Source organism: Commensalibacter sp. B14384M2 (assembly GCF_016101865.1).
In the GTDB taxonomy this organism is placed as follows: domain Bacteria; phylum Pseudomonadota; class Alphaproteobacteria; order Acetobacterales; family Acetobacteraceae; genus Commensalibacter; species Commensalibacter melissae.
This window is the reverse complement of the sequence record NZ_JACFPS010000001.1, coordinates 230,687-288,357: the sequence shown is the minus strand read 5'-3', so window position 1 is coordinate 288,357 and position 57,671 is coordinate 230,687. Positions and strand designations below refer to the sequence as shown.

46 protein-coding genes (1 of these 46 cut by a window edge) are annotated in these 57,671 nt (G+C 39.0%); 23 read left to right on the top strand and 23 right to left on the bottom strand.

Translation table 11 applies throughout. From position 1 onward, the window contains the following. Nucleotides 1–149: 149 nt before the first annotated feature. The 3 genes from H3R33_RS01310 to H3R33_RS01300 form a co-directional block, all read right to left on the bottom strand. Nucleotides 150–1,535, bottom strand: coding sequence for a hypothetical protein (locus H3R33_RS01310; protein WP_198184576.1), 1,386 nt, complete (start codon nt 1,533–1,535; stop codon nt 150–152). Nucleotides 1,536–2,117: 582 nt separating this feature from the next. Beyond that, entirely contained in the window at nt 2,118–2,573 is a 456-nt protein-coding gene (locus tag H3R33_RS01305; protein WP_198184575.1) for a DNA polymerase III subunit chi, read from the bottom strand. Nucleotides 2,574–2,582: 9 nt separating this feature from the next. Beyond that, entirely contained in the window at nt 2,583–4,061 is a 1,479-nt protein-coding gene (locus tag H3R33_RS01300; protein WP_198184574.1) for a leucyl aminopeptidase, read from the bottom strand. Nucleotides 4,062–4,257: 196 nt separating this feature from the next. Here H3R33_RS01300 and cysQ point away from each other — a divergent pair, with 196 nt between their 5' ends. The 9 genes from cysQ to rsmA all read left to right on the top strand — a co-directional run bounded on the left by cysQ (nt 4,258) and on the right by rsmA (nt 15,114). Continuing rightward, nucleotides 4,258–5,061 carry a 3'(2'),5'-bisphosphate nucleotidase CysQ gene (gene cysQ / locus H3R33_RS01295; RefSeq protein WP_198184573.1) on the top strand — a complete coding sequence of 268 codons (804 nt, stop codon included), beginning with the start codon at nt 4,258–4,260 and terminating at the stop codon, nt 5,059–5,061. A gap of 5 nt (nt 5,062–5,066) precedes the next feature. Further along, nucleotides 5,067–6,032 (top strand): L-threonylcarbamoyladenylate synthase, encoded by a 966-nt coding sequence (locus H3R33_RS01290; RefSeq protein ID WP_198184572.1) that lies wholly within the window; start codon nt 5,067–5,069, stop codon nt 6,030–6,032. A gap of 8 nt (nt 6,033–6,040) precedes the next feature. Next, the gene (locus H3R33_RS01285; RefSeq protein ID WP_110438348.1) at nt 6,041–6,577 is read left to right on the top strand and encodes a hypothetical protein; all 537 of its coding nucleotides are present in this window, start codon (nt 6,041–6,043) and stop codon (nt 6,575–6,577) included. Between the two features lie 11 nt (nt 6,578–6,588). After that, on the top strand, nt 6,589–8,010 hold the full coding sequence (locus H3R33_RS01280) for an FAD-binding oxidoreductase (RefSeq protein ID WP_198184571.1): 1,422 nt from the start codon (nt 6,589–6,591) through the stop codon (nt 8,008–8,010). A 175-nt stretch (nt 8,011–8,185) separates the two neighbouring features. Next, the gene (gene lptF, locus H3R33_RS01275) at nt 8,186–9,346 is read left to right on the top strand and encodes an LPS export ABC transporter permease LptF (RefSeq protein ID WP_122123869.1); all 1,161 of its coding nucleotides are present in this window, start codon (nt 8,186–8,188) and stop codon (nt 9,344–9,346) included. A 3-nt stretch (nt 9,347–9,349) separates the two neighbouring features. Next, entirely contained in the window at nt 9,350–10,468 is a 1,119-nt protein-coding gene (gene lptG, locus H3R33_RS01270) for an LPS export ABC transporter permease LptG (RefSeq protein WP_155572100.1), read from the top strand. Continuing rightward, nucleotides 10,468–12,846 carry an LPS-assembly protein LptD gene (locus H3R33_RS01265; protein ID WP_232342099.1) on the top strand — a complete coding sequence of 793 codons (2,379 nt, stop codon included), beginning with the start codon at nt 10,468–10,470 and terminating at the stop codon, nt 12,844–12,846. Before lptG ends, H3R33_RS01265 begins: the two co-directional genes overlap by 1 nt. After that, nucleotides 12,843–14,324 (top strand): peptidylprolyl isomerase, encoded by a 1,482-nt coding sequence (locus tag H3R33_RS01260; RefSeq protein ID WP_232342098.1) that lies wholly within the window; start codon nt 12,843–12,845, stop codon nt 14,322–14,324. The genes H3R33_RS01265 and H3R33_RS01260 overlap by 4 nt, the downstream gene beginning before the upstream one ends. Beyond that, nucleotides 14,263–15,114 carry a 16S rRNA (adenine(1518)-N(6)/adenine(1519)-N(6))-dimethyltransferase RsmA gene (gene rsmA, locus H3R33_RS01255; protein ID WP_198184570.1) on the top strand — a complete coding sequence of 284 codons (852 nt, stop codon included), beginning with the start codon at nt 14,263–14,265 and terminating at the stop codon, nt 15,112–15,114. Before H3R33_RS01260 ends, rsmA begins: the two co-directional genes overlap by 62 nt. A gap of 16 nt (nt 15,115–15,130) precedes the next feature. Here rsmA and H3R33_RS01250 read toward each other — a convergent pair whose 3' ends face one another. From H3R33_RS01250 to H3R33_RS01220, 7 genes are all read right to left on the bottom strand, one after another. Beyond that, complete coding sequence (locus H3R33_RS01250) at nt 15,131–16,330, bottom strand: cyclopropane-fatty-acyl-phospholipid synthase family protein (RefSeq protein WP_198184569.1); 1,200 nt, start codon at nt 16,328–16,330, stop codon at nt 15,131–15,133. 174 nt (nt 16,331–16,504) lie between these two features. Next, nucleotides 16,505–17,071, bottom strand: a complete 567-nt coding sequence (gene rplI, locus H3R33_RS01245) for a 50S ribosomal protein L9 (protein ID WP_198184568.1) — start codon at nt 17,069–17,071, stop codon at nt 16,505–16,507. A gap of 14 nt (nt 17,072–17,085) precedes the next feature. Further along, nucleotides 17,086–17,361, bottom strand: coding sequence for a 30S ribosomal protein S18 (rpsR, locus tag H3R33_RS01240; RefSeq protein WP_110438356.1), 276 nt, complete (start codon nt 17,359–17,361; stop codon nt 17,086–17,088). Nucleotides 17,362–17,364: 3 nt separating this feature from the next. Continuing rightward, nucleotides 17,365–17,847 (bottom strand): 30S ribosomal protein S6, encoded by a 483-nt coding sequence (gene rpsF, locus H3R33_RS01235; RefSeq protein WP_110438357.1) that lies wholly within the window; start codon nt 17,845–17,847, stop codon nt 17,365–17,367. A 264-nt stretch (nt 17,848–18,111) separates the two neighbouring features. Then, the gene (rpoD, locus tag H3R33_RS01230; RefSeq protein ID WP_110438358.1) at nt 18,112–20,067 is read right to left on the bottom strand and encodes an RNA polymerase sigma factor RpoD; all 1,956 of its coding nucleotides are present in this window, start codon (nt 20,065–20,067) and stop codon (nt 18,112–18,114) included. A 254-nt stretch (nt 20,068–20,321) separates the two neighbouring features. Beyond that, nucleotides 20,322–22,148, bottom strand: coding sequence for a DNA primase (gene dnaG, locus H3R33_RS01225; protein WP_198184567.1), 1,827 nt, complete (start codon nt 22,146–22,148; stop codon nt 20,322–20,324). Nucleotides 22,149–22,165: 17 nt separating this feature from the next. Continuing rightward, nucleotides 22,166–22,621: a GatB/YqeY domain-containing protein gene (locus H3R33_RS01220; RefSeq protein ID WP_198184566.1), complete on the bottom strand. Its 456-nt coding sequence runs from the start codon at nt 22,619–22,621 to the stop codon at nt 22,166–22,168. A 146-nt stretch (nt 22,622–22,767) separates the two neighbouring features. On the opposite strand from H3R33_RS01220, the gene carA reads away from it, so the two are divergent. Together carA and carB are read left to right on the top strand one after the other, a co-directional pair. Next, on the top strand, nt 22,768–24,159 hold the full coding sequence (gene carA / locus H3R33_RS01215) for a glutamine-hydrolyzing carbamoyl-phosphate synthase small subunit (protein WP_122123878.1): 1,392 nt from the start codon (nt 22,768–22,770) through the stop codon (nt 24,157–24,159). 10 nt (nt 24,160–24,169) lie between these two features. Then, nucleotides 24,170–27,418: a carbamoyl-phosphate synthase large subunit gene (gene carB / locus H3R33_RS01210; RefSeq protein WP_198184565.1), complete on the top strand. Its 3,249-nt coding sequence runs from the start codon at nt 24,170–24,172 to the stop codon at nt 27,416–27,418. 22 nt (nt 27,419–27,440) lie between these two features. Here carB and H3R33_RS01205 read toward each other — a convergent pair whose 3' ends face one another. Beyond that, nucleotides 27,441–28,007 carry a chorismate lyase gene (locus tag H3R33_RS01205; RefSeq protein WP_155572110.1) on the bottom strand — a complete coding sequence of 189 codons (567 nt, stop codon included), beginning with the start codon at nt 28,005–28,007 and terminating at the stop codon, nt 27,441–27,443. Between the two features lie 144 nt (nt 28,008–28,151). Between H3R33_RS01205 and greA the strand changes: the two genes are divergently transcribed. The 3 genes from greA (at nt 28,152) to H3R33_RS01190 (ending at nt 31,381) form a co-directional block, all read left to right on the top strand. Beyond that, a complete protein-coding gene (gene greA / locus H3R33_RS01200) occupies nt 28,152–28,625 on the top strand; it encodes a transcription elongation factor GreA (RefSeq protein WP_155568355.1) in 474 nt (157 codons plus the stop codon). A 17-nt stretch (nt 28,626–28,642) separates the two neighbouring features. After that, complete coding sequence (locus H3R33_RS01195; RefSeq protein ID WP_122123881.1) at nt 28,643–29,845, top strand: threonine ammonia-lyase; 1,203 nt, start codon at nt 28,643–28,645, stop codon at nt 29,843–29,845. Nucleotides 29,846–30,205: 360 nt separating this feature from the next. Further along, nucleotides 30,206–31,381: an MFS transporter gene (locus tag H3R33_RS01190; protein ID WP_122123882.1), complete on the top strand. Its 1,176-nt coding sequence runs from the start codon at nt 30,206–30,208 to the stop codon at nt 31,379–31,381. A gap of 5 nt (nt 31,382–31,386) precedes the next feature. Here H3R33_RS01190 and msrB read toward each other — a convergent pair whose 3' ends face one another. After that, nucleotides 31,387–31,770, bottom strand: a complete 384-nt coding sequence (msrB, locus tag H3R33_RS01185) for a peptide-methionine (R)-S-oxide reductase MsrB (RefSeq protein ID WP_198184564.1) — start codon at nt 31,768–31,770, stop codon at nt 31,387–31,389. A 366-nt stretch (nt 31,771–32,136) separates the two neighbouring features. On the opposite strand from msrB, the gene gpmI reads away from it, so the two are divergent. From gpmI to H3R33_RS01165, 4 genes are all read left to right on the top strand, one after another. After that, entirely contained in the window at nt 32,137–33,663 is a 1,527-nt protein-coding gene (gene gpmI / locus H3R33_RS01180; protein ID WP_110438366.1) for a 2,3-bisphosphoglycerate-independent phosphoglycerate mutase, read from the top strand. A gap of 318 nt (nt 33,664–33,981) precedes the next feature. After that, nucleotides 33,982–35,127, top strand: coding sequence for a murein hydrolase activator EnvC (locus tag H3R33_RS01175; RefSeq protein ID WP_110438367.1), 1,146 nt, complete (start codon nt 33,982–33,984; stop codon nt 35,125–35,127). Nucleotides 35,128–35,244: 117 nt separating this feature from the next. Next, nucleotides 35,245–36,804, top strand: a complete 1,560-nt coding sequence (locus H3R33_RS01170) for a S41 family peptidase (protein WP_198184563.1) — start codon at nt 35,245–35,247, stop codon at nt 36,802–36,804. Between the two features lie 10 nt (nt 36,805–36,814). Next, entirely contained in the window at nt 36,815–37,282 is a 468-nt protein-coding gene (locus H3R33_RS01165) for an RNA pyrophosphohydrolase (protein WP_155569506.1), read from the top strand. On the opposite strand, the gene H3R33_RS01160 is transcribed toward H3R33_RS01165, so the two are convergent. The 4 genes from H3R33_RS01160 to H3R33_RS01145 all read right to left on the bottom strand — a co-directional run bounded on the left by H3R33_RS01160 (nt 37,283) and on the right by H3R33_RS01145 (nt 43,068). Then, complete coding sequence (locus tag H3R33_RS01160) at nt 37,283–38,863, bottom strand: DHA2 family efflux MFS transporter permease subunit (RefSeq protein WP_198184562.1); 1,581 nt, start codon at nt 38,861–38,863, stop codon at nt 37,283–37,285. Next, nucleotides 38,860–39,966, bottom strand: coding sequence for an HlyD family secretion protein (locus H3R33_RS01155; RefSeq protein ID WP_198184561.1), 1,107 nt, complete (start codon nt 39,964–39,966; stop codon nt 38,860–38,862). Before H3R33_RS01155 ends, H3R33_RS01160 begins: the two co-directional genes overlap by 4 nt. Before the next feature lie 27 nt (nt 39,967–39,993). Further along, nucleotides 39,994–41,751, bottom strand: a complete 1,758-nt coding sequence (locus H3R33_RS01150) for an ABC transporter ATP-binding protein (RefSeq protein WP_198184702.1) — start codon at nt 41,749–41,751, stop codon at nt 39,994–39,996. Nucleotides 41,752–41,868: 117 nt separating this feature from the next. Then, on the bottom strand, nt 41,869–43,068 hold the full coding sequence (locus H3R33_RS01145) for a CCA tRNA nucleotidyltransferase (RefSeq protein ID WP_198184560.1): 1,200 nt from the start codon (nt 43,066–43,068) through the stop codon (nt 41,869–41,871). A 396-nt stretch (nt 43,069–43,464) separates the two neighbouring features. On the opposite strand from H3R33_RS01145, the gene H3R33_RS01140 reads away from it, so the two are divergent. Continuing rightward, nucleotides 43,465–44,076 (top strand): ankyrin repeat domain-containing protein, encoded by a 612-nt coding sequence (locus tag H3R33_RS01140; RefSeq protein WP_196424959.1) that lies wholly within the window; start codon nt 43,465–43,467, stop codon nt 44,074–44,076. Nucleotides 44,077–44,091: 15 nt separating this feature from the next. Here H3R33_RS01140 and H3R33_RS01135 read toward each other — a convergent pair whose 3' ends face one another. The 4 genes from H3R33_RS01135 to H3R33_RS01120 form a co-directional block, all read right to left on the bottom strand. Further along, nucleotides 44,092–45,195 (bottom strand): site-specific DNA-methyltransferase, encoded by a 1,104-nt coding sequence (locus H3R33_RS01135; RefSeq protein ID WP_110438373.1) that lies wholly within the window; start codon nt 45,193–45,195, stop codon nt 44,092–44,094. After that, the gene (locus H3R33_RS01130) at nt 45,188–45,823 is read right to left on the bottom strand and encodes a ribonuclease HII (protein ID WP_198184559.1); all 636 of its coding nucleotides are present in this window, start codon (nt 45,821–45,823) and stop codon (nt 45,188–45,190) included. Before H3R33_RS01130 ends, H3R33_RS01135 begins: the two co-directional genes overlap by 8 nt. Nucleotides 45,824–45,973: 150 nt before the next feature. Beyond that, entirely contained in the window at nt 45,974–46,381 is a 408-nt protein-coding gene (locus H3R33_RS01125) for a hypothetical protein (RefSeq protein WP_110438375.1), read from the bottom strand. A 33-nt stretch (nt 46,382–46,414) separates the two neighbouring features. Further along, nucleotides 46,415–46,576 (bottom strand): hypothetical protein, encoded by a 162-nt coding sequence (locus H3R33_RS01120; protein ID WP_155565769.1) that lies wholly within the window; start codon nt 46,574–46,576, stop codon nt 46,415–46,417. A gap of 271 nt (nt 46,577–46,847) precedes the next feature. Between H3R33_RS01120 and H3R33_RS01115 the strand changes: the two genes are divergently transcribed. The 4 genes from H3R33_RS01115 to H3R33_RS01100 all read left to right on the top strand — a co-directional run bounded on the left by H3R33_RS01115 (nt 46,848) and on the right by H3R33_RS01100 (nt 56,047). Then, nucleotides 46,848–48,035, top strand: coding sequence for an efflux RND transporter periplasmic adaptor subunit (locus H3R33_RS01115; RefSeq protein WP_198184558.1), 1,188 nt, complete (start codon nt 46,848–46,850; stop codon nt 48,033–48,035). Nucleotides 48,036–48,100: 65 nt separating this feature from the next. Next, nucleotides 48,101–51,256, top strand: a complete 3,156-nt coding sequence (locus tag H3R33_RS01110) for an efflux RND transporter permease subunit (protein WP_198184557.1) — start codon at nt 48,101–48,103, stop codon at nt 51,254–51,256. Continuing rightward, nucleotides 51,253–54,522, top strand: a complete 3,270-nt coding sequence (locus H3R33_RS01105) for an efflux RND transporter permease subunit (protein ID WP_198184556.1) — start codon at nt 51,253–51,255, stop codon at nt 54,520–54,522. The genes H3R33_RS01110 and H3R33_RS01105 overlap by 4 nt, the downstream gene beginning before the upstream one ends. Further along, nucleotides 54,500–56,047 carry an efflux transporter outer membrane subunit gene (locus H3R33_RS01100; RefSeq protein WP_198184555.1) on the top strand — a complete coding sequence of 516 codons (1,548 nt, stop codon included), beginning with the start codon at nt 54,500–54,502 and terminating at the stop codon, nt 56,045–56,047. The genes H3R33_RS01105 and H3R33_RS01100 overlap by 23 nt, the downstream gene beginning before the upstream one ends. Nucleotides 56,048–56,393: 346 nt before the next feature. Here the strand turns inward: H3R33_RS01100 and H3R33_RS01095 are convergent, their stop codons facing one another. The 3 genes from H3R33_RS01095 to H3R33_RS01085 all read right to left on the bottom strand — a co-directional run. Further along, on the bottom strand, nt 56,394–56,573 hold the full coding sequence (locus H3R33_RS01095; RefSeq protein WP_110438380.1) for a DUF1328 domain-containing protein: 180 nt from the start codon (nt 56,571–56,573) through the stop codon (nt 56,394–56,396). A 163-nt stretch (nt 56,574–56,736) separates the two neighbouring features. Next, nucleotides 56,737–57,162 (bottom strand): 50S ribosomal protein L17, encoded by a 426-nt coding sequence (rplQ, locus tag H3R33_RS01090; RefSeq protein ID WP_155567183.1) that lies wholly within the window; start codon nt 57,160–57,162, stop codon nt 56,737–56,739. A 29-nt stretch (nt 57,163–57,191) separates the two neighbouring features. After that, nucleotides 57,192–57,671, bottom strand: the 3' portion of a protein-coding gene (locus H3R33_RS01085; RefSeq protein ID WP_198184554.1) for a DNA-directed RNA polymerase subunit alpha. It continues 540 nt past the right edge of the window; the window shows 480 of its 1,020 coding nt (coding positions 541–1,020); its start codon lies beyond the right edge, outside the window; its stop codon occupies nt 57,192–57,194.

The window sequence follows — 57,671 nt, the reverse complement described above, 5'->3', positions numbered from 1 at the left end:
TCGTAATACATATTGGAATGATTCCAAAGGTTTTCCCTGAATTTTTCCATTCAACCTTTCCATAAACACCATAATTAAAGGTGCCATACCTAAAATCAATAATACATGAAATAGGATCATTAATAGGGACATCAACCAATACAGAAATATCATCTAACAAAAAATCCTATTAATAACAAAGAGATAATAATTATAGATATAAAGACTTTCTGCTCATTTTCCCAAATCAATAAATTAAAATAATTTCTATAATTAGAAAAGCAACGATAAAATTTTACACTTTCTACATATCCTTTACGTTTTATAACCAAATATTTTTTAAAAAGTAAAATATCAGCCAATGTATAGATGAATGTTTTTTCACCAAAACCAAAACTGGTTTTATCAACATAACCCTCATAGACACCCTGTTCTGAAACAACATATTTTTTTGTTTGATTTATCAACGCTTTAAATTTAATTTTCTCTTTCACAAGATAAAATAAACCCGCCAAGATTAATAAATATATCATTGGAAAAACAGGGGCAAACGAAAATTGCAATTCATCATTTTTGAATGCAAACCAGTGTAATTTTTCCGTGTGAATTAGATTTTTTTTTATTGGATAGATTAGAAACGATATTATTCCCGGGCAAAAGGACAAAAGAAATAGACCGGATAAATAAATCCTGATCCCTTTTCCGTTTTTTTGTAAAAAATTAAATGATAATTTTGACGATAGATTAAATTGATGCCGATTTTTTTTATAAAGATTTAAAAGTAGGTTGATCCATCCCAGAACCAAAAAAAGAAAAATAACAGAATTACATCCTATAAAAAATAATGCAAATATCATATTGAATAAATAATGACTGAATATGACATTCATGCCTAGTTGCAAATTCCCCCATAACAGCGTAAATCCGGGAAATGGAGGAAAACCAGATAACAACAATGCGAGGCAAAAAAAGGTACAAATTGAAAATGCCGTATTGATTTGTCTTTTCAAAAAAGATGTTAATAGAAAAGCCAGTGCAAATCCTAAATTCTGAATTAGTAATCCAAAGAAAAGAAAATCATACGTCAAAGACAGTATGGCTAATTTTTGAAAATGAATTGAAAATAAAAGGATGCAAACAAGCTCAAGCCATAATGCATTGTTCAAAGAATATAAATATCGTAACCGATCGTATACAGTTACACTTTTTAAACTGGACCAACCCAAACGCAATGCGGATGTTAAGCCTAGAAATCCAGTAAATAAAATCAAGATAAGGGAAAATTTGCAATCATTAACACTGATGATAAATCTTAATAATGCATAAAATCCAATCAAACTTTTTAAACAAATCAAATAGAAAGAAATATCACCAATTCTATTAAGTTTCTCATCAGATTTTTCGTTATGAAAAAAATCAAATAATCCAAGCAGAAAACATATAGGCAAAAGTGATAAAAAAAACAGACAATCTATATTATTGGATTGCATAATCCTAGAAAAATCAATATCTCTTGGACTAAACTGGTTATCACTCATAACAGGTAAAAAGCTCATGACCCCCAACAAACATGCAAAAGCAATCCAATAAACCAAATTTTTCTTCTGATCTGCCTGATAAATAATCAATAAAACCAATGATAAAAGAAAAATCAGAAAAAAGAAATTTCCTGCAACAAAAAAGGATATGGCGATAATATTTAAAAAGAGGAAATAACAATTTTTAGACAACAACGGTTGATAATATAAGAATAAAAAGGCAGTCGTAAACAACAACAAAAGGAAAAAACAAGATAGCCCATCTAAATAGAAACTGATTTTATATACGTCACTTAGAATAAAAGGATAAAATGATAATGGGTCGGAATGAAATACCAGTGCAAGAAAGGCAAGAAAAGCCCCAGTGATAGATCCATAAAGAGGAAAACTAAAAAATAACTTAGGAAAGTAATATCTTTCAGATTTTATAAACCCAACGTTAACAAGATAGAGCATACTTGTTTGATAAAACAATAAAACGATTCCTAATATGATCAAACACAAAATTAATGTTAACAGAATTTTACCCCTAAAAACTCATAGTAATTTCAAATAATATGATTTTACGAATAATATTTCATAATCGCTTGATCAACTGTATTAACCTTTTTCCCACCCTTTTTCTGTTTGTTTCCAATAAGTCAAATCATGCCCAGTCTTTTTCAGTTTACGCCACCGTTCACGAGCCGCCAATACAAACTGTTCCTCTTTTCCATCAAATAAATCGAACACCCGTTCAAATTGACTGATATCATTGACTGATTGACCATGAACAACAAACAGATAGGCTGCCCGGTTTGGATTTTCCTCAAAAGTCGTCAACCAAATTGGTTGCCATTCAGGATATTCATCCCGATAGTCTTTTGCATGACAACCATGTGGTAACCAAATAGGGTCTATAATATTCCATAAAATCTCTGTCAGTTTTTTCAACTGTTCATCATCCTTGCATAGAACAATCCCTTTTTGTTTTTGTTGTCTTGTGCGTATCAGCAAAGAGGGAAGCGCCTGCTCCATACTTGTTCGGGTCAAATGATAAAAACCAACAGAGGTCATCGAATTCCCTTATTTTTCGTAATAAGTTTCAACAAAATGGTTTAACAGATTTACACCGAAAGCTGTCGCCCCTTTTGGACCGCAATAATTGGGTTTTGCCGTGTAGGCTGTTCCGGCGATATCCAAATGAGCCCATGGAGTATCATTAACGAATCGTTTTAAAAATTGTGCGGCGGTAATGGATCCTCCATCACGCCCACCAATATTTTTCATATCCGCAAGGTCAGAATTGATCGCTTTATCATAAGCATCGCCCATTGGCATACGCCATAATTTTTCTCCGGAATCATGACCGGTTGTCGACAATTTACCTGCCAGTTCATCATCATTTGAAAAAAGACCGGCATATTCATATCCAAGTGCAACAACCATGGCTCCGGTTAATGTTGCAAGATTGACCATGAAACGCGGTTTGAAACGATCCTGCGTATACCAAAGTAAATCTGCCAGTACCAATCGTCCCTCTGCATCCGTGTTCAAAACCTCGATTGTCTGTCCAGAGGCACTGCGAACTATATCTCCGGGGCGTTGTGCATGACCAGATACCATGTTTTCAACCAAACCTACAACACCAATGACATTCACCTTGGCTTTACGCTTGGCCAGAACAGACATCAATCCTGTTACAGTCGCGGCGCCAGCCATATCCATTTTCATGTCTTCCATGCCATTTGCTGGTTTTAAGGAAATACCTCCGGAATCGAAAGTGACACCTTTTCCAAGAAAAGCGAGAGGCGGATCTTTATCATCAGGATTTCCTTTCCATTGCATTATAACCGTATAAGGTTCGTTATTACTACCTTGAGCCACACCCAAAAGAGCACCAAAACCTAATTCTTGCATTTTCTCTTTATTGATTACTTCAACCGTCAAACCCAACGATTCAAGTTTTTTGATACGATTTACAAATTCGGCAGGATTTAACTGATTAGCGGGTTCATTAACAAGATCCCTGGTCAAATAGACCCCGTCAGCCACCGCAGACAAGTCAGTCCATTGTTTTTGCGCCCCTTCATAGTCAGAAGCCATAATTTTTATCGCTTTTAATTGCCTGAATTCATCTTTTTTACTTTTATCAAGGCAATATTTTGTAAATTCATAATTTTTCAAAACGGCGCCTAAAACAAGATACCCCGCATATTCCGTGAAATCCCAATCCGCCATAATATGAAAAGATTCCACTTTCCTTTGCAAGGCCTGAAGCGCAATTCCACCTGCTTCTTTGGCTTTACTGACGGAAAACTTATCCTTCATTCCCAGACCAACGACTAGGATATAATCATGATTTTCATCAGGAGAAACAAGTTTGCAAACCTGTCCAAACTTACCCGTGTAATTATCTGCCTTCATCGCCCGATCCAGGGCATTATGAATAATCTTATTAATAACCTTTACAGAATCACCACCCTCATCATTCTCAAACGAGAATAACACAATATTACCTTTTTCTGGTTTATGCAGGTTCGTAAACTGAATATCGAGTGTCACGAAATTATCTCCCCTAAAATAAAGTTACTATATTCTATTCAAATTTATCATTGATCGTAGTATTTATGACTATAAATTACGTCCATTTTTTGAAAAAAAGATACCGAAAATCAATCTGTCACTGATTTTAAAGTATTTTTCTCAGCTTTCTGCCTATCTTATCAGATCAATTGACCCTAGTGTTGGATTTTATTTAATGACCCATTTTTCTGATACAGAACTTGTATCGAGAGTTATCTCCATTGCTCAACAGGCTGCTGACGAGATCAATTCTATTCGTAAAACGAATTTTGACATAATAATCAAAGACGATTCAAGCCCTGTTACCGAGGCTGATAAAGCTTCAGAAGTAATAATTATTCAGGGGCTGAAAAAATATACTCCCTCTATTCCCGTTATTGCTGAAGAGGAAATGGCTTCAGGGATACAAATTCCGGTAAAATCCGAATTCTGGTTGGTTGATCCCCTGGATGGAACAAAAGGCTTCATTCAACATAGTGACAATTTCACGATTAATATCGGTCTGATAAGGGATCATAAACCTGTTCTTGGTGTTGTGGCCTGTCCTGCTTATCACGAATATTTTTTTGGTGTTGTGAATAAAGGGGCTTGGAAAATTGATAAAACTGGCCGAATTATACCCATTCATGTTCTTTCCCCACCCAATCAACAGTTTCGTGTTCTTTTTTCACCTCGATGCATAAAAAATCCATCTTTTGAAAAATTTTTGAAATTATTTAACACTTCATCTGTTGAACGTTTTGGTTCAACCTTAAAAATCCTGCGCATTGCAGAGGGAAAGGCAGATTTACACCCTCGTTTCAGTCCAACCATGGAATGGGACACCGCTGCACCTCAGGCAATTCTCGAGGCTGCAGGTGGAATTATTCACGATTTCAATAATCAGCCATTGCAATATGGTAAAAAAAATTGGAGAAATCACAATTTCTACTGTTCAAGCATACCGATTGATTCTTATTTAAAAAATACAGACTTTTAATTTCAATGACACTTTTACTTACCAACACGCCATTCAATATCCACAAAGCCGCCTCGATTTTACATGATGGCGGATTGGTTTCCTTTGGAACTGAAACAGTTTACGGATTGGGCGCCGATGCCACCAATAACCACGCTATCGCAAAAATTTATCAGGCAAAAGGACGTCCAAATTTTAATCCGCTTATTATCCATTTTGCACAACTTGAGCATGTTTTCCAATTTGTTGAAAAGAATGATCTGGCATATGAATTGGGTCTTAAATTTTGGCCCGGTCCATTAACTCTTATTTTAAACAAACAAAAAAACACACAAATCAGCCAAGCTGCAACAGCTCATCTGTCAACAATGGCCGTCCGTATTCCAAATTCGTTAACAGCCCGTCAGCTTATTGAATACAGTCAAAAGCCGATTGCCGCACCTTCCGCCAATGTTTCGGGCCACGTCAGTCCTACAACAGCTCAACATGTCTATCAGGAACTTAATGGAAAAATCGATGCTGTTTTTGATTCTGGTCCATGTCAAATTGGTGTCGAAAGTACAATTTTGGATGTAAGCGATGATTATCCCAAATTACTTCGACCTGGCGGAATATCTGCTGAATCTCTGAGTTCCATTTGCGGACCGCTATCTTTTAAAGATTCTGTAGAAACAAAAATCACCGCACCCGGGCAATTAAGTTCGCATTATGCACCTTCTTTAACGGTTCGTCTGAATTGCACACATGTTTTGGCAAATGAAGCATTGCTTGCCTTCGGTAAAACCACCTTACAGGCCCCTCTTTCGGTTAACCTAAGTCCGACTTCAAATCTTGAAGAAGCTGCGAGGAATTTATTTGCAAATTTGAGATTTCTTGATACAGAAGGGAAAAAACTCGGATTGCAAAAAATTGCCGTTATGCCTATTCCCGATTATGGCATCGGTCGGGCTATTTGTGATAGACTTCAACGTGCTGCCGCACCTAGACCATAGTTGGAATCATGACCGAAAACATTGATAAAAAAGAGCTGAAAATACTGGCCGATATCTTGGCTTTGGTTCTTGAAAATGAACCAGGTCAATCAGCAAATGCCCTTGAAACCCTGAAAAAAAGGGCAAAAAAGAATATGGTTACTGGTGGAGCAATAAAAAACATTTTTTATTCCATTGCAGAAAATCCACCAAAACCTGAAACAAAACCATCATCCCGCAGTCGTAAAAGCACTACTAACAATGCTGATCTTATCAAAGCACGATCACAGATTACCAGCCTTACTCAAGATATTAATCGATTGGATACTGTCATTCGCAGCTTACGGGTTCAAAACGAATCATTACGTTCCGAATTATTGTTGACGCAACAATCACGGGCAGAAATTCAATCAGTACTTTATAGTAATCAGGCCAAAGAACCCTTTAAAAAAATTCTTGGCATCATTTTTTTCATTTGTGGTTTATTAATTGGCATTGCCACTACCGCTATTTATCACTCTGTTTCTTCAACACCCCCTCCAAATAATTCAATTTATTTAAATTAATGTGAGTTTTTATGGATAATTCTGATTTTATCAATAACCTGACCTCTATTCTTGACACACAAGGAATAATTACAGATCCTAAGGAAAAAATTTCCTATGATACGGATTGGCGCGAAATTTTTCACGCTAACAGTCTTGCCGTTGTCCGTCCAAAAACAACAGAGCAGGTTGCTGAAATTGTAAAATTATGCAATGACTACCAAATTGCAATTGTACCTCAGGGCGGAAATACAAGTCTGGTGGGAGGAGCCTCCCCCACTCCAGATAAAAAGCAAATCGTGCTTAGCCTCAATCGTATGAATAAAATCAGGGATATCAATACAATTGACTACACTATGACCGTCGAAGCGGGTCTTGTTCTTGAAGAGGCGCAAAATATTGCTCTCAAATCTGATTTATATCTCCCAATCATGATATCATCACAAGGATCAGCCCAAATAGGCGGAATTATCGCCACCAATGCAGGTGGTAACAACACCTTACGTTACGGTAATACACGTGAATTCATTCTAGGATTGGAAGTTGTTACAGCAAAAGGTGAAATTTTAAATATTTTGCGGCATTTGAGAAAAGACAATACGGGTTATGATCTTAAACAATTATTTATAGGATCAGAGGGAACGCTTGGCATTATAACGGCGGCAGTTATCCAGCTGCATGCGAAACCAAAATCAACTGAAGTCGCGTTATGCGCCCTTACAGACATCCATCAAGCCTTGAAACTTTTAAGACTTTTTCACAATTATAATCCTGCTGCACTACAAGCTTTTGAATATATTTCATCAACAGGAATGCAATTAGTTCGTTCTAATATCGAGGACATCTATTTTCCCCTTGAAACAGAAACATCAACTTATATTTTGGTTGAACTGGCTCTGCCTGAAAAAGGGGATAAATTAAAAGCATTACTGGAAACCGTTCTTGAAGAGGCTTTTGAAAAGGGAATTGTATTGGATGCAGTTCTGGCCGAAAGTGAAACTCAACGGCAAAACCTATGGAAATTGAGAGAGGAACAAGCCGAATCCCAAAAAAGGGCTGGTGCAAATATCAAAAATGACGTTTCCGTTCCAATTTCAGCCATTCCTGAATTTATTGTTCGTGCCACCCAAGCTTGCCAGGAAACGTATCCAGGTATCCGCGTCGCACCATTTGGTCATTTGGGAGATGGAAATATCCATTTTAACCTTGTTCAGCCTGAACATGAAGATCCTGATGAATTTATGCAAAAAAGTCACAATTTAATGAATATTGTATCCAAAATCGTGTTTGATCTAGACGGTTCTTTTTCAGCAGAACACGGTGTGGGACAACTTAAAAATTATATGATGTCCGAATGGAAAAGCGAAACTGAACTTGATTTGATGCAAAAAATCAAAAAGGCACTTGACCCCGATAATCTTTTAAATCCTGGAAAAATATTCCCCAAATCTTAAAGATCACGAATAAAATCATCTGCAACTTATTCAGAAAAAAATAAATTAGTAATATTTTATTCTTGCAATATCTGCCTAGAATAAAATATTGCTATTATCATTCGTTATTATAATTAATTTTACTTTTGTATTTAATTAGAGAAAGCCTTTTAGGTATAAAGCAGGATATTAACTAATGCAATTTTTTACATTCTTGCGTCTACCTATGATTGACCGTTATATTTTACGGCAATTACTAATTGCCCTGATTGCCACCACGGGTGGATTGGCGGCTCTAATCTGGCTAACCCAGTCTTTACGTTTTGTCTCTTTGGTTGTTGAAAGAGGACTGTCTCTTAAAGTTTTCCTGCAATTAACCGGCTTGTTAATCCCATCTTTTGTCGCCGTTATTTTACCGATAACAACATTTGTCGTTGTCCAATTCATTTATCAGCGACTGGATGGTGATCGTGAAATCATTGTTATGCGCGCGGCTGGCATATCCTCCTTTTCCCTGGCGAGACCAGGTTTGATATGCTCCATTATTTCAATGATTTTCTGTTATTTATTAAATGTTTGGATTGTTCCAACCTCCTATCACACTTTCCGGAAATTTGAATACAAAATTCGCAATAAAATGGCGGCATTCATGCTGGAGGAAGGAGTATTCACTAACGCTTCTGATAATTTAACCGTTTATATTAAATCCAAAGACAGTAACGGAAATCTACAAGGAATACTAATTGAAGATGATCGCCAACCCAATAATAAGGCAACCATTCTGGCAGAGAGAGGAAATCTGGTCATTCTAAATGATCAACCTCAAGTTGTGTTATTTAACGGATCCAGAGAGGTCATTGATCACAAAACCGGCCGTTTGAATATTCTAAATTTCGAACGTAATACCATTGATTTGTCCTCTAATCGTAACGATGCAGCACGATCCCGTGATGCAACAGAAATGTCAATTTACGAGTTATTGCATCCCGATCCAGAAGAGGTTGCCAATAAAGATTACGGGAAACTTGCCGTAGAGGCTCACCGACGATTAACCTCACCTCTGACAATTATATCTTTTACACTCATTGCTCTTGTCAGTGTTTTAAAAGGAAGTTTTGCTCGGTTTGGCAACATTCTAAGACCTCTGGCAGCAATTTTTACGATTGTGGGTTTGCTCGCCGCCTCGCTGATTATGCAAAATTTGGCCAGTCGCAATACCAACCTGATTTTTTTAATGTGGATTATTGCCATACTTCCAGGAATAATCGCTGGTGTAACTTTATTCGGATCTGAAATGATGGCTAAATTACATCATAATGCATCATTCCATCCTTCCTCATACGGCCGAAAGTTATAGATTATGCTCACCGCTTATACAATCTCGATCTATATCGCTCGACAATTTTTTTCGGCTTCCATTTCCATGATTCTAGCCTTGACAGGATTGGTATCATTATTCGACTTTATTGACCTGTTACGTCGCATTGCCACAAGACCAGGAGTTTCAACAAGTATTGTTGCGTATATTGCCCTGGATCATATTCCCAACTTCTGCATGCAGATCCTTCCCTTTGGAATTCTTTTGGGGGGAATAATCTGTTTTTGGAAGCTTACACGATCTTCTGAACTTATTGTTACCAGAGCAGCAGGAATTTCCGTATGGCAGTTCCTAATGGCACCTACTGCCTGTGCCTTTATAATTGGATTATTTTCCACACTAATCATATCCCCCGTTTCTTCCACCCTTTACAGACAGGCAGAAATTCTGGATCAAACCTATTTAACAACCGGTGGTGGAAAACTCACGAATATGTCAGGTGGCTCTTTATGGATAAGACAATCTGATAAAGAATTAACCTCTCGAGGTGTGGCAATTTTACATGCCCAACAAGTTCATGTTATCAACCGCAATTTACATTTAAGCGATGTTAGTGTTCTAAGATTAGATGAAGCGAATCATTTACTGGATCGTATTGAATCGCCATCAGGATATTTGCAACATAATCTTTACTGGGTATTATACAATGCTTATTCTATAAAACCGAATAAGTTCCCGATTAAATTAGGAACTATTAAAATACCAACTGATTTAACTTTACATAATATCGAAGATAGTTTTTCATCTCCAGAGACCTTATCATTTTGGGCGTTACCAGGATTTATTAAATTGCTAGACAAATCAGGTTTTTCATCCATTAGCCACAGGCTCCATTTTCAAGCGCTTTTAGCCCAACCTTTACTTGCAAGTACAATGGCGTTGGTTGCGGCGGGGTTTGCCACTCGATCAACTCGACGCGGAGGTGTTGCAAGAATGATAGGCTCTGGTATTGCAGCGGGATTTGCCTTATTCACTATCTCCAAAATAGCTGAACGTTTTGGGGAATCAGGTGCCTTGCCAACTTTTATTGCGGCATGGGCTCCGACCGTAGCTGGCTTGTGTCTCGCAATATCCCTACTTATTCATCTGGAAGACGGCTAATGTCTAGATCCTTATCCTCCTTACTTGTTCAAAAAATTATGAAAGCAAGAATCCTTCAAAATCAATATTACTCTTTTCTTGCATTCAGTATTTTAAGCAGTTCTTTTATCGCTAATTTATGGATTTTTTGTTCTGTCACCAATGCCCAACAACAAATGCAAATGGCTCATAGTAATATTGGAAAAACCAATGCGGCACCTTTCAGTGGAAAAGACCCCATCACATTTCAGGCTGACAAAGTTTCCTATGATTCCAAGGCTGGTGAGGTTGTTTGGGAAGGTGACGTGCATATTTGGCAAAATGATCACACCTTGAGGGCCGATAAGGTTACTTTTAACAAAACAACAAACATCGCTACTGCATCAGGTAATGTCGCCATGGTCGAACCCGATGGTGAAATCTTGTTTACCCAGCATACGCAACTGGGAAATAACATGCAGGAGGGAATTATGGATCAGGTCTATGCCCTGCTTGCTGATGGAGGCAAACTTGCCGCCAACGGGGCACGTCGGACAGGAGGTAAAGTCCATGATTTTAGTCGATCAGTTTATACCGCCTGCCCCATTTGCGCGAAAAACCCCAAAAAATCACCTTTTTGGCAGTTTCGATCCTATCAGGCTATCCGTGATATGGAAAATCAACGCATTGATTTCTCAGATACTTTCATTGATTTCTGGGGAATTCCGGTATTTTACATGCCTTTCTTTTCAATTACGGATCCATCTGTAAAACGGCGTAGTGGTTTCCTAATTCCCAGTATCAATTGGAGCAGTAAATATATCGGGGCCTACACAACCATTCCCTATTATTGGGCTATAAATAAATGGTCTGACCTAACCTTTATTCCTCTTTTTGCGACCAAAACAGGACCACAGCTTTCCACAGTCTATCGCGCCCGTTTCAACAAGGGAATGTTAAGAGTGGAAGGTGGTATTGCCGATGATACTGTTGGTCAACATGCCTGGTACAATTCCTATGCCGACCGATCTGTAGATAAATTTAAAAAAGGTGCACAAGGCTATTTATTCCTAAAAACAGAATGGGCATTGAATGATCACTGGCGTTATGGTGGAAATATCAATGTCGCAAGTTCTGCAAATTACATGCGTGATTACCGTATTAACGGTTATGGACAAGATACTTTAGAATCTGATTTGTATCTTGAAGGGTTTGGTGAAGGATCCTATTCAAAAGTTAGCGTACAAGCCTTTCAAGGATTAAATCGCGGGGTTATAAACAATTCCGATCTTCCTTTTTCTTTACCTCGATATACTTATAGCTATTTTGGACAACCTGATGCACTAGGAGGAAGATTTTCATTAAACACCACTGATTTTGTTCTTTATCGTCCACGTGGTGTTAATGACCAACGTGGTGAAGTTGCCTTGAATTGGGATAGACCTTTTGATGATAGTGCAGGTAGAAAATGGCTTATTACACTACATGTTGATTCAAATATATATCGAGGAACACATCTCAATGAACAGCCCGGGTTTTACAGAACCAGAAAAAGCCAATTTACAGGACAAGCACTTCCTACATTTGCCGTTAAAATGAATTGGCCCTTTCTGAGAGAGTTTCACATAGGTGACTTAACAGGAACTCAAATCATAGAACCTATTGTTCAATTAATTGCCGCTCCTCATTCAAAAGGTGGCCGCAATTTCTATATGCCCAATGAAGACAGCTGGAATTATGAATTCACAGATACAACCCTTTTTGCCTTAAACCGTTTTCAAGGCACTGATCGTTTGGATGGCGGCGCCCGTGCCAATGTTGGTGTACATGGGAATTGGACCTGGAATGGCCATCAAGTCGATTTTCTTGTCGGGCAAAGCTATCAGGAACATATTCAAGGACACATGCCAGCACGTTCAGGTCTCGACCATCATATGTCTGACGTAGTCTCTCGCCTGCGTATATCCCCTGTCCAATGGTTAACCGCAACAGGAAGAACTCGTGTTGACCCTTATGACGGTAAAGTCAATTTTGCAGACGCTTTATTCAATTTTGGATTCTCTCATTTTGGCATTAATGGTGGATATATATATGAACCTGTAACCCCTTATTATTACTTCTATAGAAATCCATATGATCATGAGGGCGCCTCCAAATTATATTGGCAGAAAACAAACGAATTGACATTGGGTGTTTCAACCGATTGGGATCATTGGCATGCCTCCGCCTTTGGAAGAAGAAGCATTTCACGAAAGGAAACAGTTGCCTATGGAGGTACTGTTGGTTATCGAAATGACTGTTTTAGTGCCGATGTAATTTATTTCAAACAAAAAACAATGATTAACGGTGAAGAAAATAGTGACATGGTCCTATTTATGCTAAACTTCAAGACAATTGGCGTATTTGGAATTAACGGATGATGACAATTATTATGTTTATGCTTTCAGAAACTGTATTAAAATATAAAAAATATATCATATCATTCTTATTGGCTGGTTACGTTTTTACAGGTCACGGTATTGCACATACCATGGCAAATATAAAACATCACGCCATTTCCAATTCCCCAATACCTCCAACAACTTTGCATGATGGTGAAGATCTCTCATCTACAGCAACCTCATCTGATGATGAAAACAAAATTATCGCCATTATTAATGGTCAACTATTGACACAGCGCGATATAGCAAACCGTGAGAAACTCTTTGAATTAACAGCCGGAATTCATTTAAGTCCTGAAATGATGCAACATATGCGTCCACAACTGATTAAACAGATGATTACCGAGCGCCTGCATATTCAAGAAATGCTAAGACGCAGCGTCAACATTTCCCCTGAACAGATTGCCAAGGCAATTTCAGGAATTGAAAAACAAAATAATATGCCGGAACACGCCTTAAGGGATAAATTGGCTGAAGATGGAGTTTCTTTAACCACTTTAATTGATCAAATCAGATTGCAAATTGGTTGGGGAAAAGTGGTGCAACAAGAATTGGGCACCCAATCGCGAATTACTGCGAAAGAAGTTGAACAACGTGAAAAAGCCCTTAAACAAGAAGTGGGACAACCTGAATATCTTATCAACGAAATCTTCGTACCGGTTGAAAATGCTCGTCACCCTGAACAAGAATTGCAATTTACTGAAACCATTATTCAGCAATTACGTAATGGTGCTGCTTTTCCGATTGTAGCGGCCCAATTTTCACAATCCCAGAGTGCATTACAGGGTGGTGCATTGGGATGGGTTCAAGAAGACAATCTGGATCCAGAAGTGGTAGCTATTGCAAGAAAAATGCCTATTGGTGCAATCTCAAATCCTATTAAGGTAGCAGGCGGCTATATTATCGCAATGCTTAGCGGACGCAGAACCATTGGTAATGAGATGGGAACCCTGATGAAAATACGACAGGTTTTCTTACCTTTTAGTTCCAAACTGAACCCTCAACAACCAACCCCGCAACAGGTTGCCACATTAAACCAAACAACAAAATATAAAAGCACCTTACATTCATGCCAACAAATGGAAGATGCCAATAAAAAGGCTGGAAACATAAGACCTTCCGATCCTGGAGAACTTCAACTTGAACGCTTAAATCCTGAAATGGCTAACATACTTAAAGATTTGCAACCGGGTCAAATCAGTAAACCTTTAGTTTCCCTTGACGGTATCTCATTGCTTATGGTCTGTTCAAAGGAACGCAAAAATCTTTCCGACATTTCTGCAAGTGAAATTGCCAATCAATTATTGAATCAACGTGTTGAACAAGCCTCTCAACAATTAGATCGCGATTTACATAGACAAGCTATTATCGAATATCACACCCCTGTACAAAATAATGACCCCGATAAAAAACAATCAAAACAACATTCTTCCCCCTCTAAAGGAAACAATTCATAAACATAATCTCTTGGCTAAAAAATCACTGGGACAACATTTTCTGCTTGATCCAAAAATCAACGAACAGATTATTGGTCTTGCTGGAGATCTTGAAAATAAGAACATTATCGAGGTTGGTCCAGGCCCAGGGGGACTCACACGTGCTATTTTATCAAGTAATGCCGAAACTGTCACAGGTGTAGAGATTGATAATCGTGCCGTTATCCTATTACAAGAATTAAAAAAATATTACCCGCAACGATTTAAAATTGTTGAACGAAATGCTTTGAAGTTTGATTTAAGCACTTTATGTCAAGCACCAAGACAAATTATCTCAAATTTACCTTATAATGTTGGAACCGCTCTTTTACTAAATTGGTTAAAACAGGCAAATCACTGGGAACGCTTTACCTTGATGTTTCAGCAAGAAGTTGCCTATCGAATTTGTGCGGCACCGAATACTGAATTTTATGGTCGGTTATCCGTTATTTCTCAATGGATTGCGTCCTGTACCATTCTTAAGCAAATTCCACCGGGTGCTTTTTTTCCTCCACCAAAAGTTTATTCATCCGTGATACAAATTATTCCATATAAAAAACAACCTTCACCTGCCTTATTTAAAGCAATGGAGACCATTACTGCCGCCGCCTTTGGCCAACGTCGAAAGATGTTACGAAGTTCTCTTAAATCAATTAACGGAAAAAACCTACTTGCAAAAGCCAGTATTGATGAAACAAGAAGAGCGGAAACTTTGAGTATTAATGAATTCGACCTGCTAGCCCGTCTTTATCTTGATAAGCAACATTCATAAAATTCAACTTGGACACTTATTTTTCAAACATATAATTTCGTGTCAAAGGTACGGCGGTTAAGGAAGGGGAAATTTGCAACTGAAAATTCATATGATTATGGTAATAAAAAGACAATTCTGCCGCTGATAAATAAAATTCAAACATTCTATAGAATTTTTCATCATACATAGCAATTATATCCTTTTGATGGTTTTTAAAATTCCCTAACCAAAAATGAATGGTTTTTGCATAATGTAAACGCAGAATTTCACAATCAGTTACCCATAAGCCGTTTTTTTCAATAGCAGCAAATGTCTCACTTAACGAAGGAGAATAACCGCCAGGAAATATATATTTATTAATCCATGCATTTGTCGAGCCTGGACCATCTGATCGACCTATGGAATGAAGAAGCATAACTCCGTCAGGCATCAATATATTTTTAATTTCCTTAAAAAAATCCGTATAGTAATGTATACCCACATGTTCAAACATACCAATTGATACAATCCGATCGAAAGATCCCTTGACCAGCCGATAATCCGTTAAATAAAATTGAACTTTATCTTGTAGCTTTTCCTCTTTGGCTCGATTCCTGGCAACTTGCAATTGTTCCTGGGAAAGTGTTATCCCTGTTACTTCCACATCATATTCTCTGGCAAGGAATAAAGCCATGCCGCCCCAACCACAACCGATATCCAAAATTTTTAGATTGGGTTTATTTAACAAAAGCTTATTGGCAATATGTATTTTCTTTGCTTTCTGAGCCTCCGCCAGATTTTCATTTCCATTTTTAAAATAAGCACATGAATACTGCAAATCTTGATCCAGAAAAAGCTCATATAAATTTTTTCTTAAATCGTAATGATGTGCAACGTTTTTCTGAGATTGCTGAATACGATTTAATTGTGACCAGAACCGTTTGCTATATCGCCATATGGAAGCAATTTTTTCACCGATATGATCATGGGATAAATCATTACTCATTAAAATATTCAGAACATCGTAAATTGAACAATTGACAGGACGGATTTCGCCACTCATATAACCCTCACCAAAAGCCAACCCAGGATTTATGAGTAATCGTTTGCATATTTCAAGTGTTAGCAATTCAACACAAGCATAATGCTTACTTTGTGCATGTCCATAAAATTTACTATGCTTATCAGGATAAATAACCTCCAAATATCCTTTTTTTATCAAATGCTTAAAAATTGAATCCATTAATTTCATCATATCTTGCTTATTTCTTATCATTTTGAAAAAATAGAATAATCATATGAAAAAAATTATTTCCATTTGTAAATCAATGATATCGCAAAAAATTATTCATTAACAGATAAAAAAAACGAGAGGATAAACCTCTCGTTTTATCAAAATTCCATGAAAACAGAATATATTCAAAATGTTTTATTCAGAAACAGCTTTTTCCTCTGAAACCGCTTCAGTTGGCTCATCCTGTGGTGTATTTTCAAAAACTTCCACAGCCGTTGCTTCACCTTGTGCCTGACGCTCAGCCTCTTCGACGGAACGGGCAACATTAACTTTAACATCCAAATGGATCTCAGGATGAAGTTGAACTCTCACCTGATATAATCCCAACATCTTAATTGGATGGTGAATTTCAACCTGTTGACGTGAAATCGTTAACCCTTCCTTGGAAACACCTTCGCTAATATCCCGTGCGGAAACAGATCCATAAAGGTTTCCGCTTTCACCTGCCTGACGAATAATCGTTACAGAAAGTCCCTCCAAACGTTCCAAGAGGCGTTCAGCTTCTTCACGATGTTTAATGTTTTGTGCTTCAAGCTGGCTACGTTCTCTTTCAAAACGTTCACGATTTATCGCTGTTGCACGAATGGCCTTACCTTGAGGAAGCAAATAGTTACGGGCATAACCAGGCTTAACTTTAACAACATCCCCCATTTGCCCCAATTTTGCTATTCTTTGAAGTAGGATAACTTCAGTTGCAGACATATTAATGTTCCTCCTCAATCCTGAACAAATGGCAATAAAGCGAGGAAACGGGCACGTTTAATTGCCTGTGCCAATTCACGCTGTTTTTTTGCGGATACGGCTGTAATACGGCTTGGAACGATTTTACCGCTTTCTGATAGAAAACGAGATAACAAACGAATATCCTTATAGTCGATCTTTGGTGCATTTGCTGATGAAAAAGGACATGTTTTGCGTCTGCGATGAAAAGGACGACGAGCACCAACAGCAATACGACGTGCAGCTATATTTACCTGAATTTCTTCTGACATGAATTAAGCCTCCCTATCCTCTTCAACTTCGATTGAAGAAACAACCACTTCTTCGTCAACCAGATCGGAAGCATCTTCATCTTCTGAAGCATGTTTACGACCACTGTCAAAGCGACCGGATGCTTTTGATACAGAACGATTTGAATTACGTTCCTTTTCATCCCCTTTACGTGAAAGTGTTGGAGAAGGTGTATCATCAATTTCTTCCACTCTTAGGGTCAGGAAACGTAAAACATCTTCATTCAGATTAAATTGACGTTCAATTTCCTTGATGGTTTCTGGTTTAGCATCAATGCCCAAGAGCATATAGTGACCTTTACGGTTTTTCTTGACTCTATAAGCAAGGTTGCGTAATCCCCAATATTCGCGTTTTTTAACGGAACCTTCTTCATTTTCAATCAAAGAAGCAATTCCATTAGCAATGTCTTCAACTTGTTGTTGAGTCACATCATTACGTGCAATAAACACGCATTCATATAATGGCATAATATCTCCCTTCGGCTGACTTCAACCCAATTACCAAAAAATTATTGGCATATATTCTTTCATCTAGCGGGTATAGCCAAGGCATAGCCGTTAAACCTTGGCAGGAAAGAAGATTTCTAAAAACCATAAAAAATAAAAAAATGCAAGTCCTATAAACTATAATCTTCCATAAATAATTAGTTTCCTTATTGTTTATTAGAAAATATCTATATAGAAGACTACAATTTTAAGAGTTGTATCAAATTGAAAAAATCTTATTGGATCTTAGTTATCATCCAAAAATGACCGTAATTTACGACTACGACTTGGATGTTTTAATTTACGCAAGGCTTTTGCCTCAATCTGGCGAATACGTTCACGTGTGACATTAAACTGCTGTCCAACCTCCTCCAGCGTATGATCTGTATTCATCCCAATACCAAAACGCATTCTCAAAACGCGTTCTTCCCTTGGGGTCAAGGAAGCCAGAACACGTGTCGTCGCTTCTCGCAAATTTGTCTGGATTGCCGCATCCAATGGAATAACAGCACTTTTATCCTCAATGAAGTCCCCTAAATGGCTATCCTCTTCATCACCCACTGGAATTTCCAGTGAAATAGGTTCCTTAGCAATTTTTAATACTTTTCTTACCTTTTCCAGAGGCATCCCGAGTTTTTCCGCCAACTCTTCCGGCATTGGTTCCCTGCCAATTTCATGCAGCATCTGTCGTGAAGTCCGCACTAATTTATTTATTGTTTCAATCATATGAACAGGAATACGGATTGTTCGAGCCTGATCGGCAATTGAACGGGTAATTGCCTGACGAATCCACCAAGTTGCATAGGTTGAAAATTTATATCCCCGACGATATTCAAATTTATCAACCGCTTTCATTAAACCAATATTGCCTTCTTGAATCAAATCCAAAAATTGCAATCCACAATTCGTATATTTCTTTGCAATTGAAATGACCAAGCGCAAATTCGCTTCGATCATTTCTTTCTTGGCACGAGACGCATCTCGCTCACCATACGAAACTGTAGAAAAAACCCGTCTAAATTCTGTTACCGGCAATCCTACCTTTTGAGAAAGCTCGGCAATTTGATCACGATATTGACCAATTTCTTTACCGTATTTTTCAACGTAAAGTTTCCAGTATTTGCCAGGTAAATTTCCAACCGCTTCAAGCCAGTCAGGATTCAATTCATGACCATGATATTTTGATAAAAAGTCATCACGGGAAATTTTGCATTTTTCCGCTGCACGCAACATACTTCCCTCTAGGCTGGCAAGCTTTTTGGAAACCGTTTTCAACTGTTCAACAAGAAATTCGATTTTATTACTTTGCAAATGAATTTGCTGAACCTCTTCAATAAGCTTATCCCTTAAAGCCTCATATTTTGTCTCAAATTTACTGGTAAGTTTTTCACCGGCCTGAATCGTTTCCAAGCGCTGAGCCTGTAACTCATATAACTTGGGATAGTTCTTTTCAATTTCACTGAAATGTTTGAGGATCTCGTCCTTGTGCTTTTCCTCTAGAGCAGCAAGAGAAAGATTATTTTCTTCGTCCGCGCCACTCTCCGTTTCCTCACCATCCTCATTTTCCTCCTCACTGTCGTCAGAAGTATCATGATCAAGCGAAGCGGACAAAGAATCATCCATATTTGACAATTCAACCTGGTCATATTCATTCTCAGTTGCTTCCAGATCAACAATATCCCTTAACAGCACCTCTTCAGTTTTTAACTGTTCATACCACCCAATGATTGCCCTAAAAGTCAGGGGACTTTCGCATAATCCCCCAATCATCTGGTTCCGTCCAGCCTCAATCCGCTTGGCAATGGCAATTTCCCCCTCACGCGAAAGAAGCTCTACCGCCCCCATTTCACGCAAATACATCCTAACGGGATCATCAGTTCGACCTGTATTCGTTTCAGTTGCAACCGTTTCTTCCGAATCATCTTTATCTGACTCATTTTCGGATTCTTCACCATCCGCATCCTCTTCTTCATTCTCTATAATCTGGATGTTCATTTCTGAAAAAATAGCCATAACATCTTCAATCTGTTCAGAAGACATTTTATCTTGGGGCAAGATAGCATTCAATTCATCTAAAGTTACGTAACCGCGCTCTTTCCCTTTACTTATCAAACGTTTTACAACAGCGGATTGTGTATCCAAAACATTTGTATCGTTATCACTTGAATTTTCTTCAATTTTAGATGGTGTTGTGACTGCCATTTTTGCCTCAAAAAAGCTTCCTAATTCTACCTAAACCTTAACTTCAAACTTACCTTTAAGGTATGCTTTAAATTATTTATAAAATTTATATGCTTGCTAATATTAACATTGGCTCACAAAACTGACTTTCGCACGATGAATACTATACAGAATTACTAAACAACATTTACAGCCAAATCTAAAGCAACATATATTAGACATGATATCTACGGAAAGATAAATCAAGTCTTTATCATATCCCTAGCTAACAATTATTATAAGAAATCATCCTCCCGTTCATTGTTTGAACCTGTCCTGGCAATTTCAAGGGCTTTTACACGTGCGACAAAAATATTCTGATGCTGTTCATCTGGAGATTCAACCCATGCTTTGCGAGCCAGCTCAACCTGGTTTTCAAGTTCCTGAATATTCAATAACCCATAGAAATGCCACCATTGTTTTTCAATTAAATGTAAATCAAATTTTTGCGATAATTGATCTGAAGAAGAAATAGAAAATTCATCATTAATTGCATTAATTAAATCAGAAAAACCCTCTTTTTCAAGGAAATTTATTCTATCATCTAAGGTCGTTCCTTCAAAAGGAATTCCAACAAAAAATTCTCTCAACTTAATAAATTTTGCAGGCAAGTCTAGCTGACAAAAAGCGGACTCCACAGAAAAAAGAAGTTCTGGATAATGCAGCAAGATAGCGAATAAAATGCAAATCCTTTTATAATCAATCTGTTCCTTATCAATTTTTTGAATCCGATTTGACAAATTTACATCAGTTTTTTTTGCAAATGTTCCATATCGGTCGGCTTTTGGATAGAATTGCTGATAAAAGCGATCCAATAAAATACGGCGATATTCCTTTGACAGAATCTTGTCATCAATATGCTGAGCAATTGAAATTAGCCGCGTTTTCAACGCAGCCCGTTGTTCAGGGGATTTTATATCCACATGAGCCGATACAATCCCGTATATGGCATCACATAAGGATTGTTTTTTAGGAATAAGCTTTAAAAATGCCTCTCCACCCTGATTCTTAACAAAACTGTCAGGATCCTCACCTTCGGGAAGTGTCAAAAAATTCAATGTATGTTCAGAAGTTAAAATCGGTAAAGATTCCTCAGCTGCATGCAACATGGCCTTGTGCCCAGCCCTATCCCCATCAAAACAGAGAACGGGTTCGGGGGTTACACGCCATAACAAACCCATCTGATCTTTTGTCAAAGCCGTACCCAATGGTGCAACCGCTCCATGAAATCCTGCCTGATATAACGCAATGACATCCATGTACCCTTCAACAACGAGAACTGTATTATATAATGGATCCACCTCCTTTCTCACAAAAAGTGATGATAAATGATTTAGCCCAAATAAGGTGCGACGCTTTGAAAATAAAGGGGTTTCCGGACTATTCAAATATTTCGGCTGTCCATCGCCAATAATTCTTCCGCCAAAAGCGATAGGTCGACCCTTACGATCATGAATGGGATAAATTACTCGATTAAAAAATAGCTCCCCACCCCATTCAGTCTCAGATTTTTTTCGTAGAAGTCCAGCCTCTCCAATAAGTTCAAGATCATATCCTTTTTCCTTTAAGAAATGGATAAGACCTCCACGACCATCTCCAGACCATCCCAGTTTAAACGTTTCAAAAGTTTCTTTCAGAATTCCGCGTTCAAGTAGATATTGCTTACCTGCCTTAGCCAAAGGTGTATCTAGGGCCAAACGATAATAATCCTGTGCGGCAAGCATAACATCGTATAAACTATGCTGCTTTTCAATCCTTTGCCTGTCCTGATATGTCTGTTCAGGAATATCCAATCCCGCCAGCGCGGCAAGCTCTTTAATTGCCTCACCAAAGGTTCTTCCCTCACTTTGCATAACAAAGGAAATAACATCACCATGGACACCACATCCATAACAATGAAAATGATCCTCATAAATATAAAACGAAGGTGTTTTCTCCCCATGAAAAGGACAACACGCTTTCCAGAAACGCCCTGAACGAGTAAGTTTTACTTTCCGTCCGATAACGGTATGAATCGGGATACGTTGCCGCAATTCTTCCAGAAATCTTTGATCAAACGCCACAAATCACCCTAAATAAATTAAGAGAGTTTAGCCTTTACCAATCCGTTTACCTTAGAAAAATCAAGAACAGAACCATAATTTTCCTTTAGGTAACCCATAACCTTGCCCATTTCCTTAATAGACGAGGCTCCTGTCTTTTCCACTGCCTCATCTACAACGTCCCGCATTTGATCTTCATTTAGTTGCGCAGGCAAAAACGTTTCAATAATCGTGATTTCCCCCTGTTCCTTTTCAACCAAATCCTGACGATTTGCCTTTTGGTACATTTCCACAGATTCACGACGGGACTTTACCATACTTTTAAGCATTGTGATAATTTCATCTTCGCCAACCTGATCAATGCCCTTTGGACGAGCATTAATATCCAGATCCTTCAATTTGGCCCCAATCATCCGTAACGTGGTGACTTTGCCTGCCTCTTTAGCCTTCATGGCGGTTTTCAATTCTTCTTTAAAACGTTCACGCAAACTCATTTCTTTCTCCATTCTTAAAGTATAGCATTTTTTGATAAGGAAAAAAATTCCTATCATATTTATTTACATTCAGTGCTGGGATTTTTTTTCCCAATCCTATATACATATATTAATAATTATATTCGTCCAACATAAGGTCTAGGGACATGACAGATATTGACACAGTTATTTCCAAGCTCGGCGGTATTGAAAAGGCGGCCAAGATTGCCAGAGTCTCTACCGAAGCAATTCGCAAATGGAAGCAGGCTCATGCCATTCCTTCTAAACACTGGGCTACAATAATACAAGCAACAGGATTAACTTTAAAAGATTTGCAACCTGAAAAAAATAATTATGACGATAATTCTATCAGCTTAAAGACCCAACGCCCATCAAAAGCAAATGCCATCCTTTTACTGGAGGATGGAACCGTCTTGTGGGGAATGGGATTTGGTGCCCATTCTTCAAAAAACAACCTTGCCCTTGGAGAAATCTGCTTTTCTACCGGAATGACGGGATATCAAGAAACCCTCACAGATCCATCTTTTGCTGGCCAGCTTATTACCTTTACCTTTCCACACATTGGAAATGTAGGTACTAACGACGATGATAACGAGGCAGATACAATTGTTGCAAAAGGACTGATCATCAAAGAAAAAATTACTGAACCTTCCAACTGGAGATCGACCAGTCATTTAAACAGCTGGCTTAAAAAGCAAAATGTGACAGGAATTTATGGAATTGACACTCGTGCCCTTACCCTCCTTATCCGTGAAAAAGGCCCACAGAATGCTTTGATCTTCTGGCCTGAAGACGGAAATTTTGATCTGGAATTTTTACGGAAAGAAATTAAAAGATGGCCTGGATTAAAGGGAATGGATCTCGCAAAAGAGGTTACTTGTCCAAAATCCCATTCCTGGAAAAAAGATGTCTGGTGCTGGAAAAGCGATAAAAAAAATCAAAACAAGCCTGCCTATAAAGTCGTGGCCATTGATTACGGTGCAAAATATAATATTTTTCGTAATCTTGTCAATGTCGGATGTGACCTTGTCGTTGTTCCCGCTACAGTATCAACTGAGGAAATATTGAGCTATAGCCCTGATGGTGTTTTCCTTTCGAATGGGCCTGCAGACCCAGCGGCAACAGCTCATTATACAGTTCCAGTTTTAAGGGAGTTGCTAAAAAGAAATATTCCAATTTTCGGAATTTGTCTTGGCCATCAGCTTTTGGCTCATGCCTTGGGCGGTAAAACTTACAAACTGGATCAGGGACATCGCGGGGCAAATCAACCTGTTAAAGATTTAAAGACGGGCAAGGTTGAAATTACCAGCCAAAATCACGGTTTTGCTGTTGATCCCAAAAGCTTACCCGATACCGTACACGAAACGCATATCAATTTGTTCGACCATTCCAACGAAGGGATTGCCTCAAAGATTTATCCGGCCTTTTCCGTACAATATCATCCAGAAGCAAGCCCCGGCCCAACCGATAGCCATTATCTTTTCAAACGCTTTGTTGAATTGATGGATCAGCATTCCTCTTCCCATAAAAGATCATAGAGTAACCAATATGCCTAAAAGAACTGATATATCTTCAATCATGATTATTGGTGCTGGTCCAATTGTTATTGGCCAGGCCTGCGAATTCGACTATTCGGGTGCCCAAGCCTGTAAGGCCCTGAAGGAAGAAGGGTATCGCGTAATTTTATTGAATTCGAATCCCGCGACAATCATGACAGATCCTGATATGGCTGATGCAACCTATATCGAGCCAATTACTCCTGAAACGGTAGAACGCATTATTCTGAAAGAAAAACCCGATGCCATTTTACCAACCATGGGGGGACAGACAGCTTTAAATACCGCCATTTCCCTTGCAAAATCAGGTTTTCTAGAAAAAAATAATGTTGAGCTGATTGGCGCAAAAGCCGATGTTATCGACCGGGCGGAAGATCGTTTGAAATTTCGTGAGACCATGGATGCCATTGGTATTGAAAGCCCTCGCAGCGCCATTGCTCATTCTATGGAAGAGGCAAGAGAATCCTTAAAGAAAATTGGATTACCTGTGGTCATCCGCCCCTCTTTTACTCTGGGTGGTTCTGGGGGCGGTATTGCATACAACACGGATGAATTTGAAAATATTATCAGTGCGGGTTTGGATGCCTCTCCAACAACAGAAGTCCTGATTGAGGAAAGTATTGTTGGATGGAAAGAATATGAAATGGAGGTGGTCCGTGATAAGGCGGATAACTGTATCATCATCTGTTCCATCGAAAATATTGACCCCATGGGAATTCATACCGGGGATTCAATCACCGTCGCACCGGCACTGACTCTCACCGATAAAGAATATCAACGCATGCGGGATGCCTCGATTGCATGCCTGAGAGCGATTGGGGTTGATACAGGTGGATCAAATGTTCAGTTCGGTCTGAATCCAAAAAATGGACGTATGGTCATTATTGAAATGAATCCCCGGGTTTCGCGTTCATCCGCTCTGGCTTCAAAAGCCACCGGTTTTCCCATCGCCAAAATTGCGGCCAAATTGGCGGTAGGTTACACCCTTGACGAACTCAAAAACGATATTACCAAAACAACACCTGCTTCTTTTGAGCCAACCATTGATTATATTGTAGTTAAGATTCCCCGCTTTACCTTTGAAAAATTTCCTGGTACCCCTGCCCTGCTCAATACAAGCATGAAATCTGTTGGTGAGGCGATGGCTATCGGACGTAGCTTCCCGGAAGCACTTCAAAAAGGTCTGCGTTCTATGGAAATCGGCTTGACGGGACTTAATCCGGTAACCATTCCGGGAGATGGTGACGAAGATTCTTTCCGTGCAGCTCTTTCCCAACCAAGACCCAATCGAATTCTAGTGGCCGCTCAAGCCATCCGTGCGGGAATCTCACTGGAAAATATCCATGAAGCCTGCCATTTTGATCCATGGTTTTTACAACAACTTCAACAGATTATTCTTGTTGAAAATCAGATCGAGAAAAACGGATTGCCCTCTGACCCATTTGAACTAAGAAATATCAAGGCTATGGGATTTTCTGACAAACAGCTTGCAGAATTGACACAAAAGTCAGAAAAGGAAATCGCGCAATATCGTCAAAAACTCAACGTTAATCCAATTTACAGACGAATTGACACCTGCGCGGGTGAATTTGCCTCTTCCACTTCTTATATGTACTCAACCTATGAGGGTGGTTTTAATACACCAATTTGCGAGAGCCATCCAACTGATCGTGAAAAAATCGTCATTTTGGGGGGTGGCCCCAACCGTATTGGACAGGGCATTGAGTTTGATTATTGCTGTGTTCATGCTTCATATGCTTTAAGGGAAGCGGGATATGAAACCATTATGGTCAATTGCAACCCTGAAACTGTCTCAACCGATTATGACACGTCTGACCGTCTTTATTTTGAACCTCTAACGGCAGAAGATGTCATTGCGCTTATTCGTCGCGAACAGGAAAAAGGGGTCTTAAAGGGATGTATCGTGCAATATGGTGGACAAACGCCACTTAAACTCTCCAAAGCACTGGAAGAAGCTAACATCCCCCTATTGGGTACTCCAGCGGATGCTATTGATCTTGCAGAAGATCGGGAACGTTTTCAGGCCCTGTTACAAAAACTTGGTTTACGGCAACCGTCAAATGGAATTGCTCATAATGCCGAAGATGCCGAAATAATTGCGGAAAAAATCGGTTATCCAGTGGTTATTCGCCCCTCATATGTGCTGGGCGGACGAGCCATGGAAATTGTCCATGATAGAAATAGTCTGCATCGTTATCTGAATGAGGTTCTTTCCTCTGCTGGTGTCGATGTATCTTCCGGCCCATTATTGATTGACCAATATCTTAATGATGCCATTGAAACCGATGTAGACTGTCTGGCCGATGGAGAGGATGTCTATGTCGCCGGTGTAATGGAACATATCGAGCAAGCCGGCATTCATTCTGGTGACAGTGCCTGCTCTATTCCACCTTACACCCTTTCACCCGCCCTGGTAACAGAATTGCAGGCACAAACCACGACCCTGGCAAAAGCTTTGGGGATTGTTGGATTGATGAATGTACAATATGCAATCAAGAATAATGAAATATTCATATTGGAAGTCAATCCACGCGCCTCAAGAACTGTTCCATTTGTTGCAAAGGCAACCGGGGTACCCATTGCCAAGATTGGGGCAAGAATCATGGCCGGGGAAAAATTGAGATCCTTTTCGTTAAAACAGCGTTCTGTTAGAGGTCATGTCGCCGTTAAAGAAGCGGTGTTCCCTTTTGCACGGTTTCCCAATATAGATATCATTCTCGGCCCTGAAATGCGATCTACAGGTGAAGTCATGGGTATTGACACGTCATTTGAACGTGCCTTTGCAAAATCTCAGTTGGGTGCCGGTGTAACCTTACCCTTAACAGGCAATGTTTTCCTTTCGGTACGTCATAGTGATCGGCCCTCTCTATTGCCTCTGGGCAGAAAACTGACAGAAATGGGATTTAAAATTCTGGCCACACGTGGAACAGCTGAAACCTTAAAGAATGCTGGTATTGAAGCCAAGGTGGTTAACAAGGTATTGGAGGGTCGTCCACACTGTGTCGACGCGATCCTTTCCGGAGAAGTCCAGCTAATTATCAATACTGTTCAGGGTGCACAAGCAACCGCCGATAGTTTCGACATACGCCATTCTGCGCTGAACCATAATATACCCCACTATACAACTATGGCAGGTGCCGCCGCCGCCGTCCATGCCATTGCGGCTTTGCGTGAAGGCAAACTGGACGTGGCCCCACTGCAATCTTATTTTAATCATTAAAATTCTAAGGTTATTTTCTTAACTAAAGCAGGTGATTATTATAAACCTGCTTTTTTTTATTAACTATATGTTTCCATAAATCCGGTAAAAATACTTCTTGCACAAGTACTGATTGACTGGAACAAATGAATACCGATCTTCTTGCCCATAAATCAACATGGCGATAATCTATTGGCAGGAGTTCTCTAGGATATTTTGTTATTTCAATTTTTGACCTTTCAAAAACATCTTTTTGAAATAATACAGACCCGAGCGGTTTATTGCCAATTGCCTGAAAAAGGTTTCCCCTACGATCCTCCCCTTTGGACAGGATAATGCTACGGGCATATATCCAGGCTTGACCTTGTCCCTCCAAAACAACCTGCCTGACCTGTTTCAGACTTGGATAACCAACCTCTAATATCCCGCATTCATCTTCCCTGATTTTTTGTTTTTGTTCAGACAGACGCTTTAATGAAAATTGATTTCGACTTAAACGAATTAACCGTTTTGTCAAAGATTCCGAATTGAACAGCCATTCATCTTCATGGGTTGAAAGACGGGATTTCCATCGGGAATGATCTGCCCAGCATAACTTTTTATGATACATGAAATCAAATATAGAGATTGAGAATTGATTTAGAAATAAAATAATGTAATATGCTACAAAAATTTTCTTTATAGAAAAATATGTTTATAATAACAATTGTATTTATATAATATTCTTAATTTGTTTCTTAAAGGACATTCAACTTTGCAAAAATTTCCAATGACGGCTCAAGGGCTACGACGTCTGGAAGAAGAGCTACGCAGACTTAAAGATAAAGAAAGGCCAGAAATTATACATGCGATCGCTGAGGCACGCAGTCATGGCGACCTTTCTGAAAATGCAGAATATGAAGCGGCGCGTGAACGCCAGTCTTTTACTGAAGGACGCATACTGGAACTTGAACAGATAATTTCATCGGCTCAGGTTATCGATCCATCAAGCCTATCAGGAAACACTGTTAAATTTGGCGCAAAAGTTGTTTTGATTGATGAAGAAACAGAAAAAGAGTCCACCTTTCAAATTGTTGGACTTCATGAAGCCGATATCAAATTAGGTCTATTGTCAATTTCATCCCCTTTGGCCAAGGCTCTGATCGGTAAGGAAAAAGGAGCAACGATCTCTGTCCCTGCACCTGGGGGAGATCGATCTTATGAAATCCTTGATGTTATCTACGCTTAACCCCTGATTATACTATTATGATTTCAATTAACGACGTCCATGATGCGGCGCAACGGATAAATAAAAATATTATCCGCACTCCCACCCTGTTTTGTCAGTCCCTGTCAAAAAGAGTAAATGCAGATATTACCTTGAAACTTGAAAATCTTCAAGCCGTTGGCTCTTTCAAGGAACGTGGGGCTGCCAACCGACTTGCCCTGCTGACTGAAGAGGAAAAAAAACGGGGGGTTATCACCGTTTCAGCCGGCAACCATGCCCAAGGCGTTGCACGCCATGCACAATTACTTGGCATTGATGCGATTATTGTCATGCCCAAATTCACACCTGTGACAAAAATCAACCGAACCGCGGCCTGGGGTGCCAAGATTGTTTTGGAAGGTGAAGATTTTACCGAGGCCACCCAATATGCCAATCAACTCGCCAAGGAAGATGGACGTGTTTTCATTCATCCTTATGATGATCCCGCAGTCATGGCTGGACAGGGAACATTGGCCCTGGAAATTTTCGAGGATACAAAATCAGACCTTGATTACCTGATTGTTCCCGTTGGCGGAGGTGGACTGATTTCGGGATGTGCTGTTGTAGCTGCCGCTTTAAGACCCTACACAAAAATAATTGGTGTTCAAAGCGATCGTTATTTTTCATATTCCTTTGCCACCCATAAAGCGTTAAAACCGCCTGGCGGTGCAACCATTGCGGAAGGTATAGCCGTTCGCAAACTAGGTTTTTATCCTTTTGAAGTCATAGAAAAATATGTGGAAGATATCGTTTCCGTCCCAGAGGAGGCCATTGAGGATTCTATAACCCTTGTAGCGGAACATGCCAAGCAAATTACCGAAGGAGCGGGGGCAAGTGGTCTGGCTGCCATTCTAACCTATCCAGAACGGTTTAAGGGTAAAAATATTGCCTTTCCCATCAGCGGGGGAAATATTGATACACGTATATTGGCCAACACCCTACTTCGAACCCTCTTACGGGAAGGAAGACTATTACGTCTAAGATTCTCAATTCCTGATCGTCCAGGTGTATTGGCTGACATTTCCCACATTATTGGAACTGAAAAGGGTGGAAATATCATAGAGGTATCACATCAACGGTTATTCTCGACCTCAAGCGTTCAATCGGCCATTCTCGAAATTATGGCGGAAGCACGCAGTGCAGAACATGCAGAGGAAATTATACAAAGTCTTCGAGAAAAATATACTGTCGAAAGAATTTAGTCTGAATTGATTGAATACAGATATATTTCAACCAATTCGTATTCAATCACCTTAATTAATTCAATGATTTTAAATCCTGTATAAACATTTATTTTAAAATTTATTTAAAGCTATTGAATTAAACATTCAAAAATATTTTTTGATAAATTCATAGTCATATTTAAACTTTTATATAAAAAATTAATACAATTAATTATAACACTTTTAAATTACTTTTATTATTCATCAAATTATTTATAAAATATTGAGTATTCACCAAATAAAGTAATTTTAAACTTAATTATTTCTTTTAAGCTGCTTTTTAAAGAAAATAAATCATATATAATCAATTCTTCATAACAATGACAATTTCAAGATTTTATGCCACTTTATTTTCTTAATCTGTTTAATTTTCTTGTAGCCGATGTTCGGGACGGTTTAGGACCTTTCCTAGGTGTGTTTCTGCAGCAAAATCATTGGCAAGTTAATAAAATCGGTTTTGTCATGACATTGGCTGGGTTAACCAGCATAATCATCACCACACCCGTAAGTATGCTGATTGATCATATTCGTTACAAAAAAAATATAGGTATTATTGCCACAATCAGTATCATTATCGGCTGCTATTTTATCTATCATTATCCCAATTTGCCAATGACAATCATTTCTCAAATGTTAATTGCCATTGCCGGAGCAACCCTTATTTCAGCAACAGTCAGCATAACAATGGGATTGGTGGGACCCGATCTCTTTGATAAACAAATTGGGTATAATGAATCATTTAACCATGCAGGAAATGCTTGTGCAGCCCTTATAGCCGGAATAGCAAGTTATTATTTTGGATTAAAGGCTATTTTTATTTTAATGAGCTGTTCAGCATTCCTGGCTATTACAGCCCTTGCATTAATCCCATCCAGACAAATTGACAATAAAATTGCACGGGGATTAAATGTCAACCAAACCAGTCCCCAACCCTTTTTCAAACTCTTAAAAAATAAAAAACTTTTTATTCTTGCTGTTACGATCGGTTTGTTCCATCTTGCCAATGCAGCGATGCTTCCACTTTTAAGTCAATCAATGGTCGCAAAAAATATTATCAATAAACCAGGATCCTATACCGCCATGACGATCATAATTGCTCAGACAACAATGATCCCAATGGCCATTTTTGCCGCGTTTTTTGCAAAACGGCATGAATATAGAATTCTGCTTGTTTTAGCCCTTGTTGCACTACCTGCAAGAGGATTACTGATTGGAACAATTCAACATCCCCTTGTTTTGCTTCCTGCCGAAATTCTTGACGGTGTTGGTGCTGGCCTGATCGGTGTTGCCATCCCTGGAATCGTTGCCAAGATAATGCAAGGATCAGGACGATTTAATACGGGACTAGGCATCATCTTCACATGTCAGGGATTATGCGCATCATGCAGTCATTATCTTGCAGGAACAATAGCAAAATACCATGGTTATGATCAGGCTTTTCTCACGCTTTCACTGATTGCCCTTTGTGCCCTGGTTTTCTGGCTGGTTTTTACTAAAGACGTATCTTTTGGCTAAATGAACTATTTTATTTGTCTTTCAAAATTGAGTGCAATCCCGTTGATACAATACCTTTCCCCATTTGGCGCAGGTCCATCCTGAAACAAATGACCCAAATGTGCCTTACATCTGGCACAATGAACCTCAATCCTTTTCATATGATGACTTGTATCTACTTCCGTTTCGACCGCACCATTTATTACAGAAAAAAAAGATGGCCAGCCACAACCACTTTCAAATTTCATATTTGCCTTGAACAGGGGTGCATGACAGGCAATACATTGGTACACCCCTTCTCTCCATTCATAATTCAAAGGGCTGCAGCCGGGTGCTTCAGTACCATGATCTCTGATAACGTGTAATTGCTCTGGAGTTAGATTCATCATCCATGAATTCTCTTTTTTCATTTTTAAAACCTTTATATTTTTAATTTTTTATAAAAAAATCTATTATTTGCAAATTATTTCAATAATAATAAATAATTTTAATTTATCTAAACAATTATACTTATATTTATTAATTATTTTTATATAATTTCGTTAAAATTACTGATATTATTTCAAGCATTAAATAAATATCCCCATGAAATCAGATTATGAATCATAATACTATGATTTTCCAAAATATGGTTAGTTTATAAGATCATAGTCAATCATTGATAAAATTTAAATTCTGGTTGCATTCATTTATCTACTTAACTAACTTTTAACTATATAACGTTCATCAAAAACAAAAATCAAAACGATCCATGAACAAATAAACAGGACATAAAAATGACTCAAAAAAAATATCGCCCCGTTATGCTGACAATCCTTGACGGATTTGGGTATAACCCAAATAAAAAAGATAATGCTATTGCCAATGCCAGTATTCCCAATATTGATGCACTTTTTAAAAATTCTCCACACGCTCTTCTTGATGCAAGTAATGAAGATGTTGGATTGCCTCATGGACAAATGGGAAATTCTGAAGTCGGACATATGAATATCGGCGCTGGCCGTGTCATTATGCAAGAACTTCCAAAAATTACCCATGCCATTAAAACTGGAGACATTCTGAAAAAACCATTGTTTAAGGATTTTGTTGAAACCCTGAAGAAAAATGGCAAGACTTGCCATTTACTCGGACTTTTCTCACCAGGAGGCGTGCACGCCCATCAGGAACATGCCATTGGTCTGGCCAAGGCCTTACACGATTATGGCATTAAAGTTGCACTACATGTCTTTACTGATGGACGTGATACTCCTCCTGAATCTGCGAGGGGCTATATTGAGACGGCTTTAAATGAACTACCAAAGGATGTAAAGATTGCCACTGTTTCAGGACGTTATTATGCAATGGATCGTGATAAACGTTGGGATCGTGTTGAAAAAGCCTATGATGTTATTGTAGAGGGCAAGGGTCCTCACAAAACGGATGCGTTAGCTGCAATCTCTGAATCATATAATCAAAAAGTTACCGATGAATTCATCGTGCCAACAGTTATTGGTGATTATAAGGGAATGGAGGATCAAGATGCCGTTTTATCCTTTAATTTCAGAGCTGATCGTATCCGTCAGTTAATGGATGCGTTATTGGAACCTGATTTTACAGGTTTTAAACGTACCAAAACCGTCCAATTTTCTAAAGTGTTGGGGATGACACAATATAGCGATACATTAATCAAGAAAATGGGCGTGCTATTCCCACCAGAAACATTAACCAATGTTCTGGGTGAAATCGTTTCCAACGCTGGATTGAAACAGCTCAGGGCTGCGGAAACGGAAAAATATCCTCATGTCACTTATTTCTTGAATGGTGGTCGTGAAGACCCCTTCCCTGGCGAGGATCGTATTCTGGTCAACTCTCCAAAAGTTGCAACTTATGACCTTCAACCTGAAATGTCGGCACCCGAATTAACTGAAAAAGTTGTAAATGCCATCAACAGTGAAAAATATGACCTGATCGTTGTCAATTTCGCAAATCCTGACATGGTGGGTCATACAGGTAAGATTGATGCTGCCATTAAAGCGGTTGAAGCGGTTGACAAAGCTATAGGAAAAATTGTTCCAGCCATCAGGAAACAACATGGAGCCCTAATTATTACGGCTGACCATGGAAACTGTGAAATGATGGTTGATGAAAAAACTGGTGAACCTCATACTCAACATACGCTTGACAGAGTTCCCGTTATCCTTGACGGTGTTGAAAATGTTCAACTGCATGACGGTCGTTTGGCAGATCTGGCACCAACGATTTTAAAATTGATGAATTTACCACAGCCCAAGGAAATGACAGGTAAAGTGCTGATCAAAGAATAAAATATTTATCAACCGAGTTTTGCATGTCACTAACGAACCTTTAGAATAATTCATTCTAAAGGTTTTTTATGATCTTCATTTTATCACTGTAAAATTTTAATATATCAATGATTGAATATTTTTACATAAATTGAATTTATCGAGGCCGTTCTGAAACTCTGTCATTTATCTTCATTTTTTAAATTTCATGTTTTTATATTTATAATCCAGATAAGTATTTTCCTTACCGGATTACCCCATCATGCCTGTGCTCAAGAGCAAAAGCAAACGAGATTACAGCAAATTCTGAATAAAAGCGAACAAACACAAAAAAAGCTTTTGAAAGAAAAAGAAAAAATAAATTCAAATTTGGAAACTATTCAAAAAGAAAAACAACGTGCAATTTTAAAAGCCCGGCAAGATAAAAAGCGAACGCATCAAATCAATAACAATATGGTTCAGGCAACTGAAAAACTACAGACAACCGAAACCCGAATTCAGGAAATTAACAAGGAAATAACAAATCTGAAATCTAAGATTGTAACCTTGAATATACAGTTGCAAAACGAATCAAAAAATTTTTCCAAATTCCTCCCCTTAATTGAACGGTTATCCCTATATCCCTCAGATACATTACTCGCGGCGCCTTCGCCATCCTCTCATACAACAATAGGTTTGTCCATCATACAGAACCTATCCAAGCAGCTGGAAAATCAGGCAAAAGTTCTTAAGCAACATAAAGAGGAAATCAATCAGCTACAAAATCAATTTACAATTCAGATCACGAATCTTGCCCAACTTCACAAAAAACAGGAAAATGAACAAAATCAATTAACCAAGGCTTTAAAGCAGGCCCGCATCACTCAACAGGAATCTGCCAAAACGGTTTTTGAGATTTCCCAGAATGCCGCTAATGCAGCTCAGAAGGCGCAAAGTCTTAATGATGCAATTCGACAGATCAATCTAACAAAAATCAGGGCACAACGCGCTTTAAAAGCTGAAATTATCCGCGCGCAAAGAGCACATAATATGGCACGATTGCAGAAAGCACGAAAAGAGTCAGCCATGATCTCATCAGCCAACAACGGTCCTGGTCTCAATTCAAGAACCACATCCAAGGCCAATGCACCCGTCATCGGACCCATTGTCTCATTATGGGGAAGTAAAACAGAAACTGGTCCAGCGCAGGGAATTACCTATGCCCCCCAATCTCAAGCAACAGTCCGTTCCCCTTGCAGCGGATTAATCGAGTTCGCTGGACCTTTTAGAGGGTATGGGCACATGATCATTCTGAATTGTGGAAAAGGCTACCGGTTCGTGTTGGCTGGTATGGATAGTTTATCCGTAGCCATTGGACAATCGATCCAAAAAGGGATTATGATCGGTCAAATGCCGGCCTGGTCAGGCGGAAAAACCGGACGTCCCACCCTTTTTGTGCAATTACGACGGGGCGAGAGAGCAATCAATCCATCTCCTTTTTTATAAGATAATTTCGTTTAATTTTATAATGGTAAAGATATTTCTTAACATATAACATGATTTTATTTATAAAAGACAGGTTAACATTTCCACTTTAGGATCAAGTATTAGGAGAAAATCAGCATGAAGTTCCGTACAGGATTATTGCTAGGTACGACACTTTTTATCGCTGGCATTGGATTGGGATCACAGATTCAAAATTGGATACGGTCGGATAACCAACTGACCATTCAAGCATTGGCCGAAGATGTAAAAAAAGATCAGGTACAAAATAACAGTGCTGAAACCTATCGCTTACTCACCTTGTTTGGAGATGTGTTTGAACGCGTTCGAGCCGGCTATGTTGAGCCTGTTGCGGACAAGGACTTGATCACCAATGCGTTGAATGGAATGTTGACAGGACTTGATCCCCACAGTTCATATATGACGGAAAAACAATTTGCCAACATGCAGATTCAAACCAAAGGTGAATTTGGTGGCCTTGGCTTGGAGGTACAAGAAGATGAGGGGCATATTAAGGTGGTTTCACCAATTGATGGAACACCTGCCGCACGGGCCGGTATTAAACCCGGGGATTATATCATTGCGATTGATGGCAAAAATATTGACGGAATGACCCTAAATGCAGCCGTCGATAAAATGCGTGGCAAACCTAAAACACAAATCACCCTGACTTTGATCCGTCTGAAAGAACCGAAACCTATTAAAGTAACCCTGATCCGTGAAATCATTCACATTCAAGTAATAAAGTCAGCTCTTTATGATCGTATAGGCTATATTCGAATTTCTCAGTTTAACGAAGAAACAGAGAAAAATATGCGTCAGGCCTTTGATAAACTACAAAAAGAAAGCAACCACAAACTTGCCGGTCTGGTCATTGACCTTCGTAATGATCCAGGCGGGCTACTTGATCAGGCTATTTCTGTCAGCCGGGATTTCATTAAGGAAGGTGCCATTGTTTCAACCAAAGCACGCAATCCTAAGGATAATCAAAGATGGAATGCCAAGGGGAAAGATATTACCAACGGATTGCCTATTGTCGTTCTTATTAATGGAGGTTCAGCATCGGCAAGTGAAATCGTGTCTGGAGCCCTGCAAGATCATCATCGTGCTGTCCTCGTAGGGGAAAAAACCTTTGGTAAGGGATCTGTTCAATCTGTCATGCCTATTCCTGGAAATGGTGCAATCCGCCTAACGATAGCGCGATATTACACACCATCTGGCCGTTCAATCCAGGGGTTGGGTATCAGCCCCGATATCATGGTGCAAGATAGTTACGATGCACCAGAATTTAGCATTCGTGAAGCTGACCTAAATCATATTATCAAAAATGAAGGCGGAAACCAAACCAAAGCTCCCATCAGAAATGATCTACCTGCAATTGCGAAATCAATACCGGCCCAGCCTCCTAAAGATTGGGCAAAATTTGATTATACGAACCCCTCAACTGATTTCCAGCTACAACAGGGTCTAAAAGTTGTAAGATCCATGGCCGGATTATCCAATGATAAGTCTTTTCCTATCCCATTAAAAAAATCGGCCTCTTTAGACAGTCAGGGTAAAAATACCGTTCAGAAAAAACCTTCCAACGATAACAAAGCCAATTCTTCAAAACAAGAACAAAAGCAGCCCAATCATCAGGACAAGTCTGTTCCTGATCATCCTGCTATCCATTCCAAATAAGGATTTTATCATGAAAGCCCTACCTTATCGTCGTAATGTTGCAGCTTTTATCCTTAACAAAAAGGGGGAAATTTTCATTGCATTACGCCATGATCTGGCAAAAGATGGGATATGGGCCTTTCCCCAAGGTGGGATCGACAAAAATGAGACCCCGCAAGAAGCGCTTAAACGTGAATTGTTGGAAGAGATTGGTACAAGTAACATAGAAATTCTGGAGGAATATCCCGAATGGTTATCCTATGATTTCCCATCCAATATAATTGGCAATCCTCTTAAACGTAAGTATAAAGGACAAACCCAAAAATGGTTTGCTGTTAGATTTCTGGGGAAAGATAGCGATATTGATCTAAATACCCATAATGAAAAAGAGTTCAATGAATGGAAATGGATTTCATCTTCCGAATTGGCGAAAATCAACACCGGGTTCAAACATGATCTTTATCAAAAAATAGCCGAATATTTTCATAAATACATGTAATTAGCTATCTGCCTTTTTTTTCTTTGCTGTATAGCCATCCAGAAAAAAACAAAATGGTACGAGAAGAAAAGCCAAACAACCTAAAATCATAAATACATCGTTAAAGGCCAAAATTGCCACCTGTTTAATGAAATCCTGATAAAGATACTTCATGGCTGTTTCTGCCTGATCCTGTGTTGCATATCCCAATTGCTGAGCCACTGCACGCATATGTGTCAAATAATCATTAAAAGGCTGATGGAAAGGAGACATCCAATGTACCATGTGTGCCTGATTTACCTGCCTTCTTTCAGTGATTAAAGCTGTTGCTCCAGAAATACATAAGGCTCCCAACACGTTTCTTGTCATACTAAACAATGCCGAAGCATCTGCATTATATTTTTCTTCAATTGTCATAAAGGCAATAGTTGAGAGAGGAACAAATAGGAAAGCGAGGCAAACCGATTGTGATATCCTGTACATGACCAAATGCAAAAAATCCGAATTTGGCACCAAGTTGGCTGAATAAAACAACGCGCAGCCGAATAGGAAAAAACCCATCGCTATTACATAACGTATTTGAACAACATTGATCACTTTGCCAATAACAGGAATTAAAATGATGATGGCAATCCCACCTGGTGTCAGAACCAATCCCGAAAGAAAAGCCGTGTATCCAATAATCTGCTGCGTAAATTGTGGAACAATTACAGCTGATGCATATAGACATCCACCCAATCCAGCCATTAAAATTGAGCTTATTGCAAAATTACGATCTTTGAATACTTTTAGATCAACAACAGGTTTTTCTGTATAAAGAAGCCATATTATTGCGCCTATGATACCAATTACCGAAAAAAAACCCAACCAACAGATGAAAACCGAACCAAACCAGTCAGCATTTTCCCCACGATCCACCATGACTTCCAGACAACCAAGTCCCAGTGTTATTAAGCTGACTCCAATATAATCAATTCGTTCACTACGCTTTCTGGCCCATGGCGGATCATCAACAAGCATAGCCACCGCAAACACTGTTATGATTCCGACAGGAACGTTAAGAAAGAAAATCCATCGCCAGGAATAACTATCCGTGATCCATCCGCCCAATGATGGACCCAATACAGGAGCAACCACAGTGGCAACTGCCGTTAATCCGAAAGCTGCCCCTCGTTTATCTGGAGGGAAAGTATCGAGAATTATCGATTGCTGGTTTGGTTGAAGCCCCCCCCCAAAAAATCCTTGCATTAGGCGGAATAAAACGAGCTGAGCCAAGCTATTCGCGATACCACATAAAAAAGAAGATACGGCAAACATGAATATACAAATAAGAAAATAACGTTTTCGTCCAAGGATCCTTCCTAACCATCCCGAAATTGTTAAAACAATTCCGTTAGCCGCCAAATAGGAAGTCAATGACCAAGTCGCATTATCATAGGTTGTTGATAAACTACCGGCAATATGGGGCAAAGATACATTGACAATTGTCGTGTCCAGAATTTCCATAAAAGCGGCAAGAGTTACGACAATGGCAATTAACCATGGATTATGTTTTGGCTTCCATTCCTCTTTTACGGTATTTAAAGTAGCGGATTGACTCATTTCGTGTAAACCGTTGGCACGACTGAAAGACCTATGGCCAAGGGAACCTTGGGATCCAGTCCTTCATCAATCAATATTTTAACAGGAACACGCTGTACAATCTTGACATAGTTACCCGTAGCATTTTCTGGTGGAAAAGCACTAAAGACAGAGCCCGTTCCTGCCTGGATTGAATCAACATGGCCCTTTAGTTTCATAAATGGATATGCATCCACCTCAATTTTGACCTTTTGACCCGGACGAACATTGGTAATCTGTGTTTCCTTGTAGTTTCCAATTACCCAAACCTCTGGCTCAACTATGGATAAAAGGGATTGACCAACGGTTACATAACTGCCCTGCTCAACGTTACGTTTGGAAATCCATCCATCATGCGGTGCCCTGATTTCAGTCCATCCAACATTTAAAACGGCCGTTTCCAATTGTGCTTCCGCTGCCTTAACAGCCCCACCCTGATCAGAAACCTTACTTTTGACATTGCCAATATTGGCTTCGACTGGAGTGGCAATTAAATAATTACCTTCAGCTCTGTCCACTTCCGCTTTTGCCTGGTTAAAAGCGGAAGTGGCATAATCAATCGCCTGCTGGGTTGTAGCAGGACGCGCAATATTATGTTGACGAACATAATCCGTTTTGGCTTTGAATAATTGCGCTTTCGCGGCTTCCAGTTGTCCCTCGGCAACTTTTAGCTGACCTGGATAATTCTTTTTTGCAACTTCCAATAAATATTGTGAGGCAAGATACTGGGCTTTTGCCCTTTCCAAATTACCTTGCGCCTGTAAAAGAGATGCTTTGTAATCCCTTGCATCAATCCTCAACAAAACCTGACCCTTATGGACAAACTGATTATCATTGACCAATAATTCAGTCACGTAACCATTGACATGCGGTGCGATCGTAATGGCACGCCCGGCGGTAAACGCATCATCCGTACTAACATCATTACGTGTAAACCACCAATATAAACCAATTAAAATGACAACAATGATCATAATGAAAAACATTAGATACCCGATTGCCTTTTTTTTATTTTTGGGATTGGTGGATTTTTTTTCTTCAGATGAATCAAGATCCTGTTTCGAGTCAGTTGTATCCGCTGTCATAAATGTCCATCCACAATGATAAAATTATTAATAATCCAGATTCTGAGTCTGTATCAATCTGGCATACATGCCCTGCTGTTTCATTAAATAATCATGATTTCCCTGTTCTACAACTTTTCCATCCGAAACAACGATAATGACATGGGCTGTTCGTATAGTAGACAAACGGTGGGCCACAATTAAAGTCGTGCAATCCTTTCGCAGTTTAGCCAAGGCTTTTTGTATGACATGTTCACTTTCCGTATCCAATGCACTTGTCGCTTCATCCAATAACAATAAACGAGGGTTTCTTATTAACGCACGTGCAAGGGCAATTCTCTGACGCTGACCTCCTGAAAGACATTGTCCACCATGACCAACATTTGTATCCAGGCCTTTTGGTAAATCTCCAAGAAAACGATTGATAGCTGCCCCTTCCAAGACTTTTTCGATCTCCTCTTTGCTTGCATACGGATTACCGATCCGAATGTTATCGATAATAGACATATCGAATAACAACGGATCTTGTGGAACATAGGCGATTGCTGAACGCAATTCATGAATTTTGATGTTCCGCAAGTCAACTCCGTCAAAAATGATCTGTCCCTGCTGTATATCGTGTAGACGGGGGATCAAAGTCAACGCCGTTGATTTTCCCGCACCCGAGGGACCAACCAGGGCAACAGTCTGGCCCGGTTCAATTTCAAAATTCAAACCATGCAATCCGACTTCACGACCTGGATAAATAAAATGCACATTTTGAAATTGAATTTTCCCTTTTCCATTAGGTAAAGGCAGTGCATTCATTTTATCTTTTATTTTGATAGGTTGATCAATAATATTAAAAATACGGTTTAGACCAGATATGCCTTCCTGCATTGCCGCATTTAAAGATCCCAAAGCCCGCAACGGTCTTGCCGCCAAAAGCAAAGCCGCTACAAAGCCTGAAAAATCCCCCAAGGTTGCACCGCCCATCGCGGCACGCCAGCCAGCAAATCCTAAAACCGCCGCAACGGCACTTCCTCCCAAAACCTCCATAATTGGATCAACTTTTGCACGACCTCGAATAATTTTTAGAGTAGCATCATATAATTGATCAAATGATTGACCCAACCGTCTGATTTCACGCTTTTCCATTCCATAGACACGAACGGTTCTGGCCTGTGAAAAAGTCTCATTCAATAACGCTGCGGTTTTTCCAACCTGTTCCTGCATATTTCCGGATGCTTTGCGCACTCGCTTTCCCAATTTTTGAATAGGTACAGCAGCGATTGGATATAATAGAGCCGCGATTAAACTCAACTCCCAATCCATATAGAACATCGAAACAATCAAACTAATAACCGTAATTGCATCTCCAAACGCATTAACCATTCTTATCATGGCTTCACGTATGGATAATGCATCAGTGGTAAAACGGGCGGAAAGCTGTGCGGGGGCTTCCTTTTCAACTAACGAGATATCTGCATGAACCAGATGCAAAAACATTTTTTTCTGCAGCCCCCGTATAATCTGTAAAACCAAATCTTGTACGGAAAGCGTCTGAATATATTGTGACGCGGCCTTTGCGGCCGTCACCATAACAACCAGGGCGGGGATCTGATACAAAATTCGAGGATCATTATCCTTAAACATATCCAATGCACGCTTTATCACCAAAGGGTATAAAGCTGTCAATCCGGCCATAAAAATTGTCGAGATAACAATCAATAAAATACGTTTCGGATAAAAACGTATTTGCTCTCTCCATAAACGTTGAAGAAAAGGCCAGCTTTTATCTTCCCCCAGTATCAGGGATAAAATCATCTTTCTTTTAGTTTGTTTCTTATTGTTTTTCTGTTCTTGATTCACACTTTGATACTTTTACATGAAGCAAATGATATGAAAGCTTTTTAACCCAAATTAATATATTAAATCGAATATTTAATCTGTATTTTTCAAACTGTGTCTTTTTAACCACTCTATACAATCCAAGGCGGAAGCATAACATCCACCATCAATCCACCATATTTTAACCGATTCAAGAATTTTCCCCATTATTGGACCTTTTTCAACTCCTAGTTCAATTAAATCCTTACCTTTTACGGGGAAAACTGGTGTCGGTATATCAATAACCCGTTTACGCCATTTATCCCATAGAATGAAATCATCATCCCGGTGTTTAATCTGTTCTAGCCAGCTTTGGCCAATAAGAACGTCAAGAGAATATAATGCCTTTAATTGAACAAGCCGCTTATCCGATACATCGGCTTTTAAGGATAACGGTTTTTCCAATCTTGATAAGAATTTAGCATCTTTACTGGACAATTTAAACTTTTTTGCAACTATTGTGGCAGACCCCTTAATTAAGGCAGACAGGCGGATAATTGCATTATCAGGCACTCCTGCCGAGATAAGTTTAACAAACGGATCAAGACGATACCCAAAAGGCATTAGAACGGTTAAAACCCCATATCTATCCATCAAATTTAATACATCCCCAGCTCTTGGACCCGTGATAATCTTTCTTAATTCTGACCAAACTCGCTCTGCCGACAAAGTATCAAGCTGTGTCGCATAAAACTGAATGGCATTCACAGCATCTAAATCCGGTTGGGTTTTTCCATAGCGCGCATAAAAACGAAAATATCTTAAAATCCTTAAAAAATCTTCTGCAATACGTTCATGTGCCGTTCCTACAAAACGAACATGACCTAATGAAAGATCTTCCTGTCCATGGAAATAATCCCATAATTTTCCGTTTTTATCACAATATAAAGCATTAATTGTAAAATCACGTCTGGCAGCATCCTCTCGCCAGTCCTGTGTCCAAACAACCTTGGCATGTCGCCCATCAGTCTTAATATCCTTACGTAATGTCGTTATCTCATATGAATGATGATTTATTATTGCCGTAACTGTTCCATGTTCAATACCTGTAGGTATCCCCTTTATCCCTGCCCGACTTAATTTTTCAATTATACGGTCAGGGAGATCCATGGCTGCGATATCAATATCAGAAATTGGTTTCTGAACAAGCAAATCCCGAACCACACCGCCAACTAAACGTGCATCAGGAAAAATATCCCATAATTTTTTTAAATCCTTTTTGGATTGATCAGGTAATTTATCCAAAATATTCATGAAACAGTCACTTTTATAATCATTCTATTGAAACGACCCATCCTATTCCTTAGAGATTAATTCAACAACAGACCCATCAATAATTCTTTGCGGCTTTGCAAACCCGTCAGTAAACAATACAAAATTAAAATTATTTTCTTGAAAATTTATATCATTCCCATTTCAATTCTTTCTTGATGAATAATGGTTATGTTATAAATCTATCATGTCCACATCATCCCTATTCTGAATTTTATCATTATGTCATAACAAATAAACTGTAAATGCATATCCATGAACTTAATATGCAAAATATCTTTTGAAATATGATATAAAGAAAGTGTTTCTTATTCATGATTGATTTGATAAAAGAAATATTAGCTTTAGGATTTTGGTTTCTATCAAGAGAATAATCACATGAATTATCAATCTCGTTTATTATCTTTGCTATTCTGCCTTGCGTTCAGCGGATATTTTACATTACCTGTCCTGTCTGGCGTTGCCCAGACAGCAAAAAACAACCCTGAACAAAAAACATCAAAAGTAACTTCTTCATCCAAAAACAACAAGCAAAATAGTCAAGCAAACAAAACATCAACAAATGATGACGATGATGATCCAACTGATGATGATTCAAATGATGATGATAGCAAAAATCCAACACAATCCCTCTTTGAAGCGATCAATGTCGGGAACCTTTACGCTGCACAAGATGCTTTAAACCGTGGTGCCGATTTACATGCAACCAACGTCTTGGGTCAAACACCTCTGGAAATGTCCATTGATCTTAATCGCGATCGCATCACCTTTTTGCTTTTGTCAATGCGTGGCTATAATAACTCACCTCAAAAACTAAATGGTGATAGAGAAATATCAACGGTTTCGGTTAAAAGTGAAAAAGGATATTTATCCATTAAAGGTCAAAATCAACGTAAAACTGTTTCAAATCTCAACCAATCAAACACATATTCACATTATAACAATATTTCCAAACCTGAAATCGGCTTTCTCGGTTTTAACAAAAGCTAGGTTTTACATTTGAATTTAAGATTTGGCCAATTTAGTCATTGCATTATATTCATTACGCAATATATCAAGAGCATATAATCCTCCATTTCTTTCGAAATGCCAAAAGGTCCATCCATTACAAGAAGGTGAATTTGTTACAAGGGCCCCAATTTTATGAATGGAACCTCTTTTGTTTCCACTGATAACAGTGCTATCGGATGTTACTGTAGCAAAAACGCGTTTATTTCGATCCATCAAGATTGTTCCTGGCTGAATAAATCCCTGTTCAATCAGGTTTCCAAAAGGAACACGAGGAATCTCTCGTTTGGAAGGGGTGACTTTAATATCTTCAATCGATAACGGCTTTTCATTGTTCACACGTCGAAGGGCGGCTTTCATATAGTCTGGATGACGCTCAATCCCGATATAACGTCGCTGAAGTTTTTTTGCCACGGCAAGGGTTGTTCCAGTTCCAGCAAAAGGATCCAATACAACATCTTCAATATTTGTAGAGGACAAGATAACGCGATATAGCAAGCTTTCTGGTTTTTGGGTCGGATGTAATTTTAGTCCATGTTCATTTCGAAGTCTTTCATGTCCAGTACATAAAGGCAGAAACCAATCAGAACGCATCTGAATATCATCATTTAAGGTTTTCATGGCCTGATAATTGAAACAATATTTACTATCAGCATCTTTGGCTGCCCATATTAATGTCTCATGCGCATTGGTAAATCGTCTTCCCTTAAAATTTGGCATGGGATTGGATTTCCGCCAAACAATATCATTCAAGATCCAGAAACCAAGATCCTGTAAAATTGCTCCAATTCTGAAAATATTATGATAGGAACCAATAACCCAAATTGTTCCATTTTTTCTCAATAAACGATGACATTCCTTCAACCAGCTTCGACAAAATTGATCATATAGTTGGAAACTCTTAAATTTATCCCAATCTTCATTAACCCCATCCACAATTGTATCATCTGGACGACGCAATTCTCCCTGTAATTGCAAATTATATGGGGGATCGGCAAAAATACAGTCAATTGACGCAGAAGGTATGGTTTTCATGACCTGAATACATTCACCATTCAAAATCTGATCCAAAGGTATATTTAATTTTACTGCTTCACTCATAAAATCCTTGACCTTTTACTTGCTCTTTTTGCTCTACATCCATTGAAAACGAAAATTGTCTTACGGTGATATATCCTTGGCGATGATGTGGAGAACAACCATATTTCCTCAAGGCCTCACGATGCATAACCGTTGGGTACCCCACATTATGCTCCCATCCATACCGATCCCATTTCCGTGCCAGACCAACCATCAGCTTATCGCGCAAAACCTTTGCGATAATTGATGCCGCAGCAATTGAATATGAAAATCCATCCCCCTTGATAATGGTTTGCGTGGCACATCCAAAATCAGGAGCGATCGTTCCATCAACCAATACAAGATCAGGAAGAATATTTAGTTTTGATACAGCCCTTTGCATTGCCAAACTGGCGGATTTCCTGATATTTAATTGGAAAATTTCATCAACTGATGCCGCGGCAACACCAATCTTGACATGCGGCATTTGATTTAAAACCACATAAATTTCTTGTCTCAATGCAGGTTTGATTTTCTTTGAATCATCAAGCAATTCTGAAATATCCTCAGGAATATTTTCCTGAAACATTACAGCGGCAGCAACAACAGGACCAGCAAGACAACCCATTCCCACTTCATCCACGCCTGCAATTGATACTTTATGATGCATTCTACTCAAATAATTCGTTTCTAAACCAATAACCTACTATACTCAACGAGTCGCAAATGAATAGCCCTAAAATGAAAAAAATAAAAAAAGCTGTTAATAACTTCTGATTAACAGCTTTTTTAAGCCTAAATTTTAAATTTAATTATTAGTTTATTTACATTTACGATGTTTACAACAACATTTAAACATCCTTGATAAAAATGTTCCGGCAATCAAAGCGATAACCAATGCTGCAACAGGACGGTTCCGAATGAAATTCATCAAGCATTCCATTTTTCCCTCAGAACCATATAGACGCGAAAATTCATTATCGGCAACACCCGCAAAATCCTCAAAACGTTTTCCTTTTTGATCAGATGCTTTATTTCTTAAATCCTGGCCTTTTTCTCTGGCCTGGTCCGCGACGTTTTGAACCTTGTCTTTTAATTGATCAATAGTATCCTGTTTTTTATCCTGGGCACGAGAAAAGGCATCCTGTGCTTTATCTTTGGCATCATCAATCGAGCTGCCAATTTTTGCACCAACTTCCCTTAAAGTATCTTCCATATTCTTTGACATTGTTCCCTCCTTAAAAAAAGGATTGCAATCTTATCATTTTTTTATGTTTTTAAGTGTATCTTTTGCTTCGTTTTTCACCGATTCATAATTTTGTTTGGCATGGTCAACCGCGTCCTTTAATTTTGCCTTTCCATCCGTTAATGTATTTTCAATTTTTTCAGCAGTATTTTTAATAAAATCTTTTACATTACTCATATTATGCACCTTTTATAATAACAATTCATAGACTATTGGTAATTATGACAACTCCAAACCAAAAAGTCTATAAAATTATCAATCACTTAGATTACAATACCGCTTTTTAGAGATATAAAATCTCCAGGGTTAAGGAATATTAAAAAATGAAGTAATTAACTTTAATATTGATTAAATTCTGCAATGATTTATTTTGTCACAATTAGTTTTGTTATTTTGATTTTTAATTATATAAATTTAGATATTGCCATTAAAAATAAGTTTCTTGCATATGACTTTACCCCAAAATACAACAAATTCTGATAAATCTCACTCACGTTTGCATCCATGGTTAAAAATATTTTTATATATCGGTCTAATAGCTGTCATTATTGGGGTGGCATATCGTTTTTATGGTGTATTTTCATCAACTTCCGAGCATTCCCATTATGTTGTTGAACAACCCGTTGCAGCAACAATTGTAAAGAAAAGCCATCTACCTGTTATTCTAACTGAACTTGGAACAGTCGTTCCCATTTCCAATGTTACCGTACAAACACGAATTTCCGGCTATTTACAACAAGTATTTTTCACGGAAGGGCAATTGGTTAAGAAAAATGATTTACTTGCCCTTATTGACCCACGTCCCTCAGAAGCTTTGAAGGCACAATATGAAGGCAATTTAAAAGCCGACACGGCCTTACTGCAACAGGCAAAATTGGATAATAAGCGCTATCAAACCCTTCTAAAACAAAACAGTATCGCCCCCATGACGGCTCAAGATCAGCAATATAAGGTTGCCCAGCTTGAAGGACAGGTCAAAACAGATCAGGCCCTAATCAAACAGCAAGAATTAAATCTTATCTACTGTCACATCCGTGCACCTGTTGACGGTCGCATCGGGATCAGACAGGTTGATGCGGGAAATTATATTACCGAAGGCCAAAGCGGAGGATTGGCCACTTTAACCCAGATGACCCCCATGTCGGTTATTTTTACCTTACCTGAAAATCAATTGGGCATTGTCTTGGAAGCTTTGAAAAATAAAAAAGAACTAACCGTTGAGGCTTGGAACACCGATAATACGACCAAACTTACCACAGGAAAAACAAGCGTGATAGACAGTCAGATTGACACATCAACAGGAACCGTTCGGTTGAGAGCCATTTTTGAAAATAAAAACTGGGAGCTTTTTCCAAACCAATTTGTAAATGCCCATTTACTAGTTAAGATTATTAAAGATGCTTTGATTTTACCAAATAATGCTATTCAAACAGGACCAAATGGTTCCTTTGTGTATGTTATTCAAAAAGATTCAACGGTTAAAATACAGACAATCAAAACAGGATATAATGATGGTGAACATACGGTTATAACCACTGGTTTAGTTGAGAATGAAAAAATAGTCACTGACGGAATTGATACTTTACATGAAGGTTCAAAAGTCTTCATTCCCGAAAATACGCAATCTTCTGAATAATAATTAACTTGAAAATCATAACAGTTTCCTAATTTTATCAAGTTTATAAATAAATCGAGATTTTTATGAATCCATCACGCCTTTTTATTTTGCGCCCCGTGGCAACAACCCTGCTTATGATTGCCATCATGATCTGCGGAATATTAGGCTATCGTTTCTTACCCCTGTCCGCGTTACCTGATGTTGACTATCCAACAATAACCGTTTCAACATTTTATCCAGGGGCAAGTCCGGATGTCATGATGACCTCGGTCACAGCACCATTGGAAAGTGAATTGGGATCCATCCCTGGATTAAATCAAATGATTTCCCAATCCTCTGGAGGGGCTTCAGTCATCACGTTACAATTCAATCTTTCAGTCTCCATGGATGTCGCGGCCCAGGAAGTGCAAGAAGCGATCAATCAGGCCAACTCCCTTTTGCCCACTGATTTGCCTGCACCTCCTGTTTATGCAAAAGTAAATCCTGCTGATACACCTATCCTTACGCTTGGCATTACTTCAAAATCTCTACCCCTGACCGAGGTTGAGGATTACGTTAATAACAGGTTGGCCACAAAAATAAGCCAGATTAATGGGGTAGGACTGGTTACCCTATCAGGAGGACAACGTAAGGCAATCCGTGTACAAATCAATATTCCTAAAATAACTTCATATGGAATTGATCTGGACAGTATCAGAACAACAATCGGTAACGTTAATGTCAATTCCCCCACCGGAAATTTGGATGGCCCAAAACGCGCCGTCACCATCCAGACCAATGGACAAATAAAAAATCCAGAACAGTTACTTAACCAAATTATCGCCTATAACAATAATGGACCTGTTCGATTACGTGATGTGGCCACTGTCATAAACGGGCCAGAAAATAGTCAATTGATGGCATGGGCAAATAAAACACCAGCCTTGATTTTAAATGTACAACGACAACCCAAGGCGAATATCATCTCGGTTGTTAACAATATCAATGAAATATTACCACAATTAAAAAAATCATTGCCTTCAGGTATAACATTAACGCCATTGACCGATCGCACGACATCCATTCGCGCTTCAATTCATGATGTAAAATTTGAGCTCATTCTGTCAATTATCTTGGTTATTTTGGTCATTTTTATCTTTTTAAGAAATATTTCTGCAACAATTATTCCCAGTCTTTCCGTTCCCCTATCCTTGATCGGAACCTTGGCGGTAATGTATCTTTTTAATTTCTCACTAGATAATTTATCCTTGATGGCATTGACAATAGCGACCGGTTTCGTTGTGGATGATGCAATTGTTATGATAGAGAACATTACACGATATATCGAAATGGGTGAAAACCGGATTCAAGCCGCTTTAAAAGGGTCAGAAGAAATAGGGTTTACAATCATATCGCTTACGATTTCTTTAATCGCTGTCCTTATCCCTCTATTATTCATGGGGGATATTATTGGTCGTTTATTTTACGAATTTGCAGTTACCCTGTCTATTACAATCATCATATCCGCCATTGTTTCCCTAACCTTGGTTCCAATGTTGTGTGCGCATATTCTGACCGAAATCGAAAAAAAACAGAACAACTATTTTTTTGATCGTGTGATAGACAGAATAATAGAATTTTACAATACCGGACTACAATTTGTCTTCAAACACCAGCCTCTAACCTTATTTATCACCTGTTGCACCTTTGTCATAACCCTCATAATGGCTTACTACATCCCCAAGGGTTTCTTTCCCGTTCAAGATAACGGTATGGCACAAGGCATATCCATCATGCCTCAAAATGCCTCGCTGAAAGCGGTCACAAACAAGCAAAAAGCTCTGGCAAACACAATTTTAAACGATCCAGACGTGGATAACCTTTCATCATTTATCGGCATTGACGGACAGAATATGACCCTTAATCAGGGACGTTTCTTGATCAATTTGAAAAACCGAAAGGAACGTAAAACATCTATTGAAAAAACAATCAAAAGAATAACCCGGGCATCAAAACAGATTGTTGGAACACAACTTTATCTTCGACCCATACAAGATCTCTCGCTAGAAACAACTTTTTCAGCCACCCAATACCAACTTTTGATCGAAAATCCGGATTACAGGCAACTTGAACTCTGGGTACCTAAAATTGTTAATCGTCTGCAAAAAGAACCTGCCCTTTCCGATGTCTCCTCAAACCTGCAATCACAGGGATTGGTTGCCAATATCACCCTTGACCGTGCCACAGGTGCTCGTTATTCCATCACACCTCAAACAATTGATAATGTTTTATATGACTCTTTTGGCCAACGCCAAATTTCCACTATTTTTACAGAATCAAACCAATACAGGATCATTCTGGAAGCCGATCCAAAATTTCAAAAACATTTGACCTCTTTGAACCAGCTTTATCTTCCCGGAATAAATGGCAACAATTCCGCTTCAACTTCTGGTCCAACAAGAAATCCAACCTCTGGTCTGGTTCCTTTATCCCAGGTGACAAGAATCACTCATGACACTGCACCCCTTCTAGTCACCCACTTCGGTCAGTTTCCAGCCATATCGATTTCTTTTAACATCAACAAGGGTCATTCCCTGGGGGAGGCAACACAAATCATCAATTCCATCCACAAGGAACTGAATCTTCCCTCAAGCTTCCAGGTCAGTTTTCAAGGAATAGCGGCTGCATTTGAAAAGAGCCTTAAAAATGAATTGTTTCTTGTTATAGCGGCCATTATTGCTGTTTATATTATCCTTGGCATTCTTTATGAAAGCTTCATTCATCCCATAACTATTTTGTCAACCCTTCCCTCGGCCACGATTGGTGCACTATTTGCACTATGGATTGATGGATGCAACTTAGATATTATGGGAATTATTGGCATCATTCTATTAATTGGAATTGTCAAAAAAAATGCCATTATGATGATTGATTTTGCGCTGGAGGCTGAAAGGAAAGACAAGAAATCCTCACTGGAGGCAATTCATCAGGCAGCACTTCTACGGTTCAGGCCCATTCTGATGACAACCCTGGCGGCCATGTTGGCGGCTATTCCCATGATGCTGGGAACAGGAACCGGATCTGAACTAAGGCATCCTTTGGGTATCAGCATTTTTTGGGGGCTTCTTGCCAGCCAATTGCTCACTCTTTTTACAACTCCCATTATTTATCTATATATGGAAAGACTTAAAAACTGGGGACATCATTTTTTTTCATCATTATCCAATCACCAACCAATTGATGAAAAACCTGAATCATGAATATAGCAAAACCCTTTATACAACGGCCTGTTGCAACAATTTTACTCACAGTTACATTATTTCTAACAGGTATACTGGGTTACGAATTATTACCGGTTTCTGATCTCCCCAACGTGGATTTTCCTGTAATCATGATACGTGCCCAACAAGCGGGCGGCACACCAGAGGAAATTGCCAGCTCGATTGCTGCACCATTGGAGAGAAGGCTGGGACAGATACCTGGCACCAATGAAATGACCTCACAATCAACCCAAAACCAGGTCAGGATCATTTTACAATTCGATCTTTCCAAAGATATCAATAATGCGGCAAGGGATGTAGAAGCCGCCTTACAAGCGGCACGTGCCGACCTTCCCTCTTCGATGCGTTCCAATCCATCCTATTTCAAGATGAATCCCTCCACCTCTCCCATCATGATCTTGGCCATGACATCCAAGACCAAAACCTTGCCACAGCTTTATGATTATGCGACAACTGTTTTGCAACACCAGCTCTCAAGTATCAAAGGGGTCGGGCAAGTTGAACTGGGGGGAAGTTCACTACCGGCAGTCAGAATTGAACTAAACCCGCATGCTCTTTACAAATACGGTATTGGATTTGAAGATGTCAGGGCGGCACTGGCATCAACCAACGCTCATACACCCAAAGGTTTTATTGAGGAAGGTGACAAACGCTATCAATTAGCAACCAATGACCAGGCAACAAAGGCTGAAGCCTATCGAAACCTCGTAATTGCATATAGAAATCATGCACCTGTCATGTTAGAGAACATCTCAACAGTAAAAGACGACGTTGAAGACTTACATCATGCGGGATATTATAACGATAAACGCTCCATCATTCTGGTTATTTTCCCTCAAGCCGGTAGTAATGTCATCAAGACAACCAGTTTGATTCATAAAAAGTTATCATTGATAAAGGCAGCCTTACCTACCGATGTGAATCTGCACATTGCCATTGATCGTTCAACCACAATCAGGGCCACCCTGTTTGATACCCAAATGACATTGGTCATATCTATTGTTCTAGTCATAACGGTTGTTCTGGTTTTTCTAAGAAACATTCGAGCCATTATTATTCCTGCCGTTGTTTTGCCAGCCTCCATTATCTCCACATTTGCCATTCTTAAATTATTGGGTTATTCACTTGATACGTTTTCCTTAATGGCGCTAACCATCGCAACCGGCTTTGTCGTGGATGATGCCATTGTTGTGCTGGAAAATATAAACCGGCATTTGGAGAATGGTATATCTCCCAAAGCTGCCGCTTTATATGGCGCAAAGGAAGTCTCGTTTACGGTAATCTCGATCACTATATCTTTGATTGCCGTGTTCCTGCCGATATTGCTGATGGGTGGTTTGATAGGAAAATTGTTTCATGAATTTGCCATGACCCTTTCCATAACCCTGATTATTTCGATGATCCTTTCCCTGACCCTAACTCCCATGATGTGTGCCTTTATTCTTATGCGACACCAAGGAAACAATAATAAACGGGGATATAAAATTAATCATTATTTTATAAAATTATTTGATTATTGTGATCAACTCTATCAAAGCACTCTTTCGCACATCCTTAAATATCCCCTTCTCGTTGCCCTATCAATTCCTGCAACGATTATCCTTATGATTTTCCTTTTTATAACCATGCCTAAAGGTTTCATGCCTAATGAGGATATCGGGGTTTTGTTATGCCATCTTCAGGGCGATCAATCCATTTCCTTTCAAAACATGAAAGAAAAAATCCAGTTTGTTCAGAAAATACTTATAAATGATCCGGATATTGCATCCATTTCCTCCTTTACTGGAGGCAAAGCGGTCAATCAGGGAAATATCTTTATTTCCTTAAAAGATAAAAAATTACGAAAAAACAATATTTTTGAAACTCAAGCGCGACTTTCTAAAAAATTACAAAATATGGTTGGCGCGAAATTCTATATTTTCCCTCCCAATATATTACATGTAGGCGGGCGTTCAAGTAACGCAAACTATCAATATACTTTACAATCAGATTCCTCTAGCGAATTATATAAATGGATGCCCAAACTTGTTGAAGCACTAAAAAAGCATCCCGGTATCATCACAGATGTCTCTTCCGATGTCCAACAGGGAGGTGAGGCAATCAATATTGATATTCTTCGGGATACAGCCGCACGAGTTAACTTAACACCACAACTTATTTCAAATACGTTGTTTGATTCTTTTGGACAGCGTGCCGCTTCAATTATTTATAATCCGTTAAACCAATATCGGGTCATTATGGAAACGGATCCGCGTTACGCCCCTCATACCGGTGTCTTGAATCAGGTATGGGTCAGTGTTGCAGGAGGATCACCCGGTGGCGGAACCGTATCAAATACAATCCGTGTCAAATCGAATGCATTTTTAAGTCAAGAGGATAAAATCGAGCAGGAAAACTTTAGAAACCAGATCGCGAATAGACTTGCCGGGGGTAATGGTGCATCCAATGGTTCAGCTGTCTCCACCAATCATGAAACCATGGTCCCATTATCTTTTGTCACTAACCAGAACAAAGCATTGACCTCATTATCAGTCAATCATCAGGGTATGTTCGTTGCCGCGACTTTATCATTTAACTTGGCAAAAGGAAAATCACTGAGCGATGCCATTCAGCTCATCAAAACGGAAACCGTCAAAATTCATTTACCAAAAAATATAGCAGGAAGTTTTTCTGGCAATGCAGCCCAGTTCCAGAGCAGCATCAAAAATAATATCATTATCATATTTGCCGCAATTGCCGCCGTTTACATTACACTGGGTATATTATATGAAAGCTACATCCATCCTTTAACAATTCTATCCACCCTTCCCTCGGCAGGTGTTGGCGCATTACTGGCGCTTGATCTGTTCGGGGAAGAATTTACTATTATAACCATGATTGGCATTATCCTACTTATTGGGATTGTCAAAAAGAATGCCATTCTTTTGGTTGATTTCGCTATCAAGGCAGAAGAGTCAGAAAACATGGATACAAAATCAGCAATTTTACTAGCATGTAAATTACGTTTTCGTCCTATTCTCATGACTACCGTTGCAGCTGCATTTGGTGCAGTTCCTCTTATTCTTTCCAATGGATATGGTTGCGAGATCAGACGTCCACTTGGAATCGCGATTGTAGGGGGTTTAGTGGTCAGTCAGGCTCTGACCTTGTATACAACCCCAGTAATTTATATCTATATGGATCGATTACGACATAACCGTCTGTTAAAGAGACTATTTTTTCATGGGGGACAACAACGTGCATAATAGGGGCATCAACCTGTTCTCCTTACGATATGTGGGGATCACTTTCTTTTTTTTGCTAAGCGGCTGTATGGTTGGACCAAATTATCATCGCCCTGCTCCAATCATTTCACAACGGTTCAAGGAATTAAAACCAGTTAACGGATGGCAGACAGCCAATCCCAGTGCCGCCGCCTTTCCTAAAGGGGAATGGTGGACTATCTATAATGATCCTGTTCTTAATCAGCTGGAAGAACAGGTTGATATTTCCAACCAGAATTTAAAACAGGCAGAAGCAAATTATCGTTATGCGCGTGCCTTGATTGACCAAACTAAGGCAGCTTTATACCCAACATTAAATCTTGGCACGAATTTTGACCGTCAAGGTAACGGAGGTGGTGCAAGAAGCATCGGTAATGGGGGCGGAAATATTAATTATTCATCCGGAATGACAAGAAATACTTATGCATTACAAACCTCTGCAAGCTGGGATCTCGATCTTTGGGGAAAAATACGACGTAACACGGAAAGCCAGGTAGCAGCTGCACAAGCCAGTGCCGCAGATCTTGCCAATGCAAGACTATCTTATCAAAGTCAGTTGGCCCAGACCTATTTTAACTTGAGATATCAAGATTCATTAATCGATTTATTGCAAAAAACCGTTAAAGCCTATGAGCAATCCTTAAAAGTAACTCAGGATCAACATAATGCCGGTGTTATTGAACCCACGGCATTATTACAGGCACAGACACAGCTTGAGCAAACAAAGGCACAATTGACTGCTGCAGGTATTTCTAGATCCCAATACGAACATGCTATTGCCACTCTAATTGGAAAGCCCCCGGCAAATTTATCAATTCCTCACGGTATTTTAAATGACAACATACCTCAAATTCCAGTAGGTGTTCCATCCATTTTATTACAAAGAAGGCCTGATATAGCTTCAGCTGAACGCCATATGCAAGAAAAAAATGCCCAGATAGGAGCTGCTATTGCAGCATTTTTCCCCGATGTAACCTTATCAGCCAATTTATCTTATAGTGGTAATCCGGTGGGCAGCCTTGTTCAAGTTGCCAACCGCATCTGGTCTTTGGGAGCATCCGCTTCAGAAAACTTGTTTGATGGCGGGGTAAGAAGTTCAATGGTCAAACAGGCAGAGGCACAATATGATGCTTCTGTGGCTCAATATAGGCAAACCATTCTTGCAGCCTTGCAATCCGTTGAGGATCAACTATCTAACCTTAATATCCTGGACGATCAAAAAATCCAGCAACAAGCAGCGGTTGAATACGCTCACAAAACCCTTAAAGTAGCCCTGGCACAATATATGAGCGGCACTCACGATTATACCACTGTTGTAACTCAACAAGTCGCTTTATTAAATAACCAGCAAACAGCTCTTGGAATACGGCAACAGCAAATGGTGGATAGCGTCTTGTTGATCGAAAACCTTGGAGGTGGCTGGAAGGATGATCGATTGCCAAGCAAATCCTCTTTAACCTCCAATATACCTTTTATACCTCCTGTATTACAGCAAAACAAAAACTAGCTCTATTATACAAAAAATGAAATTATTTTAATAAATAATAATTTGTTAGTGATTTCATTTTTTCAGAAACAAGGTTTTTTAATTTTGAACAATATCCAAAATCTTAAAATATTTGATTTAAAATCAAACATGTAAAATATATTAAACTATCATAAAAAAAAATTCACAAAATAAAATTGGTTCTTATAAAAAGCCAATATTTAATACATTTTTTAATCAATGATATTTTAAGCTTAATACTGCGAACTCATTCCCTGTCTTTGTTTCATGTCCCTAAAAAATGACAAACAAATCAATTATTTTAACATATCACTAAAAATAATTTACAACTCAACATCTCAAGAAATTAATTATTAAGTAATTTTCTTCCAACCAAAAACGCAAGAATAAAAAATAAAAAAGCGAATAACAGTGCAATAAAAAATATAATCTTAGCAATACCTGCTGCTATAATTGCCACACTTGTAAAACCAAGAAGCCAAGCCAATAAAGCAATTAAAAGACAAATAAATGCAATTTTAAGCATATCCCGGCTCTCCTTTTCAATCTATTCCAAGATTCTTCCAAAAGCCTAACGCATTAACATATATTTTTTTTACAACTTAATTATAATCCCAATTTTGTTCATTACAAACAAAAAAAGAGATAGAAACCTATCTCTTTTTAAAAATCAAAAGGGTATTTTAATATTATGCAGCTAACTCGTCTGAATCTTCATCAGTGGGCTTTGGTCCACTGTCAAGCCCTTTTGCATTTACATCACGTTCAATAAATTCGATAACTGCCATATCAGCAGCATCACCATAACGGACACCCGCTTTCAACACACGCAAATATCCACCTTGACGCGATTTGTAACGATCAGCAATAACAGAAAATAACTTAGCAACAATAGTCTCGTCACGCAACATGGCATAAGCCTGTCTACGTGCATGCAAATCACCACGTTTTCCCAATGTCACAAGTTTCTCGACAACTGGACGTAATTCCTTAGCTTTTGGCAAAGTCGTTGTAATCTGTTCATGCTTAATTAATGCAACGGCCATATTTCTGAACATTGCAAGGCGATGCGATGAAGTCACACCCAATTTACGGCCGGATATACCGTGACGCATAATTTCAATCCTCTTCTATCATACTATGCTTAAAACAGCTCATCCAGCCGTTTAGCTAACTCTTCAATATTTTCTGGTGGCCAAGCAGGCACATTCATTCCCAATGACAATCCCATTGAAGAAAGAACTTCCTTGATTTCATTCAATGACTTGCGACCAAAATTAGGAGTGCGTAACATTTCTTGCTCTGTCCGCTGCACCAGATCGCCAATATACACAATGTTATCATTCTTGAGACAGTTGGCGCTACGAACTGACAATTCAAGCTCATCAACTTTGCGCAATAAATTACGATTGAATGGAAGCTCTTCCTTAGGCTCTTCCGTCACGACTGGTTTAGGCTCATCAAAATTGATAAAAAGCTGGAACTGATCTTGCAAAATACGCGCAGCCAAAGCTACGGCATTTTCAGGCGTTACAGAACCATCTGTTTCCAAAGTCAATAACAGCTTGTCATAATCTGTTACCTGACCAACACGGGTTGGTTCAACTTTATAGGAAACACGACG

Coding starts and splice junctions, on each gene's coding strand:
- rpoD (WP_110438358.1), bottom strand. CDS start 20,067: ATGGCAGTCACAACACCATCTAAAATTGAAGAAAATTCAAGTGATAAC.
- H3R33_RS01190 (WP_122123882.1), top strand. CDS start 30,206: ATGCCACTTTATTTTCTTAATCTGTTTAATTTTCTTGTAGCCGATGTT.
- lptG (WP_155572100.1), top strand. CDS start 9,350: ATGCTCACCGCTTATACAATCTCGATCTATATCGCTCGACAATTTTTT.
- H3R33_RS01110 (WP_198184557.1), top strand. CDS start 48,101: ATGAATCCATCACGCCTTTTTATTTTGCGCCCCGTGGCAACAACCCTG.
- cysQ (WP_198184573.1), top strand. CDS start 4,258: ATGACCCATTTTTCTGATACAGAACTTGTATCGAGAGTTATCTCCATT.
- H3R33_RS01260 (WP_232342098.1), top strand. CDS start 12,843: ATGATGACAATTATTATGTTTATGCTTTCAGAAACTGTATTAAAATAT.
- rsmA (WP_198184570.1), top strand. CDS start 14,263: ATGACCCCGATAAAAAACAATCAAAACAACATTCTTCCCCCTCTAAAG.
- H3R33_RS01095 (WP_110438380.1), bottom strand. CDS start 56,573: ATGCTTAAAATTGCATTTATTTGTCTTTTAATTGCTTTATTGGCTTGG.
- H3R33_RS01170 (WP_198184563.1), top strand. CDS start 35,245: ATGAAGTTCCGTACAGGATTATTGCTAGGTACGACACTTTTTATCGCT.
- carB (WP_198184565.1), top strand. CDS start 24,170: ATGCCTAAAAGAACTGATATATCTTCAATCATGATTATTGGTGCTGGT.
- H3R33_RS01100 (WP_198184555.1), top strand. CDS start 54,500: ATGGGGGACAACAACGTGCATAATAGGGGCATCAACCTGTTCTCCTTA.
- H3R33_RS01280 (WP_198184571.1), top strand. CDS start 6,589: ATGGATAATTCTGATTTTATCAATAACCTGACCTCTATTCTTGACACA.
- H3R33_RS01220 (WP_198184566.1), bottom strand. CDS start 22,621: ATGAGTTTGCGTGAACGTTTTAAAGAAGAATTGAAAACCGCCATGAAG.
- H3R33_RS01125 (WP_110438375.1), bottom strand. CDS start 46,381: ATGTCAAAGAATATGGAAGATACTTTAAGGGAAGTTGGTGCAAAAATT.
- H3R33_RS01105 (WP_198184556.1), top strand. CDS start 51,253: ATGAATATAGCAAAACCCTTTATACAACGGCCTGTTGCAACAATTTTA.
- lptF (WP_122123869.1), top strand. CDS start 8,186: ATGCAATTTTTTACATTCTTGCGTCTACCTATGATTGACCGTTATATT.
- H3R33_RS01135 (WP_110438373.1), bottom strand. CDS start 45,195: ATGAGTGAAGCAGTAAAATTAAATATACCTTTGGATCAGATTTTGAAT.
- H3R33_RS01160 (WP_198184562.1), bottom strand. CDS start 38,863: ATGAGTCAATCCGCTACTTTAAATACCGTAAAAGAGGAATGGAAGCCA.
- H3R33_RS01150 (WP_198184702.1), bottom strand. CDS start 41,751: ATGATTTTATCCCTGATACTGGGGGAAGATAAAAGCTGGCCTTTTCTT.
- H3R33_RS01285 (WP_110438348.1), top strand. CDS start 6,041: ATGACCGAAAACATTGATAAAAAAGAGCTGAAAATACTGGCCGATATC.
- H3R33_RS01250 (WP_198184569.1), bottom strand. CDS start 16,330: ATGATGAAATTAATGGATTCAATTTTTAAGCATTTGATAAAAAAAGGA.
- rplI (WP_198184568.1), bottom strand. CDS start 17,071: ATGTCTGCAACTGAAGTTATCCTACTTCAAAGAATAGCAAAATTGGGG.
- H3R33_RS01265 (WP_232342099.1), top strand. CDS start 10,468: ATGTCTAGATCCTTATCCTCCTTACTTGTTCAAAAAATTATGAAAGCA.
- H3R33_RS01195 (WP_122123881.1), top strand. CDS start 28,643: ATGATTTCAATTAACGACGTCCATGATGCGGCGCAACGGATAAATAAA.
- H3R33_RS01145 (WP_198184560.1), bottom strand. CDS start 43,068: ATGAATATTTTGGATAAATTACCTGATCAATCCAAAAAGGATTTAAAA.
- rplQ (WP_155567183.1), bottom strand. CDS start 57,162: ATGCGTCACGGTATATCCGGCCGTAAATTGGGTGTGACTTCATCGCAT.
- H3R33_RS01155 (WP_198184561.1), bottom strand. CDS start 39,966: ATGACAGCGGATACAACTGACTCGAAACAGGATCTTGATTCATCTGAA.
- H3R33_RS01305 (WP_198184575.1), bottom strand. CDS start 2,573: ATGACCTCTGTTGGTTTTTATCATTTGACCCGAACAAGTATGGAGCAG.
- rpsF (WP_110438357.1), bottom strand. CDS start 17,847: ATGCCATTATATGAATGCGTGTTTATTGCACGTAATGATGTGACTCAA.
- rpsR (WP_110438356.1), bottom strand. CDS start 17,361: ATGTCAGAAGAAATTCAGGTAAATATAGCTGCACGTCGTATTGCTGTT.
- H3R33_RS01140 (WP_196424959.1), top strand. CDS start 43,465: ATGAATTATCAATCTCGTTTATTATCTTTGCTATTCTGCCTTGCGTTC.
- H3R33_RS01120 (WP_155565769.1), bottom strand. CDS start 46,576: ATGAGTAATGTAAAAGATTTTATTAAAAATACTGCTGAAAAAATTGAA.
- carA (WP_122123878.1), top strand. CDS start 22,768: ATGACAGATATTGACACAGTTATTTCCAAGCTCGGCGGTATTGAAAAG.
- H3R33_RS01115 (WP_198184558.1), top strand. CDS start 46,848: ATGACTTTACCCCAAAATACAACAAATTCTGATAAATCTCACTCACGT.
- H3R33_RS01165 (WP_155569506.1), top strand. CDS start 36,815: ATGAAAGCCCTACCTTATCGTCGTAATGTTGCAGCTTTTATCCTTAAC.
- H3R33_RS01290 (WP_198184572.1), top strand. CDS start 5,067: ATGACACTTTTACTTACCAACACGCCATTCAATATCCACAAAGCCGCC.
- gpmI (WP_110438366.1), top strand. CDS start 32,137: ATGACTCAAAAAAAATATCGCCCCGTTATGCTGACAATCCTTGACGGA.
- H3R33_RS01130 (WP_198184559.1), bottom strand. CDS start 45,823: ATGCATCATAAAGTATCAATTGCAGGCGTGGATGAAGTGGGAATGGGT.
- H3R33_RS01310 (WP_198184576.1), bottom strand. CDS start 1,535: ATGAGCTTTTTACCTGTTATGAGTGATAACCAGTTTAGTCCAAGAGAT.
- msrB (WP_198184564.1), bottom strand. CDS start 31,770: ATGAAAAAAGAGAATTCATGGATGATGAATCTAACTCCAGAGCAATTA.
- H3R33_RS01205 (WP_155572110.1), bottom strand. CDS start 28,007: ATGTATCATAAAAAGTTATGCTGGGCAGATCATTCCCGATGGAAATCC.